The 44,073-nt window shown below is 40.3% G+C and carries 37 protein-coding genes and 2 riboswitches (1 of these 39 cut by a window edge); of the genes, 22 read left to right on the top strand and 15 right to left on the bottom strand.

Going from position 1 to position 44,073, the window contains the following annotated elements; genetic code table 11:
- Positions 1 to 382: 382 nt before the first annotated feature.
- A complete protein-coding gene (locus G622_RS0120230; RefSeq protein ID WP_026512153.1) occupies positions 383 to 823 on the top strand; it encodes a LytTR family DNA-binding domain-containing protein in 441 nt (146 codons plus the stop codon).
- Positions 824 to 1,288 (top strand): DUF3021 family protein, encoded by a 465-nt coding sequence (locus tag G622_RS0120225; RefSeq protein ID WP_026512152.1) that lies wholly within the window; start codon positions 824 to 826, stop codon positions 1,286 to 1,288. It begins immediately after the preceding gene.
- A 74-nt stretch (positions 1,289 to 1,362) separates the two neighbouring features.
- On the opposite strand, the gene G622_RS0120220 is transcribed toward G622_RS0120225, so the two are convergent.
- From G622_RS0120220 to G622_RS24000, 3 genes are all read right to left on the bottom strand, one after another.
- Complete coding sequence (locus G622_RS0120220; RefSeq protein WP_026512151.1) at positions 1,363 to 3,174, bottom strand: MATE family efflux transporter; 1,812 nt, start codon at positions 3,172 to 3,174, stop codon at positions 1,363 to 1,365.
- A gap of 148 nt (positions 3,175 to 3,322) precedes the next feature.
- Positions 3,323 to 4,114 carry an ABC transporter permease subunit gene (locus G622_RS0120215; RefSeq protein ID WP_026512150.1) on the bottom strand — a complete coding sequence of 264 codons (792 nt, stop codon included), beginning with the start codon at positions 4,112 to 4,114 and terminating at the stop codon, positions 3,323 to 3,325.
- Between the two features lie 97 nt (positions 4,115 to 4,211).
- Entirely contained in the window at positions 4,212 to 4,895 is a 684-nt protein-coding gene (locus G622_RS24000; RefSeq protein ID WP_044915271.1) for an ABC transporter ATP-binding protein, read from the bottom strand.
- Between the two features lie 284 nt (positions 4,896 to 5,179).
- Between G622_RS24000 and G622_RS26050 the strand changes: the two genes are divergently transcribed.
- From G622_RS26050 to hisA, 4 genes are all read left to right on the top strand, one after another.
- A complete protein-coding gene (locus G622_RS26050; RefSeq protein WP_155831576.1) occupies positions 5,180 to 5,356 on the top strand; it encodes a hypothetical protein in 177 nt (58 codons plus the stop codon).
- Between the two features lie 67 nt (positions 5,357 to 5,423).
- Positions 5,424 to 5,596: riboswitch (Lysine riboswitch) on the top strand.
- A gap of 109 nt (positions 5,597 to 5,705) precedes the next feature.
- Entirely contained in the window at positions 5,706 to 6,590 is an 885-nt protein-coding gene (dapA, locus tag G622_RS0120200) for a 4-hydroxy-tetrahydrodipicolinate synthase (protein ID WP_026512149.1), read from the top strand.
- A gap of 112 nt (positions 6,591 to 6,702) precedes the next feature.
- Entirely contained in the window at positions 6,703 to 7,455 is a 753-nt protein-coding gene (gene dapB / locus G622_RS0120195; protein WP_026512148.1) for a 4-hydroxy-tetrahydrodipicolinate reductase, read from the top strand.
- A gap of 247 nt (positions 7,456 to 7,702) precedes the next feature.
- Entirely contained in the window at positions 7,703 to 8,482 is a 780-nt protein-coding gene (hisA, locus tag G622_RS0120190; RefSeq protein ID WP_026512147.1) for a phosphoribosylformimino-5-aminoimidazole carboxamide ribotide isomerase, read from the top strand.
- Positions 8,483 to 8,676: 194 nt separating this feature from the next.
- On the opposite strand, the gene G622_RS0120185 is transcribed toward hisA, so the two are convergent.
- Positions 8,677 to 10,473, bottom strand: a complete 1,797-nt coding sequence (locus G622_RS0120185) for a methyl-accepting chemotaxis protein (RefSeq protein WP_026512146.1) — start codon at positions 10,471 to 10,473, stop codon at positions 8,677 to 8,679.
- Positions 10,474 to 10,834: 361 nt separating this feature from the next.
- Entirely contained in the window at positions 10,835 to 11,035 is a 201-nt protein-coding gene (locus tag G622_RS0120180) for a cold-shock protein (RefSeq protein ID WP_022761586.1), read from the bottom strand.
- Between the two features lie 290 nt (positions 11,036 to 11,325).
- Here G622_RS0120180 and G622_RS0120175 point away from each other — a divergent pair, with 290 nt between their 5' ends.
- Complete coding sequence (locus G622_RS0120175) at positions 11,326 to 11,616, top strand: YerC/YecD family TrpR-related protein (protein ID WP_026512145.1); 291 nt, start codon at positions 11,326 to 11,328, stop codon at positions 11,614 to 11,616.
- A 139-nt stretch (positions 11,617 to 11,755) separates the two neighbouring features.
- On the opposite strand, the gene G622_RS23995 is transcribed toward G622_RS0120175, so the two are convergent.
- Complete coding sequence (locus tag G622_RS23995; protein WP_049945990.1) at positions 11,756 to 12,169, bottom strand: bactofilin family protein; 414 nt, start codon at positions 12,167 to 12,169, stop codon at positions 11,756 to 11,758.
- A 204-nt stretch (positions 12,170 to 12,373) separates the two neighbouring features.
- Complete coding sequence (locus tag G622_RS0120165; RefSeq protein WP_026512144.1) at positions 12,374 to 13,264, bottom strand: peptidoglycan DD-metalloendopeptidase family protein; 891 nt, start codon at positions 13,262 to 13,264, stop codon at positions 12,374 to 12,376.
- A 196-nt stretch (positions 13,265 to 13,460) separates the two neighbouring features.
- On the opposite strand from G622_RS0120165, the gene G622_RS0120160 reads away from it, so the two are divergent.
- From G622_RS0120160 to G622_RS0120130, 7 genes are all read left to right on the top strand, one after another.
- Positions 13,461 to 13,970, top strand: a complete 510-nt coding sequence (locus tag G622_RS0120160; protein ID WP_026512143.1) for an SEC-C metal-binding domain-containing protein — start codon at positions 13,461 to 13,463, stop codon at positions 13,968 to 13,970.
- A 100-nt stretch (positions 13,971 to 14,070) separates the two neighbouring features.
- Positions 14,071 to 15,948: a threonine--tRNA ligase gene (locus tag G622_RS0120155; protein ID WP_026512142.1), complete on the top strand. Its 1,878-nt coding sequence runs from the start codon at positions 14,071 to 14,073 to the stop codon at positions 15,946 to 15,948.
- Positions 15,949 to 15,953: 5 nt separating this feature from the next.
- Positions 15,954 to 17,642, top strand: coding sequence for a hypothetical protein (locus tag G622_RS0120150; RefSeq protein WP_155831575.1), 1,689 nt, complete (start codon positions 15,954 to 15,956; stop codon positions 17,640 to 17,642).
- Positions 17,643 to 17,656: 14 nt separating this feature from the next.
- Positions 17,657 to 18,538: a hypothetical protein gene (locus G622_RS0120145; RefSeq protein WP_155831574.1), complete on the top strand. Its 882-nt coding sequence runs from the start codon at positions 17,657 to 17,659 to the stop codon at positions 18,536 to 18,538.
- Positions 18,539 to 18,736: 198 nt separating this feature from the next.
- Complete coding sequence (locus tag G622_RS0120140; protein ID WP_026512139.1) at positions 18,737 to 19,693, top strand: CPBP family intramembrane glutamic endopeptidase; 957 nt, start codon at positions 18,737 to 18,739, stop codon at positions 19,691 to 19,693.
- Between the two features lie 224 nt (positions 19,694 to 19,917).
- Positions 19,918 to 22,377 carry a glycoside hydrolase family 2 TIM barrel-domain containing protein gene (locus G622_RS0120135; protein ID WP_026512138.1) on the top strand — a complete coding sequence of 820 codons (2,460 nt, stop codon included), beginning with the start codon at positions 19,918 to 19,920 and terminating at the stop codon, positions 22,375 to 22,377.
- A gap of 151 nt (positions 22,378 to 22,528) precedes the next feature.
- Positions 22,529 to 23,923 carry an MFS transporter gene (locus G622_RS0120130; protein WP_026512137.1) on the top strand — a complete coding sequence of 465 codons (1,395 nt, stop codon included), beginning with the start codon at positions 22,529 to 22,531 and terminating at the stop codon, positions 23,921 to 23,923.
- Between the two features lie 33 nt (positions 23,924 to 23,956).
- Here the strand turns inward: G622_RS0120130 and G622_RS0120125 are convergent, their stop codons facing one another.
- Complete coding sequence (locus G622_RS0120125) at positions 23,957 to 25,081, bottom strand: AraC family transcriptional regulator (protein WP_026512136.1); 1,125 nt, start codon at positions 25,079 to 25,081, stop codon at positions 23,957 to 23,959.
- Positions 25,082 to 25,302: 221 nt separating this feature from the next.
- On the opposite strand from G622_RS0120125, the gene G622_RS0120120 reads away from it, so the two are divergent.
- Complete coding sequence (locus tag G622_RS0120120) at positions 25,303 to 26,991, top strand: glycoside hydrolase family 3 protein (RefSeq protein ID WP_026512135.1); 1,689 nt, start codon at positions 25,303 to 25,305, stop codon at positions 26,989 to 26,991.
- Between the two features lie 18 nt (positions 26,992 to 27,009).
- Entirely contained in the window at positions 27,010 to 27,633 is a 624-nt protein-coding gene (pgmB, locus tag G622_RS0120115) for a beta-phosphoglucomutase (RefSeq protein ID WP_026512134.1), read from the top strand.
- A 62-nt stretch (positions 27,634 to 27,695) separates the two neighbouring features.
- On the opposite strand, the gene G622_RS0120110 is transcribed toward pgmB, so the two are convergent.
- From G622_RS0120110 to trkA, 3 genes are read right to left on the bottom strand one after another with little or no spacing between them, the layout of a single operon-like run.
- Positions 27,696 to 28,337: a trimeric intracellular cation channel family protein gene (locus tag G622_RS0120110; RefSeq protein ID WP_026512133.1), complete on the bottom strand. Its 642-nt coding sequence runs from the start codon at positions 28,335 to 28,337 to the stop codon at positions 27,696 to 27,698.
- A gap of 33 nt (positions 28,338 to 28,370) precedes the next feature.
- Positions 28,371 to 29,816, bottom strand: a complete 1,446-nt coding sequence (locus G622_RS0120105) for a TrkH family potassium uptake protein (RefSeq protein WP_026512132.1) — start codon at positions 29,814 to 29,816, stop codon at positions 28,371 to 28,373.
- Between the two features lie 55 nt (positions 29,817 to 29,871).
- Positions 29,872 to 31,233 carry a Trk system potassium transporter TrkA gene (trkA, locus tag G622_RS0120100; protein WP_026512131.1) on the bottom strand — a complete coding sequence of 454 codons (1,362 nt, stop codon included), beginning with the start codon at positions 31,231 to 31,233 and terminating at the stop codon, positions 29,872 to 29,874.
- A gap of 212 nt (positions 31,234 to 31,445) precedes the next feature.
- On the opposite strand from trkA, the gene G622_RS0120095 reads away from it, so the two are divergent.
- Together G622_RS0120095 and bilS are read left to right on the top strand one after the other, a co-directional pair.
- On the top strand, positions 31,446 to 31,850 hold the full coding sequence (locus G622_RS0120095; protein ID WP_026512130.1) for a hypothetical protein: 405 nt from the start codon (positions 31,446 to 31,448) through the stop codon (positions 31,848 to 31,850).
- A gap of 24 nt (positions 31,851 to 31,874) precedes the next feature.
- Entirely contained in the window at positions 31,875 to 32,426 is a 552-nt protein-coding gene (gene bilS / locus G622_RS23990; protein WP_049945989.1) for a flavodoxin family protein BilS, read from the top strand.
- Here bilS and G622_RS0120085 read toward each other — a convergent pair.
- The gene (locus G622_RS0120085) at positions 32,403 to 33,266 is read right to left on the bottom strand and encodes a TraX family protein (protein WP_026512129.1); all 864 of its coding nucleotides are present in this window, start codon (positions 33,264 to 33,266) and stop codon (positions 32,403 to 32,405) included. The genes bilS and G622_RS0120085 overlap by 24 nt on opposite strands.
- A gap of 182 nt (positions 33,267 to 33,448) precedes the next feature.
- On the opposite strand from G622_RS0120085, the gene G622_RS0120080 reads away from it, so the two are divergent.
- The gene (locus G622_RS0120080) at positions 33,449 to 35,011 is read left to right on the top strand and encodes an alpha-amylase family glycosyl hydrolase (protein ID WP_026512128.1); all 1,563 of its coding nucleotides are present in this window, start codon (positions 33,449 to 33,451) and stop codon (positions 35,009 to 35,011) included.
- 193 nt (positions 35,012 to 35,204) lie between these two features.
- Here G622_RS0120080 and G622_RS0120075 read toward each other — a convergent pair whose 3' ends face one another.
- Positions 35,205 to 35,432 carry a hypothetical protein gene (locus G622_RS0120075; protein WP_026512127.1) on the bottom strand — a complete coding sequence of 76 codons (228 nt, stop codon included), beginning with the start codon at positions 35,430 to 35,432 and terminating at the stop codon, positions 35,205 to 35,207.
- A 245-nt stretch (positions 35,433 to 35,677) separates the two neighbouring features.
- Here G622_RS0120075 and G622_RS24985 point away from each other — a divergent pair, with 245 nt between their 5' ends.
- The 3 genes from G622_RS24985 to G622_RS0120060 all read left to right on the top strand — a co-directional run bounded on the left by G622_RS24985 (position 35,678) and on the right by G622_RS0120060 (position 40,879).
- On the top strand, positions 35,678 to 38,623 hold the full coding sequence (locus G622_RS24985) for a hybrid sensor histidine kinase/response regulator (protein WP_049945988.1): 2,946 nt from the start codon (positions 35,678 to 35,680) through the stop codon (positions 38,621 to 38,623).
- 166 nt (positions 38,624 to 38,789) lie between these two features.
- Positions 38,790 to 38,873, top strand: a riboswitch (ZMP/ZTP riboswitch).
- Positions 38,874 to 38,942: 69 nt separating this feature from the next.
- Entirely contained in the window at positions 38,943 to 39,653 is a 711-nt protein-coding gene (locus G622_RS0120065) for an IMP cyclohydrolase (protein ID WP_242845536.1), read from the top strand.
- A 47-nt stretch (positions 39,654 to 39,700) separates the two neighbouring features.
- The gene (locus tag G622_RS0120060) at positions 39,701 to 40,879 is read left to right on the top strand and encodes a phosphoribosylaminoimidazolecarboxamide formyltransferase (protein ID WP_026512125.1); all 1,179 of its coding nucleotides are present in this window, start codon (positions 39,701 to 39,703) and stop codon (positions 40,877 to 40,879) included.
- 43 nt (positions 40,880 to 40,922) lie between these two features.
- On the opposite strand, the gene G622_RS0120055 is transcribed toward G622_RS0120060, so the two are convergent.
- Both G622_RS0120055 and G622_RS0120050 read right to left on the bottom strand, forming a co-directional pair.
- A complete protein-coding gene (locus G622_RS0120055; protein WP_026512124.1) occupies positions 40,923 to 42,593 on the bottom strand; it encodes a GGDEF domain-containing protein in 1,671 nt (556 codons plus the stop codon).
- Positions 42,586 to 44,073 carry the 3' portion of a GGDEF domain-containing protein gene (locus G622_RS0120050; RefSeq protein WP_026512123.1) on the bottom strand. The gene runs 222 nt beyond the window's last position, so the window shows 1,488 of its 1,710 coding nt (coding positions 223–1,710); its start codon lies beyond the right edge, outside the window; the stop codon is at positions 42,586 to 42,588. The genes G622_RS0120055 and G622_RS0120050 overlap by 8 nt, the downstream gene beginning before the upstream one ends.

Genomic DNA, 44,073 nt, shown 5'->3' with positions numbered 1-44,073 from the left:
AAGTACGCGAATAGACTGAAAGGCAGGCAGAAGGAAGATCCCGCAGAGGGAGTCTATAAAGAATAAGCATGTGATTAGACTGCATGGCGTGTAAAGCAGAAAACATTATTTAGGGATTTATATTTTCTATTCGTATCTGAGGTACTTTCACAACACTTAGCCATTTAATTACCCAATTATAAATAGCTATGCGTTATAATCTAATTAATGAATGAATCGCGAGAAATCCGGAGAAACAGGGCAAAGTTGTGTATCATCGGTAAGAAGAAATATAGTGTTGAAGCTATCATGTAAAGATGTCTTACTGCTTGGTATTTTACCTTTAATATTACATAATTTAACCGGGCAAAGGTATGAAGAAAACGTGAATACAGGGGAACAAATGAAAATTGATATTCAAAAGATAATAAATGGTGAAGAGAGCCTTACCATACGCTATAAAGAGCCTAACCCCATTGTGAGCCGGATTATTGAAATACTCGGAAGGGAAGATAGCAGATTGTGGGGGAGAACGGATCTTGGAAGCGAGAACGTTAATCTATCGGATGTGCTGTACCTTGAGACGGTAGATGATAAGGTTTTTGCATATACCATGGATAAGGTTATAAAAATTGATGGTTCTTTGTATTCATTTTTGAATAGCGTAACGGACGATAATTTTTTCAGGTGCAGTAAGTCTATGGTGATCAATATTGCAAAGGTCAAAGCTCTTAAAAGTATGTCATCAAACCGTATTGATGCAACTATGGAGGGCGGCGAGCATATTTTGATATCAAGGCGATATGCTGTAGAGTTTCGAAGAATACTAAAGGGGGACAGATAAATGAAAGATAAAAACAGAGTTACCCTGTGGGAGCTTTATCTTACAAAAGAGATTGGTATTGAATTCAAGGCGTGTCTGTATTTCTTTGCGATACTGTTTTTCTATTGTGTATATCGTATGATCGGTGGAAGTTTCGTTGCGGATATTCTCCATATGACGGAGATGATTTTTACCTGCTACATCATAGGATATTTGCAGGTTTATATGCTATGGAATTTTGATGAAGCTGATGAATTTGGCGCTAAAGTCTGCATAGGAACGGCAATTTGTACGGCCATTTATTGCATTACTTCATACCTGTTTTCATGGTTTGACAAAAGCCTTCTGGTTACAGCATTATTTGCCGCCTACATTATCATAGTGTATTTGTGCGTCTTCTTGATTTATAAATCCAAGAGAACAATCGATGATAAACGCCTGAACGAGGATCTTCGCCTTTTCCAGTCGGAGCATAAAAACAAATAATAGCGGTATATTTATGCTCTGCCATATGGAACAGATCATGGTGACAGGAAACAGCTCTCTTTGACTTGTAATACTTATATTTTTATGGTCAATACATTTAATCCTAAGAGGTTCTGATAGGAAACTTCTTTTGCTATTTTATAAACAAGTCTTATTCCAACATTTTTACCGACTTCGTCCTGTTCATTGACTTTATATCGATCCGAGGGATTAAAAGCTCTGCAGTTGTCACGGCATCTTAGAATTATCTCTTTATCGTCACAAACCACTCTTAAATCGATGGAATGTTTTTTGTTATCCTTGGTAAAGCCATGTGCTACCACATTTCCTGCCATCTCTTCCATACTAAGTCCTGCAAGGAAGGATCTTCTCTGATCAATTCCATGATCCTTACAAAAATCCACAATTTTCTCTGAAATACTGACAACTTCATCCATGTCGTGAACAGTTATATCAAGTCTGTCTGAATCACCGGCGCCAAAGTCTTCCGGGATAGCCATGAGATCCTCTAAGTTACGGGGGAATCTCTTTAAACAAATGCAGGCAGCAATCACAATAATTGCGGTGCAAATTACACCATTTAAAATATTGGCTATGTATAAGCCATTCATTTTAAATAATGGGATTAAAATAAGGCTCCAGCATACAACTCCGATCATTCCATCTGTTGTAGGGAGAACTACCGCCAGGTTTTTTCGTTCAATTGTCTGTGCGTAGCAGGTAAATTGCGTGCATACAAGAGAAAGAATCATGCAGAATGGCAGAAGTCTTAAGCCCATAACAGTCATTCCAAATACCGGATCCTGAGGATCCTGATAGAATAAGAAGGTAAGCGGCTTTGCAAAAAGTACAATAAACGCTATGACTGCGAAGATTACCAACATACCTTTTACAGTACTGATATACATGGTGTCGATCAGAGACCTTCTGTCTTTTTCACCCACGCTAATGCTGTACAGCATTCTTGAAACCGCCATCATTCCAAAGACAACCGGCCAGAAAATTGCCATAACAGAGTTAGAAGCAGCAAAGGATGAAATCCCTACTGTTCCTACATAAGCAATAATCAGGTAATTTACAATAACACAGCGGAGGGTCTCAACTAAACGGGAAATGGCACCGGGCACCCCGAGACGGGCGATATCTTTTCCATCCTGCCAGTTACAGATTTTGAAATCGAATCTCCACTCTGATTTTCCTGCAAAATAATACTGGGCCTGAATCAGTAAAAATGTCCAGTATGAAAGGGATGTACTTAATGCCAGCCCAAAAATCCCAATGGGCAAAATTACTACAAACAAGTGGTTAAGGATAGCATTCATAACAAAGCAGGATATACTTGCAATCATAGTTCTTTTTGACTGATTTTCCAAAGATAAAAATGCAAAGAGCTGCTGTCCCAGAACCAGTGCCGGAATTCCTATAGACTGCCCGATAAGGTACAGGTTAAACATTGAAAGATCGGGCTCAGTGTCAACAACAATCCGCGTTGCTCCTGTGACTGCAGTAATAATCATAATCAAAGATGTTACAATGGACAAAATAACAGACAGAATAATATCGATTGTAAATACACTGTTTACTGATTCTCTTTTTACTGCTATGTATCTTCCATAGAGAATCTGCGAGCCTCCAACCAACATAATGCTGGCTGCATATAGAAAATGAGTAATTGGCGCATATAGTCCAATTGCAATCATGGCAGATTTGCCCAAAACATTGCTGGCATAGAGGGTATCCACTATACCATTTATGGCATTGATAACTATAAGAAGGATCTGGTAGGGTAGCAGGCGAAAAAACAGCCCGGTTAATAGCTCGCGATCCGATAAAACCTGTTTTTTATTATCTCCATCAACTAAGAAACTGCTTCTGTTATGATGCATGCATTCCCTCCAGGATAATCCACGAAAACAGCTACGGTTAAGTAATCACTATCTTGTATATAATTATCCAATATTTTCGATGTGCTGTTTATTAAATTATCATAAAATTCCCGGTTGGAATTTTTATGAGGGAACTGCCGCTAATTAATCAGCTTGCCAGATCTCTTTTATCATAAAATATGAATGCAAAAATGGTGGCGCAAAGTATCACCATAACTGCTGTCACAAATGCCATAGCATCGGTCTCTACTCCTGAGAAAATTTCAGAAGCGTTAGCATATGCATAGGGCCCTATAAAAAGATAATCCTTAAGGTCAGGAACCACGCGTCCTATCAGATCATATACATAGAAAACAAGTGCAATTCCAAGTCCCATGCCCATTTTACTTTTTCCTGAAACCGCTGATATTCCAAAACAGAGGGCAGCAATTTCAATATTCATTAGAAGCTGTCTGAGCATAAAGGAGGTGAATTCCTTAAGAGGCAGTTCTTCTTTCAGATAGACAAATCCTGCAACATAGAATAATGCGCAGATAATTGTAAAAAGTACCAGCAGTACTGCCACGCATATTCCCTTTGCGGCGACTACTTTGCTTCTTGATACAGGAAGTGAAAACAGAAATTCTCCTGTATGCTTGTCCTCTTCTTTTGACAATATATCAATTGCCAGAATCGCAGCGAACATGGCACCTCCAAGTCCATGGACAGTACCAACCTCTGTGGCAAAATATCCCTTCAAAGTAGCTATGCTAAGTGTGCTCATGCCAAATGCGTCGGAAAACGCTCCCATATTGGAAAACATATCCGCCATATCCTTCATATCACCTTCCATACTCTGATAAAGAAGTATGCAGGCAAGCCCCATGAGCCCTACTGATAATGACCATATAAGAAAGCTTTTAAAATTCAGTTTTATTTCTCTTAATAAAATTGTTCTCATAATATTCACTCCTTGTAAAATATGTATTAGTACGATTATTCCGTAATCCTGACATATCGGTCGGAACCATTCCAAATCATGACTTAGTCATGACAGTTCATTCCTCATAGAATCTGATAAATTCATCCTCGTCAATCAGCACAGAATCCAGCATTGATAACCTTCCCTCCCGCATGATTGCTCCATGTCTGCAATATTTATTCACTTCAGATAGCACGTGAGTTGATAAGAGGCAGGTTGCACCTTCATTTACATATTCATCAATGAGATTAAAAAACGTCCTTTGCATAAGCGGATCAAGGCCGCCTGTCGGTTCATCAAAAATGAAAAGCCTGGGTCTGTGCTGCATGGCGCAAACTATGCTGACTTTCTTACGATTTCCATAAGACAGTTCTTTTATCCGTTTGTTCACATCAACCTTTAGTCTCTCACATAATTTCTCAGCTTCTGCGCTACAGTCCATTTTTCTGACATCTGCAGCATACTTTATGACATCCTTCACCTTCATTGAGGTGTAGAACCAACTCTCAGAGGGCATATATCCCACATTTTCAAGAATCTTTTCATGATCTTTGACGCTGTCCATTTCAAGAATTTTTATGCTTCCGCTATTTATCTTAAGAAAACCCAGCATAGACCTTATAGTGGTGGATTTACCCGCTCCGTTTGGACCAATAAATCCGAATATATCACCTTCCTCTATAGTCAGGGAAACATCGATAACACCCCTGTTTTTGCCGTAGCTTTTTGTGAGATTTTGAATTTCAACTACATTTTTCATAAACATCGTCTCCTTTTTTCGACAAGCCATTATTTTTACTAAGTATGAAGAACTACACATTTCTCTTATCTTACAAATACCAAATAACAAAAGCAGGAACAATAGCTGTCCCTGCAAGGTGCACTTATTTACCGCTATGTTTCACTTTTATACTGAATAAGACAGTAGATTTATTCCTTTTTAGCTGCGATTTTGGTATAATTAGGATAAGAAAACAGAGTAGAGAGAATGATTATCTATAAGAAGAGATGTAGTAAAGAATCTATTTTTAGGAGGTAACTGTCATGGCTATTATAGATAAGATTTTCGGGGAACACAAAGGTTTGTACAATTCCCCTTCAGAGGATGAACTTCAGATGGAACAGACAGGGACCAAGGAAAAGAAGCCAAAGGCTGAGATTTCTGAGGATGATACCGTAAGATTCACTGAGCACGATAGATTTTGGGAGGGAATGAAATAAGTGCAGTGAAAGCTAGTGTTGATTTATCACGTTGACACTTTAGTGTACTAGTGCTATTCTTTTATAAGATTTAGATAGAGGTTGCGTATTCTATCAGTACGGATTCTGATGCGACAGGCGCAGGAGAGGGATTCGGAAAGGACAATACGCCGAAGGATGAGCCATCCTGTGAGGCTTGTACCTGGGCATGCAGTGAATAATTGCATGACTGTCATCGCAAGATGGGGAGCTATCAGCTAATAGAATCAATGGCGATTTTGTGAAGCTAACTCTCCGAGTGATGAGTTAGCTTCTTTATTTGAGCAAAGTTAGTAAAAGTTTTTTATAAATAATATTGAGGAGAAATATTATGGCAGTTTTTAAGGGTGCAGGTGTTGCTATTGCTACACCATTTTATGAGGATGGATCGGTCAATTATGATGAGTTCAAGAGACTGATCGATTTCCAGATTGATAATGGAACAGATGCCATTATTGTATGCGGAACGACAGGTGAAAGTGCTACCATGACCGAAGAAGAGCACATGGAGGTTTCAAGATTCTGCATTGATTATGTAAATAAGAGAGTTCCTGTAATTGCCGGTGCCGGATCAAATTGCACAAAAACGGCTATTGATCTGTCTGTTGATGCTGCTAAGGCAGGCGCTGATGGTATTCTTTCAGTAACTCCATACTATAACAAGGCAACTCAGGATGGTCTTGTTCAGCATTTTACAGCTATTGCCAAGGCAGTTGATGTTCCGATCATTCTTTACAATGTGCCTAGTCGTACAGGCTGCAATATTCAGCCTGCTACTGTAGTTAAGCTCTGCAAAGAGGTTGATAACATTGTTGGAATTAAGGATGCTGTGGGCAATCTTGCTCAGACCACCAAGATGATGCAGCTTGCTGATGGAGCAGTTGATCTTTACTCAGGTGAGGATGGTCTTGTTGTTCCAATCATGTCTCTTGGCGGACTTGGAGTAATTTCAGTCCTTTCAAACGTAGCTCCTGCTAAGACACATGAGATGTGCCAGAAGGCACTTGATGGCGATTTCAAGGGTGCAGCTAAGATACAGCTTGAGGCACTTCCTCTTATAGATGCGCTCTTCTCAGAGGTTAATCCTATTCCTGTAAAGGCAGCTCTTGAGATGATAGGCTTCAAGGCAGGTCCGCTTCGTCTTCCTCTTACAACTATCACAGAGGAGAACAGAGTGGTACTTGAGAGAGAGCTTAAGAAATTTCTTGGTATGTAATTAGAAATTTAGCGATAAGAGAATTCCATGATTCGGAAATAGTGACTTGGCTATTTTGGTAAATGTGCCGGTGTATTCTTGGACGCAGATGAAAGAATAAAGGAGAATGGGAATGACAAAAGCGATAATGCACGGCTGTAACGGCCGAATGGGGCATGTTATTGTTGACCTTGCAGCAAATGATGACAATATAGAAATAGTGGCAGGAATTGACGCTTACGGCGAGAATAATTACAGTTTTCCCGTATTTGATTCAATTGATAAATGTGATGTAGATGCAGATGTGGTTATAGATTTTTCTAATGCATCAGCTATTGACGGGCTTCTTAAGGCCTGTGCTGAAAAAAAACTCCCTGTTGTATTATGTACCACAGGATTGTCTAAGGAGCAGCTTGAAGAGGTTAATAAGGCATCTGAGAAGACTGCAATCCTTAAGTCAGCAAATATGTCAGTTGGAATAAACATGCTTATGAAGGTATTAAAGGAGATTTCTCCTGTACTGGATGCGGCAGGCTTCGATATAGAAATAGTTGAGAAGCACCACAATCAAAAGCTGGACGCGCCCAGCGGAACAGCTCTTGCACTTGCTGACAGCGTAAACGAATCATTATCTGAAAAATGTGAGTACGTTTATGACAGAAGTGACAGACGTATGAAGCGTCCTAAGAAGGAAATCGGAATTTCAGCTGTTCGCGGTGGCACGATTGTAGGTGATCATGATGTTATCTTTGCCGGAATGGATGAGGTTATAACTCTTTCTCACAGAGCATATTCAAGATCAGTTTTCGCAAAGGGCGCAATTGAAGCCGCTAAGTTCCTTGCAGGAAAAGAAGCAGGAATGTACGACATGAGTGATGTAATATAATGATATAGGTGTCAAAAGTCAAAAATGCGTACATGCTTGCATGTTAAGCATTTTGACTTTATGACCCGAACAAATATGAGGAATTAGCAATTTACGCAGTAAATTAGCGGTTTCCGAATATTTGTAGAATTGCAAGAGTTTCGAAGAAACGGAGCAATTCGTATATCATATAATGAATTATTAAAATGCTCCATGCTTAGTGCTGGAGCATTTTTTAGCAGAACATTAGTGTATAAAAGAGGTAAATATGAGATTCAGGCCGTGTATAGATATACATAATGGACAGGTTAAACAGATAGTAGGAAGTAGTCTGCGTGATGCCGGTGATGTTGCTGCAGAGAATTTCGTGGCTACTCAGGACGCAGCCTTTTATGCAAAAATGTATAAGGATAAGGGGCTTTATGGAGGGCATATTATTATCCTTAATGCAAATGATAGTCCCTACTATGAAGCATCGGTAAATCAGGCTTATATGGCTCTTAGACAGACTCCGGGATGTCTTCAGGTTGGTGGCGGTGTAACTGCTGAAAATGCTGCGCAGTATTTAGCTGCAGGTGCTTCACATGTGATTGTGACGAGCTATGTTTTTAAAGATGGAAAAGTGAATTATGAAAATCTGAGGAAACTTGTTAGTGAGACCGGAAAAGAACATCTGGTGCTGGATCTTAGCTGCCGTAAAAGTACTGAGGATGGGAAATATTACATTGTTACAGACAGATGGCAGAAGATGACAGAAGTAGAAGTGAATGCAGACATTCTTGATGAGTTTTCATTCTACTGTGATGAATTTCTTGTTCATGCGGTTGATGTTGAAGGCAAACAGTCAGGAATCGAAAATGAGCTTGCAGGGTTACTTGGAAACTGGGGAAAGATACCAATGACCTACGCCGGAGGAGTGCATAACCTTCAGGATATAGAAGAACTTAAGAGATGCGGCGAAGGAAAGCTGGATGTGACAGTTGGCAGCGCATTGGATATATTTGGCGGTACGATTTCTATAGATGAAATAGTAAATGAATTAGAGTAGAGGCATGTTTTCCTATTAAACCTGCAATCATCCGAAGGCGATCTAAAGTAATCAGCAGAAATATTTGGCGATTACTATAGCAATTGAACGCAAAATTACGCCCCCGAAATGTATAGATTCCTGTTTTCCTTAGAAAAACGGGAATATATACATTTCGGGGGCTATAATTTGCACTTTCTATGGAGTATGTTCTCTTATAGTGAGAACCTGGCTACAAATTCCTGAAGTTCCTGTGCGTTTTCAGCAAGACGATCGGAAGCTTCTGCAACCTCATGGGTGGAAGCTGTCTGCTGCTGGGATGCTGCTGATACATTCTGAGTCTCATCTGCAACACTTACGCTCATTTCTTCAATCTTCTGAATGTTATTAGCAATTGTCTCTGTACCGCCGGATAGCTGGTCAACAATTTCGCTCATGCGAGCACTCTGCTCGGAAACGGAATGAACCTTGTTAACAATTTCATTGAAGGTATTACCGGCCTCATTAACGACTTCAGAGCCTTCAAGAACGCTCTGTGCACCTTCTTTCATGGAGTCAACTGCTTCTTCAGAGCTCTTCATTATGTCTTCAATAAGAACTGTGATATTGTTTGCAGCTTCATTTGACTGATCAGCCAGTTTGCTGATCTCACTTGCAACAACTGCAAATCCTTTACCCATTTCTCCTGCACGGGCAGCTTCAATGCTGGCATTTAGAGAAAGGAGATTGGTCTGACTTGCGATTTCAGCGATAGTATCAACGAAGGAATCAATATTTTTAAGCTTGTCGCCCAGTCCTTCAACCATGGTAGCTGTATTTTCAACAGAATCTTTGATGGTTTCCATCATGGTTGTTGCACGATTCATGTCAGAAGCGCCCTTTGTTGCTGCTTCGTTGGTTGCCTGTATCATTTCGCTGGAAGCTACAATTGCATCCTGGAATTCCTGCATATTATTTACAAATGCCTGAGTTTCATCACTTGCACCTGATACAGCTGTAATCTGGCCGCTACAGGAGTTTGCAACGTTTGTGCAGGAGTTTGCAACCATTTCACTTGCTTCAGCTGACTGGGAAGCACTTGCTGAAAGCTCCTCAGATGCGGATGCAACATAAGCGGTAGTGTCAGAAATCTTAGCCATCAGCTCTCTGATATTTGAGTGAAGAAGATCGAGAGCATCGGAAATAAGGCCAATTTCGTTATTAGTTTTCTTAAGAGGTCTAACCTTCTTCATATCGGCATTGTCACTGAAGTCGCTGTTTGCCATGTGCTCCATTTCTTTAGCTACAAGCACGATAGGAGTAGTGATTTTCTTACCAATGTAGAAGGCTACTATAATCCCGCATATAATAAGAACTACAAGAACGATGAGGGATTTAATAATAGAGTTCCTGAGGGCTTCATCAGCGTGTTCTTTGTATACCGCTTCAAGACTGTCGATGTGATCAATCCAGACACCTGTACCAATAACCCAATCAAAGGGCTCATACAGCATTGTGTAACCCATCTTGGGAAGGGGCTCGGTTTCGTTCGGTTTCGGGAAACTGAAATATGAAAATCCGCCGCCTGCCTTTGCGTTAGCAATGAAATCCTTTATCATGTATACGCCATTAGGATCGTGCTGTTCAAGACGGTTAGTACCTTCTGCATCGCGGCCAAGAAGAACCACGTTTGTACCATCTGAAGTATCAACCCAGAAATATCCGTCGCCGTCCATGAAACGAAGTTCACGAACATAATCAGCAGCGATTCTCTTTGCGTCTTCTTCTGAAAAAGCACCTGCAAGGTGCGCTTTATCTACCTGTTCAACAAGACTTACAACATTTTGAACCTGGTTTCTAAGCTCAGATTGCTGATCCTGCATAAGTCTTTCTCTATAAGCAGCAGTCTGTTCCTTGGTGGTTGCAATTGTACTGTTAATTGTGAATAACTCAATGATGATGCCGGTCAGGATAACTGCACCTGCTATGACACCGATTAGAGCATACAATAAAGAACCTGTTCGTTTTTGCATTGTTACACCTCCATAAGAAATTATGACACACATTCAGCTTAGCAAAACGTGTTTGGTATAACAATTAATTAAGTATAAAATTTTGGTAAATTAGTTGTGCGCTATTCGAATTTTTTACGTGTTGATTTTTGATAATTTTTCAATATTTGACAGGCTTTTGTTTTCCTTCGGAAAAGGGGAATTGTGTTGGTCAGATCCTCTCAAAGAAATGGGAGTGTTCTGCGGATCTGATCAGTTTTTAAATATCAGAAAACCCATCCGTTTCCGGATGGGTTAAGTGATTAATCATTTGTACACTTGCTGATTCTATATATAAAGAATAAGGCACATTGTAGTCTTGATTAAAATGATTGTCCGTTAATCAAAGCTTGTTTACGTTAACGGCCTGAGGTCCTTTTTCGCCCTGGATTACATCGTAATCAACTGCAGCGCCTTCGTCGAGAGACTTGAAGCCCTCCATGTTGAGTCCTGAATAATGTACGAATACATCATTGCCTGCCTCATCAGAAATGAAGCCGTAACCCTTCTGGTTGTTGAACCACTTAACTGTACCCTTGTTCATAGCTTACCTCCACTAAAAAATAAAAAATAGTTCTAATCGTCAAATGAGTACTTCTATTGACGATATGTTGTATTAAAACAACATAGTTAGCATATCATAAGGAAACTTAAAAGTAAAGAAATTATTAAAATATTCGCGAATTAATTCACAATTCATCTAAATGAAGGTCCCTGTTACTTTACTTTAATTGTTTAGTGTGTTAAAATATGCAAGCAGTAAAGTAAATTGACGAAATTAAGTTAATTTGGATACTTGGTTGATTATAACTCAATTGAGTAGTGGAGGGATACATGAACAAAAAAATTCGTACAGAAGCGGTGGATCATTTATTTGAAGCGATTCTGTCACTTGATAATAAAGAGGAGTGCTATAGCTTTTTTGAGGATTTGTGTACGGTTAATGAATTAATGTCACTTTCTCAGAGATTTGAAGTAGCAGCAATGCTCAGAAAGCATAAGACATACCTTGAAATAGCAGAGAAGACAGGAGCATCAACTGCCACTATAAGCAGAGTGAATCGTTCTTTGAATTATGGAGATGATGGATACGCTCTGGTTTTCCAGAGAATGAAGGAAAGCTGATTTTTAGTGCGATCCATAATTTTTCTTAGAATTTTTTAGAGAACATTTAGTTGATATATTTAACTGATAAAAAGAACCCCATGATTGGTAATGTGATTACAATCATGGGGATTTTGACGTACAAAAAACTGAAATACAATTAGTTTGCAGCAGCTCGTTCTTTTGCAGTTTCAGCAGAGGTCTTTTCAGCTGTCATATTACATTGTCCCTGGAAAACTGCATTTTCATCAATTACAAGAGTTTTTGCTGTAAGATCACCTATAAGCTTGCCTGTGTCACTGATCTCAACTTTTCCGGTGCCGGCACTTACATTGCCCTGTATTTCACCTGCCAGAAAAAGATTAGTGGCGGAAACTGCGCCGGTGATTTTTCCTTCCTGACCAACTATGAGTGAACCGTTGACGGATACATTTCCGTTTATCGTACCGTCTACTCTGGTACTCTCCTTGGCGGTGAAGGGACCATCCACAATTGCCCCTGCAGCGATGAAAGATGTTATTGGTTCTGCGGAAACATCAAGTGTTCCATCTTTTGCATTATTAAATAGTGCCATCTTACTCCTCCTCTTTGTGTATTGGCACGATTACTTCGTAATCCTGCCCTATCGGTCGGAACCATTCCGAATCATGACTTCGTCATGATGGTTCCTCCTCAATATGTATTGGCACGATTACTTCGTAATCCTGCCCTGTCGGTCGGAACATTCCAAATCATGACTTCGTCATGATGGTTCCTCCCTATAAGCACATTATTTTAATCATCCATTTATCTGAACAAGTTCTTCAGGGTTAATGAAAACCCCGTCTTTTTTGATCTGATATCCAAGCTTGGTATTATCACTTCCGACTACAAACAGTGTAGCTCCTTTAACGACGGTGTCACCTTCGTGAACAAGGCTTTCACCGGAATTTCTGTAAATTGAAATATAGCCATTTCCGTGATCAATGGTCACACTGTTGCCGTATTTAATATCTCCGGCTACAGAAGTTACGGTTCCTGCACCTGAAGCAATGATTGTAGAACCTTCCTCGGTTGTCAGAAGAAGAATAGGATCTAAAGTTGAAACATCGACAGGTTCTGTGGCTTCGTCGGTATTTTCTTCTGTGTTCTCAGCATTTTCTTCACCGTTTTCGTCATTGTTTTCTGCATTTTCTGACTGATCAATAGCATTTCCATCTGCATCTATAATGCCGGCTATAGCAATCTCAGAAGATCCGGGATCATCATATGTGCTGATCATGGATGCAGTACCTGAAATAGGAAGCTGTGAGGGAATACTCAGCTGCTCAGCCTCTGCTGCGCTTTGAGCCTCTGCTTCAACCTTCTGATTGAGCGCCTGACTAAGCTGAGTGACTTCATTCTGCAGTTCGGAATTGGATTTTGTAAGAGTCTTGTTTTCCTCATCAAGTTCAAGAATTCTGGCTTCCTGCTCCGCTGTATATTTTTTTAATGATGAAACTGTGATCGCTGAATTTACAAGAAAACAGACTAGTGCTACAAACACGGCAAAAATAGAAAATGCCAGCACCTGTGTGGCAATATGGCCAAGATGGATACTTCCGCTGCTTCCATCGGAATCTCCTGATATTATCATAAAAGTATAATGCCTTTTATGTCTGTGTTTTTTAGGTTTATTAATGTCTGCCATAAGAACCCCCGTTTAAATCGTAATAATGATATCACAATTAAGCAGATTAGAAAAGAATTTACTGTGAAGTACAAGGAGTTAGAGTTTATTGTATCTACAATTTACATTAACCTAAAAAGATAATATAATATGATGGATTGCGACATGAGAATCATGTGCATATAGAAATACTAATTATTGGAAGTGAGGTTACATTATGGCATTATTACAACAGTGGCGTGATATGGCTTATTCAGAGAAAGCTGATAGAGCTCAGCTGCAGAAACTTTGGACAGATTATTTTCAGAAGGAAAAGGAAATCTACTCGATCCTTCTTAAGAATCCTGATGAGGTAGTTAAGGGCACAGTTAAGGAACTGGCTGACAAATATAGCATTGATGTAATGACAATGACAGGTTTCCTTGATGGAATCAATGATTCACTTAAGGAGCAGAATCCTATCGAAGAGATGGAAGAGGACACAGAGGTTCAGCTTGGTTTCGACAAGGAACTTCTTTACAAGAACATGGTAGCTGCAGGTGCTGACTGGCTCTATGGTCTTGAAGAGTGGAATGATATCTTCTCTGAGGAGAAGCAGAAGGAACTCTACAAGGAGCAGAAGGCTTCTCAGACAGTTCGCAAGGAGAACAAGGTTTATCCTAACGATCCCTGTCCGTGTGGAAGTGGTAAAAAGTATAAGAAGTGCCACGGCAAAGGAAAATTCTAATCCTTAATATTTATCCAGCAAGAAATGGCTCTGAATAAACACAGAGCTTTTTCAATATAATAAAACTGTACCCGGTAGGTATGGTAGAAAGAGGAAAATTATGACAAAAGAAGAATTTCAGGAAGTTTACCGCCATTCATTGGCACACATTCTGGCAAAGGCCGTAATTGAACTTTACGGTGAAGAGACACAGTATGCAATTGGTCCGCAGGTAGCAGACGGTTGCTACTATGATTTTGTTTTGCCTAAGGCTGTGACAGAGGATGATTTCAAGACCATCGAGGATAAGATGCGTGAGATCATCAAGAGAAGAGAAGCATGGACAAGAAAGGAAGTTACCAAGGCTGAGGCACTTGAGATCTTCAAGGATCAGAAGTTCAAGACTGAGCTTATTCAGGATCTTCCAGAAGGTGAGACAATCACTACATATAACACAGGTGATGACTTCATCGATCTTTGCCGTGGACCTCACGTTGAGAATTCTCAGGAGCTGATGAATGTTTCATATAAAGTAAAGGCCGTTTCAGGTGCTTACTGGAGAGGTGATGAGAAGAGAGATTCAATGACCAGAATCTATCTCTATGCATTCCCTTCAAAGGATGAGCTTAAATCTCATCTGAAGATGATCCAGGAAGCTCTTGAGCGTGATCATAAAAAAATCGGTGCTCAGCTTGATCTTTTCATGTTTGATGAGACAGCTCCCGGAATGCCTTACTGGCTTCCCAGAGGATGGAGAATGTATCAGAAGCTCCTTAAGTTCTCAAGAGAGATTCAGGAGAGACATGGATATACTGAGATAGCAGCACCTCTTATTGATAATAAGAAACTGTGGCTTATCAGTGGACACTGGGCTCATTACATAAACAACATGTTTATCGTTCCCGGAATTGCAGGTCATGTTCAGGCTGACACAACTATTCCGGACGTTGCAGATGGCATGGAAGAGGATGCAGCTAAGGCTCCCGTTAAGATCGAGAGAGGCTCTGTTATCTACAACAGAGAAGCACTTGATACAATGGGTGCTAAGCCTATGAACTGTCCTAACGCTATGATGACTTACAAGAGAACAGTTCATTCTTATAAAGAGCTTCCTATTCGTTACAGTGAGTACGATGTACTTCACAGAAAAGAGAAGTCCGGACAGATGAACGGTCTTTTCCGTGTTCAGGAGTTCAGACAGGATGATGACCATACATTCGTAATGGAGTCACAGATTCAGGATGAGATTGCAGATATCATCTCAATTGCTGATGAGATCTACAAGACATTCGGTGTTACATACAGAGCTGAGTTCTCAACACGCCCTGATGATTTCATGGGTGATATTGAGGTTTGGAACAGAGCAGAGGCTGCTATTAAGAGCATTCTCGATAAGAAGTATGGCGAGGGTGGCTATGAGATCAACGAAGGCGACGGTGCTTTCTACGGCCCCAAGATCGACCTTCAGATCAAGGATGCACTCGGAAGAGAGTGGCAGTGCGGTACAGTACAGCTTGACTACCAGCTTCCTCACAACTTTGGCCTTACATATCAGGCTCAGGACGGAAGTCTTGAGATGCCTGTTGTTATCCACAGAGCTATCTATGGTTCCCTTGAGAGATTCATCGGTATCATCATCGAGAACTTCAAGGGTGCGTTCCCGTTCTGGCTCAGCCCTTATCAGGTTGGTATCGTACCGATCCGTGTTGAGCACAACGAGTATGCTAAGAAGGTAGCTGATCTCCTTTATGAGAACGGCGTTGATGTTGAGGCTGATTACTCCGACAACAACATGAAGGAGAAGATCAAGAAGTTCAAGAACTACAAGGATCCCTACATCATTGTACTTGGAGATAAGGAAGCAGCTGAGAATACAGTTTCTATCAATGTGCGTGGCTCTAATAAGCAGATTCAGAATGTACCTCTTGATAAGTTTGTTGAGATGTGCAAGAAGATGAATGCTGAGCATACACTTGAACTTATTGACAGTGTTGAATAAAAAATATGGGCAACAGTAACAGAGCAAAAACATTATGGATCAAGGTACAGAGGCTCTTTAGTTTAATCATGTATCTGTTTTCAGCAGGCATGCTTGGCTTCATGGCTTACCTGTGCTTTAGTCCGGATATATGGTATGACGAGCTTTTTAGTATTCAATTTGCTCTTAAGCCCATACCTGAGATGGTTAAATTAACAGCGGCGGATGTACACCCGCCGCTGTATTATATTATTGCGCACTTTTTTGTAAAAATATTTGGCTTACTAAGCGGAGTATTCGGTGGTGCATCAGGCCATGGGCAGGGAGCTTTGGATTTAATACAGGCAGGGAATCTGCCTGTTTATGCTGCGAAGTTTGCAAGCCTTATTCCACTTATTATCTTATATATCTATGGGCTGACTATCATAAGAAAGCGATATGGATGCCTTATTGGAGGAATGTTTTCCTGTGCTATGATCGCAATGCCTCAGATGTCAGAGTATGGTGTTGAAATCAGAATGTACAGCTGGGTGATGCTTTTTGTGACAGCTTTATGTATCCATGCAAGACCATTTCTTGAAAGCAATCCCGAAAAGCAGATTAAGGGGCTTAAGTGGAAGAATATTTTACCTGTTTTTATATATGGGTTACTTGCCTGCTACACTCAGTACTACGCAGCTGTTGCAGTTGCGGCAGTTTATGTATTTCTGATTATTTTGTCTATAAGGAAAAATATCTGGCAGCTCGGGATAATCCTCATCAGTGCAAATCTGACTGCGGTTTGCTATTTTCCATGGATTGGGGTTGTGCTATCGCAGGCAAAAACTGTTTCGGGCAGTTATTGGATTCAGCCTCTGGGATTAAGAAGCATTGGAGGTATTATAAAGTATCTGCTAAAACCGGGATTTTTTAATGAAAAGCTGGCTACATTCCTGGCAGTAGTCATATTTATACTGCTTTGTGTTCTGGTTATTACGAACATAAAGGATGAATATATGTGGCTGTGCTTTATGCCGATAATTGGAATTATTGTTTTTGGATTTGGAGCATCATTGTTGCTTAGGCCTGTATTTGTTTACAGATACATGATTCCCGGCATGGGAGCCTTATGGTTTGGGGTATTAGAAGGCATCCATGAACGACTAAAGAATGGCAGCAGAAATTCGGGTAAAACAGTGTCTTATATATGTATGGGACTCCTGGGACTTATGACCGTTTTCTGCGTCAGGGATTTCTGGGCTTTCCGTGGAAATGAGCTGTATAAACGTGTTAATATGGTGGAAACGCAGAAGGTCTGGGATGCTATTGATGAAAACACAGTACTTATCTGTAACTTTGATCAGGTAGCAGCTTTATCCCTGTACTACTCAAATGGCATGACCGATGTAATAAACGTAGATAAAGACCAGCTTCCTGCTCAGGTGTACCTTTATGGTGGAACAACTGATGCGGTTTTGGAAAATATGTTTTCCGGAATAAGCATGATATATGAACCCTCAGAGGTAGCAGAACTTGTTGAAAATGAGGACAGGGTACTGTTTCTTGGCAGTTTTAATTCCAGGGAGGATATTTTAAAAGACTGGAAAGAAAAAGCAGGAATAGATAGCGTCAATAATGGAAGCTTTATGAACGAGAGATATTGGTTTGATGTATTCGAACTTAGTTTAGCAACCGGGAAAAATTATTGTACATATTATTGTGTGAGGGAACAGTGAGGAAAACTGATATATTGAAAAACAGAAAAATTCAAATGATGGGATGTTTTGCTGCGACGGTGCTATCGATATGCCTTGTAGGGGATACAGGCTTACCGGCACTGGCTGAAGAGAATAATGATGCAAGTGGGTCGGTACCTGTTGTTGCAGGTGAGATTACAGATGCAAGTGCAGTAGGTGCCAATGCAGTGCTTGAAGAGATAGTGGAAGGCAAAGACAGTGGCCAGGAAGAAAGCAGTGAAGACAGTCAGAACCAGTCAGGTAGTACTGGAGAAAATGATGAAGGAAAAAGTGGTAGTACTGAAGAAAATGGTAATGTCATTAGTGAAGCAGAGAAGGCTGAAAGCAGTAAGCTTGATGTTAGTCAAAATTCAGAGCCTTCTAAACTGAGTACTCTTCCGGAAGCGCTTTGCTGCTCTTTTATAGTCCCTGCAGGCTTTCATTTATCTGATGTAGCTGGGCAATATGTGAATGATTATTATCCTCTTGAATCTGCAAACATAACTTATAAAGTGACTCAGATTCCCAAAGCCAAGGTACTTACTAATGCACAAAAGGCTGCCGGGGAAAGCGAAGATGATGGCGTTGAATACAGATATGATGAGCTGACTTCTGAGATGTATGAAAGCATTCAGAAAGAAAACTATGAAAATCTCTATGGGGAAAACATAAACTTTACTCTTGAGAGCTTTGAAAATAAGGAATTTGAAGGCTTTCCGGGATATCTAATCAAAACATCGTTTACACCTGAAAATTCCCAGACTATTCATCAGATGACAGTCATGGTTTTATCATCAAACAAGGTATTTACTATTGTATTTTCCAGGGCAGAGGATGATGATTTTGAGGAGATTTTTAATAAGACTCTTGAAACCATACATGTTATAGGAAAATAAGGATTACTGTTTTATGAAAAAACGGGAATCGTATCCTGCAGAATGCAGGAATTCTGTGGTTTATTTCAACTCCCCTAAAGGGAGTTGAAGTTTCTTAAATATCTGAATAAACATGCATATCTTTCTGATTTAGTGTTGTAAATAGTTTCCCAATTATGTAAAATCAACTTTGTTGAAAAAATTTTGGAGGGAAACTATATGTCAAAACAACAAGAATCAAATCAGGTAAGTATTATTTTTTCTATCGTACTGCTTCTAAATGTTGCGATTGTAATAGCGGCACTGCTGCTTTCGAAAGTTGACATTTTAATGGGAATCTGGTCTACAGTCCTTGCTGAGGCAGCAATCTTTGTTCCGTTAATCATTTATCTTAAGAAGAACGGGGAGCCTGTCATTAGCACACTTGGCTTCCATAAGATAAAGATTTCAACAATTCTTCTTACAATTCTACTCACTATAGTGATAAATCCTATATTGATTTTCGGTAACTTGTTTTCTCAGCTTTTTGTACCGAATGTTATAGCACAGGGCGCATCTAATATGATGCAGGATTCTGCAGCCCCTATAATTATGGTAATTTCATTGTTACCGCCTATTTTTGAGGAAATCTTTTTCCGCGGTTTTCTGTTCAATAAATACAGAACAATATCCACCATTATGAAGGCTGCAATTCTTTCAGCACTGTTTTTCGGAATCCTGCACCTTAACCTGAATCAGTTCTGCTATGCATTTTTACTTGGTATAATCTTTGCCTTTGTTAATGTGGCAAGTGGAAGCATTGTTACATCAATGATCATTCATTTCCTTATTAACTTTGGAAATATTCTTATGCTCTATGTATACACAATTGTAATGCAGTCAGCAGGGAAGGATTTTTCAACTGAGATTGAAACTGCAAGACAGAGCGGAATGGGTACAGCAGTTTTAATTTGGTTCGTTATTGCTGTGATTGCTGCATTTATTGCAAAGATAATCATGCAGGCTATCGCTAAAAATGAAGGACACCTTGAAGAGTTCAAATCAATATTTGCTAAGAATAGTTCTGAGGAAAAGGAAGTAGTTCACATTTTCCGTACAGCACCTTCTATTATTGCAACAGTTCTTGGAGTTGTAGCAATCGGACTTATCTCTTTTTACCTGCCTAACGTATTTTAACTGGCAAAAACAGTTTATAGCTATTTTGTAATGAACTAAATATTTAAAAGTAAAAAGCAGTGGAAGCATACTTCTTTTAGTAGAGGGGCTTCCACTTTTTATTTGAGCAAGCATTCTTAAAAAATGTCGGAGAAAGGTCAAAATAATTTGTTTTTCATCCAAAATGCAGATATTAAAATTTCAATGTAGTAATTTGAGAAATCAAAAGGCAAAGGAAGATAAATATGAGAGAGACAAATTGGAATGATAACTGGCTTTTTTGGAATAGTAAGGATGCGTTTGCTCTTGTGTGGGATATTCCGCAAAACGCAAGGAAGATAGACCTTCCCCATGACGCGATGATTGAGACCACGCCTCATGCTGATTCTATAAACGGTGGAAATACGGGATTTTACGACGGAGGTTCATATACCTATGTAAAATTCTACGAGTCAAAACCCGGAGACAGGGAGAGAAATATTTCGCTCCTTTTTGAGGGAATCTACATGAATTCTTTTGTGTATGTCAATGGTCAGCTTGCAGGCAATAGACCTTATGGTTATTCAGAATTTATAGTCCCGATATCGCACCTTCTGAAGGAAGAAGGGGAAAATGAAATCCGCATTCAGGTTAAAAATAGTTCCGGGCAAAACAGCCGCTGGTATACAGGTTCAGGAATCTATAGGGATGTTTATATGCTTACCGGTGGAAAAACATATGTGAAGGAGAACAGCTTCCTGGTTTCAACTGAAGATTGCAGTGAGGAAGAAGCAACCATTTTGCTTAGCGCAAATGTAATGAATGGCGAGCCGGTATCTATGGACATTGCTGTCTGCTTTGAACTTATGGACAGGGAAGGAAAAGTAATTGCAGAAGAGCGAAAAATAGTAAGCACCAAGGCGGATTCAGAAAGCAAGGTGCTCTCAAGATTGTTCGTTGAAAATCCATTACTGTGGTCTGAGGACAACCCTGAGCTTTATAAAGCAGTTGTGACTGTTTCTGTGGCTAAGACTGAAGACAACGGTTCATTTAGTCAGGGAGAGATTCTGGATACGGAAGAGACAACTATCGGCATTAGGAAACTCAGTCTTGATTCACGTCATGGACTTAGAGTAAACGGCAAAACCGTGAAGCTTCGCGGAGCTTGTGTTCATCATGACAGCGGAATACTGGGGGCAAAGACCTATAAGGAAGCTGAATATAGAAGGATTTCCATACTGAAAAAGGCGGGCTTTAACGCTATCAGAATGTCTCATCATCCTGCCGCACCGGTGCTGCTTGAAGCCTGCGATGAGCTTGGTATGTATGTGATGGAAGAAGCCTTTGATATGTGGACCAGGGCCAAGTCGGATTATGACTACAACCTTTATTTCATGGACTGGTGGGAGCGTGACATAGAAGCAATGGTGCTTAAGGATTACAATCATCCTTCTGTTATCATGTATTCCATAGGTAATGAGATTCCTGAGATCGGAACAGACGAGGGCAGCAGACTTGCAGGAAAAATAAGTGCGCTTTGTCATAAGCTTGACCCATATAGATTTACCCTGGCATCCATCAACGGTGTATTTGCTGCAGGGGATGCCGTGCCTCAGATTACTGCTGATGTGGCATCATCTGTTGGAGAATCTGATGACTCAATTAATGTCAATGATTTCATGACTATCATGGATAAATATATGGACAAAATAGTTGTTCATCCTGAGATTACAAAAAGACTTGATAAGGCCTGCGCTATGACGGATATAGCAGGATACAATTACATGACTGCAAGATATGTTCTTGATAATGAAATTAACCCTAATCGCATTATTGTAGGCAGTGAGACTTATCCTCCTGAGATTGCCGTCAACTGGCGTGAAGTGATGAAGTTTCCCCAGGTAATCGGTGACTTTACCTGGACGGGGTGGGATTATCTTGGAGAAGCGGGAGTTGGAATACCTGCCTACAACTTTGGAGAGGGAGGCTTTGGAGCTCAGTTTCCTGCTAAGCTTGCCTACACAGGAGATGTAGATATTACGGGATTTAGAAGACCCTTGTCATACTATAGGGAAATAGTATTTGGACTTAGAAAGGCTCCGTATATCGCTGTTCAGAACCCCGCACACTATGGAGAAAAGCTAATTAAGACCCCCTGGGTTATGAGCGATGCTATTTCAAGCTGGAATTTTGATGGATATGAAAATAAGCCTGTAATTATCGAAGTCTATTCTGCAGGAGATGAGGTTGAGCTTTTTGTAAATGATAAACGCATTGAGAAAAAGAAAATCAATAAAGAAGATAATTGCAGAGTGCTCTTTGAAACTGTTTATAAGCCAGGAACTCTAAAGGTAGTCTCATATTCTAAGGGAGAAAAAACAGGGGAGTATGAGCTTGTAACTGCTAAAGGAGATATCAGACTGGTTGCAGAGATAGATGAGAACACGAGTAAAGGGGATAAGCATGTGTTTGTAAATCTGATGCTGGAGGATGCAGATGGCAATACATTTACAGATCGGGATGAAACTATAACTGCAGAGATAGAAGGAGATGGTGTGCTTCTTGGATTTGGCTCCGGAGATCCTAAATCGCAGGAAGCATATACAGGAAATGTTACTAAAACCTACTATGGCAGAGCGCTGGCTGTTATACAAAGAAAATCTGTAGGAAATGTGGCATTAAAAGTATCATTAGATGACGGAAAACAGATTAAAATCAATATTTAAGCCTGCTTTATGAATATTTGCAAAAATAATGCACCTTAAAATATGTCGGATATGAATAAAGTTATTACATGGAGGCATGAGTAAACTCTTGCTATTATACTTTTGCAAAGCAAAAAAACATTGTTACTAATAAAAACTAAGGAGAAGGACAATGGGGAACAAAAGTAATACTAATAGCAAAACTGAAGTTGGAAGTGCATTCAGATGGTTTCATGCAACTTCCGTAAATGGAGGAGCAATGGCAGCTGCGGCTGTTCTTGCCAGTTATCTGTCGGTTTACATGACTGATACATTAAAAATACCGGCAGCTATATGCTCTGTGATAATGCTTATCTCAACATTATGGGATGCAATAAACGATCCTATCATGGGTGTTTTAGCTGACAGCACACATACAAGGCTTGGAAGATATCGTCCATATTTCTTATTTGCACCTGTGCTCTTAACATTTTTTGCAACAATGGTGTGGGTAGACTGGGGATTTACAAGTAATATGGCAAAGGCTGCATATATCCTTGTGATGTACATTGGTTACGGAATGACAGTAACAATGTATACCATGCCTCAGATGGCAATACTTCCAGCAGCTGTTAAGAGAGATGAAGAGAGAAATAAGATCATAACAATGGGTGCGGGATGCTGCGCTGTGGCATTTACAATCGGAAACACATTTACACCCAACATCACTGGATTCTTTAACAGCCTTGGATTTTCAAACGGATACATTCCCTACATGATAATATGCGGAATTCTTTCATTCGTATCCTTCTGGGGACTGTTCAGGGCTTCCAGAGGCCAGGAAAGATACCTTTCAAAACCTGAAAAGAATCCATTTAAGGGTCTTAAAATGATTCTCAAGTACAAAGAGGTTTATCCCAATATCATCGCATGGGTAATGGCTTCCATGGGATATGGCCTGATGTTTGCATCATCAGTTTACTATATGATGTACTACTATGAGAGACCTGATCTTATCAGTGTTTACATGGGAGTTATCTCAATCGGAGCGCTTGTTTCAATGGTTGTAGCAATGCCTATAGTTCTTAAGGTATTCAAGACAGGACAGAGAGCGCTGTGCTTTTCACAGATATCAACAATCATTCTTTATATGATATTGTTCTTCTTTGGAAAAACAAACTTCGTTTTTCTGTGCGTGCTTACATTCATCGCTTCAGTAACAGGAGCAATGCAGAATGCACTGGTTAACATCCTTGTAAATGATACTATCGACTTCATCATGTACAAGGAAGGAAAAACTGCAAATGGTCTTGTCTCATCAATCAAGGGATTTGCCCAGAAGTGTGGAAATACAGTAACAAATTCAGGTATTCTTGCAATCCTCGCTGCATCAGGATATGTGGCAGGTGCAATCGGCCAGCAGCCTGAATCTGCAATGTTTGCCCTTAACTTCATCAAATTCGGAGCACCTTCACTGACTGGTCTTGTAGTTATTCTCTGCGTAGTCTTCGGACCTATCAGAAAGTACAAGAACGAAATTGAAGAGATGAAGGCAAAGATGCATGCAGAAAATGATAATGCAGCATAAAATAATGTATTAAAGATGATGGTTCTTTCATCCTTAGTTTTCAGTAGAGAACGGGATGAAGGGACCATCTATTTTATTTTGTTTTCTGAATTCAGCAGGGGACATACCGAATTCACCCCTGAAGACTCTTGAAAAATGGTCGGCACTGTTATATCCGATTTCTTCAGCGATTTCATTGATTTTCTGTGTAGTGTTCATAAGAAGATCCTTTGCGTTTTTCATGCGCAGGCTCTTTATCAGGTCTGTATAGTTCTTTCCTGTGTTCTGCTTTATCAGAGTGCAAAGGTGAGGCTCTGAATAGTGGAAGAATTCTGCCAGTGAGGATAATGTCAGATTCTGATAATTGTGCTGGATATATTGAAGCACCAGTGAAAAATCTGAATTTATGTCATAGTTATAAAAGGATATGGTTTTACTGTAATTCCTGAGCAAATTTGAAAAGAACAGATTGATCAGATTGATGCAGCAGTTGTTGCTGTAGCTATCCTGGTTTTCAGTTTCGATGAGGAGCTTTCTTAGGAAAATTCTGCACTCCATATTGTTCTCTGTAAAAAGCATAAGGTAGTTGGAATGCTTTTCATCTTTTAACATGGTTCTAAAGAAACCTGACAGGAGATCCTGCTGGTACATGAGTGATGAAAAAGTGCTCTCAAAGGTGCTTCTTCTTATGCATACGGTATAAACTATAGAAGTTTCATCCTCTATCACAAGGTCATGAGTTGAGCCTGGGGCGATGATGCTTACTTCTCCCTCGTTCATTTTTCTGCAAGTCTCTTCAAAGTAAAAATTTGCCGAGCCCTTCACGACAAAATTAAGCTCAAAGTAGTTGTGGGTGTGTGATGAATGCCGCGTAAGACGGGGATGGCGAATAGTGAAGACGTCAAATAAACTGGGGATCATCTTATCCTCGCCTATTTCATTGGAACCGTTGTAAGTTGCTCCTATGTGAAGAGGAATGGAATCCACCAGCTTATCAAATTCCTCGTCATCCATGGAAAGTGAATCCAGAGGAATTCTGACATATGAAGGGGACTGATCCATAAGCCCTTTTTCATCCATTCTGGCTATCATCTCCGGAAACTGCATCTTCATGCCTGTGCGCTTATAATATGAGTTCATTTCACTCTGGAATTTTCCATAAGTTGTGTATTTGATCATAGGTACTCCTTGTGCTTCTTATACTTTTTCTGCTTGGTACACCGAAAAATAAATTACTGGTACATTCACGCTGAATGATTGTGCCAGATAATTATTATTCGGTGTACTAGATCATTTTATCACAAGATTAAAAAATGTCGGATATAGGAAAATTTATTCCGTTCAAAATTAGTATGACAAATTATAAAATACTGATTATAAGCAAGAAAAGGAGTATTCAAATGATTAATTTTAAAGACAAACCCTTTAACCTTACTGAAGAACAAATTAAGTGGGTTGAAAGTACATATGAAAAAATGACGCTTGATGAAAAAATCGGACAGCTTTTTTGCCCGGTTGTCTTTAGCAAAGATGAAACTGAGTTAAAGGATTTTCTTGATAAATATAAGGTTGGAGGTGTTCTGTACAGAGAAGGTCCGGGAGAAGAAATTCATGCTGCTCACAGTTTCTTACAAAAGGAAAGCAAGCTTCCTCTTTTAATTGCTGCAAACCTTGAATATGGCGGAAATGGCTCTGCTTTGGAGGGGACATTTTACGGAAGAGAGATGCTTGTAGGGGCAACCGGCAATTATGAGAGAGGATATCAGCTTGGAAAGGTAAGCTGCTCCGAGGGCGCAGCGGTTGGAGTTAACTGGGCTTTTGCTCCGGTTGTGGATCTTGATAGAAACTACCATAATCCCATTATTAATGTCAGAGCTTTTTCGGATGATGAGGAAACTGTAATAGAGATGGGACGCGGATACCTTAAAGCAGCAAGGGAGGAAGAGGTTGCCACTTCTGTTAAGCATTTCCCGGGCGATGGAATAGATGAGAGAGACCAGCACCTTCTGACAAGCGTTAATTCTCTGTCAGCAGATGAATGGGATGAGAGCTTTGGAAAAGTGTATAAGGCTATGATTGATGAAGGGACTCTCACTGTAATGGCAGGGCATATCGCTTTACCTGCATATGAGGAATACTTTGATAAAAAGGCTCCGGATCGAGTAATCCCGGCTACACTTTCTAAAAATCTTCTTCAAAAGCTGCTTAGAGAAAAGCTTGGGTTTAACGGGCTTATAGTATCAGATGCATCTCCAATGGTGGGCTTTTGTGCAGCCATGGACAGAGAACATGCAGTTCCTGCCTGCATTGAGAACGGATGCGATATGTTCCTGTTTAATAGGAATATCGATGAAGATTATGAATTTATGCATAAGGGGTATGAGAGTGGAATCCTGTCAGAGGAGAGATTGAAGGAAGCTGTTGAGCGCATCCTTGCTACAAAGGCTGCTCTTAATTTACCCAAAAAGAAGAAAGCCGGCACCCTGGTGCCTAATAAAGATGCGTTAAAAATACTTTCCTGCAAAGAGCATGTAGAGTGGGCAAAGGAGTGTGCAGACGAAGGAGTAACACTTGTAAAGGATACTCAGAAACTTTTGCCTGTAAGTCCCAAGAGACATAAAAGAGTTTTGCTTGAACTAATGGGAGGCTTTGATTCCGATGAGAGAGTATCCTCCTACATGATAGGAAGACTTACGGAGGAAGGCTTTGAAGTTACCCTCTATGAAAAAGAGGGCTTTGAAGTTATGAATGACTCTGTGGGGAATTTAAAGTCTAAATATGACCTTATTTTGTATGTTGGAAACATTGAGACTTCATCCAATAAAACCACAGCAAGACTTAACTGGCATACTATGTTTGGCCTTGGAAATAACATGCCATGGATGGTGAATGAGCTGCCGGTTATGTTCGTGAGTCTTGGTAATCCATATCATTTGCTGGATGCGCCTATGGTAAAGACCTTTATCAACGGTTACTGTAACTCTGAATTTGTTATGGATGCGGTGATCGACAAGATCCTTGGCAGAAGTGAATTCAAGGGAAAATCCCCTGTTGATCCCTTCTGCGGAAAGATGGATTTGAAATTTTGATCAGAAAGGAATACATGCATGAAAGCCTATATTTTTGATTTGGATGGAGTACTGGTATTTACGGATAAATATCATTTTAAGGCATGGAAAATGATAGCTGACAAGCTTGGCATTGACTTTGATGAAGAGAAAAATAACAGGCTTAGAGGCGTCAGTAGAATGGAATCACTGGACATCATTCTGGAAGGCTGCACCAAGAAATTTTCTTCCGAGGAAAAGGAAGATCTTGCAACACAAAAGAATGAATACTACAAGCAATTACTTGAGAATATGACTCCGAAAGATGTATCTGATGATGTCAGAAGCACCTTGAAGGAACTTAAAGATAGAGGCCACAAGCTCGCTATAGGATCATCCAGTAAGAACACAAAATTCATTTTAAACAAGGTGGATTTAATGGACTATTTCGATGCTATTTCAGATGGAACAAATATTAGCAGATCAAAGCCGGATCCCGAGGTCTTTGAAAAAGCTGCTGAGTTTTTAGGTGAAGAGCCAAAAAACTGTATTGTGGTAGAGGATGCCTATGCAGGTGTGGATGCCGGAAAGGCAGCAGGTATGGCAGTTGTGGGAATCGGTGATGCAGCTTCGTACGATAAAGCCGACTACTCAATAAAAGAATTTAATGAACTATTAGAATAACAAAAAACACGTGCAGCCAGGTTGTGGCGGCACGTGTTTTTTCGCGAGTTTAGCGCAAATATTTAAAATTTTACTTTAGGTAAGTTCCAGCGGAAATGTCTTGCCATTGCCCTGAGGATTATGACGAATGCAAAGCTGCATACCATTGCGGTGTTCCAGGTGTGCATGATTTCATGCATCCAGACCATTATAATTCCGCCTATTATTACGGGAAGGGCATACACATGCTTTACGAAAATGGCAGGCATTTGGACTGACAGAATATCTCTCAATACTCCTCCGCCGACTCCGGTGAGAAATCCAAGAAATGTAAGAAGAAAAAGGTCATCTTCATAACCGAAATTCACACCTATCATTACTCCGTCTACCATGAATGCGGCAAGTCCGAGGGTGTCAAAAATAAACAGTCCACGGTCATACACGCCTGAATACTTAAGCGGAACACTTTTATGAAAATACATAATTAAAAATACAATATTGGCTACTATGGCAGCCACCAGAACATAAAATGGATTCACGAACATCTGTGGAGGGAAATTACCCATTACTATATCTCTCATAAGACCGCCGCCGCAGGCGGTAACTATAGCAAGTATATTCACTCCCAGTATATCCATTTTTTTATGGATGCCTGTTATCGCCCCTGATATGGCAAAGGCAACAGTGCCAATAAAATCAAAGATCAATAAAAGTTGTACTGACATCTTCTTTTCATAAATCTCCCATTTGTATTGCGCTTATCTTCTGCTCCAGGTTCTGGGAGAGAAGAGTATCAGCATAGGCAGAAGCTCAAGTCTTCCTGCAAGCATATCAAACATAAGGACGAACTTTGACAGGTCTGAGTAGGCACCAAAGTTGCCTGTGGGACCAACCATGCCAAGTCCGGGACCGATATTATTTAGTGTAGCGGCAACCGCTGTAAAGTTTGTCTCGTAATCAAATTCATCTATTGAGATGAGCAGGATTGAGAACATAAAAATTACAACGTACATGCTAAGGTAGGCAGATACTGATTTTACTACAGTAGAATCAATCGGATGGCTATCCATATAAACCTTTTTAACAGATTTGGGATGCACAATGTAAATCAGCTCATTTTTCATAGCCTTTAATAAAATCCAAAGTCTTGAGAGCTTGAAACCACCACCTGTGGAACCTGCGCAGGCACCAAGCAGCATAAGGGTTGCAAGTAGCGTTTTGCAAAGCTGCGGCCAGGTGTTAAAGTCGAGGGTTGCAAAACCTGTTGTGGTCATTACTGATGCCACAGTAAAAAGCGAATGATGGAAGGACTCAAAAGGAGTATTTGTGATTCCCTGATCGTAGATCATAAAAGCAATAAGAGTTGCAGAAGAGAACATGAGCAACAGATAGAGCTTAACCTCATCATTCTGGAGCGCTTCCTTCGGACGCATTGTGATCAGATAATAATAAACACTGAAGTTTATACCGCAGAGGATCATGAAAATAGTAATTATGATCTGTGATGCGGTTGAAAACTCGTTAATTCCTGCATTTGATATACCAAATCCACCGGTACCAACAGTTGCAAAGGTGGTTGTAAGTGATTCATACAGATTCATTCCGGTAAAAAGGAGGAGAACGATTTCTGTTATGGTTATTCCTATGTAGATGAGATATAGTATTTTGGCTGTGTCACGCACTCTGGGAACGATTTTGCCAACAGAAGGTCCGGGGGATTCTGCTCGCATAAGGTGCATACTGTAGCCGCCTGACATAGGCATTATTGCAAGTATAAATACCAGCACACCCATACCGCCGATCCAGTGGGTAAAGGTTCTCCAGAACTGAACGCTGTAATACATACTGACATCTGAAAGTATAGTGGAACCGGTTGTGGTAAGGCCGGAAATGGTCTCAAACATGGCATCCACATAGCTTTCTGTGACACCTGTCATTACAAAGGGAAGTGCGCCAACCATACTAATAAGTATCCAGGTCAGGGCCGTGGTGACAAAACCTTCCCTGGCATAGATGGCTATGTTATGTGGCTTGAAATACGCACCAATTGAACCTACGAGAATACATCCTGCTATCAGGATAATGAACATTTCTGCACAGAAGTATTCTTTGTAGATCAGAGCTACTATAAGTGGTAGCAACATAAGAAGTCCTGTTATCTGAAGAACACGTGATAACAGAAATCGTATCATTTTATAATTCATTTTTTTTCTCCAAAAAAGTTTTATCCATTCCTGAAAAGTAATCGTTAAATTACATTCAGGCAAGTATATCTGATATATCAAGAAGACCAAGCTGGCTGGTAATTACAATAACAGTATCGCCGGCCTTTATGACACTCTGACCTGTAGGTGAGATTATCTCGCCCTTGCGATTTATGAGAGCTACAAGGATACCCTTTTTCAGGTGCATCTCACTGAGGGGCTTATCAATTACTGCAGCATTCTCAGTAACAAAGAATTCCAGCGCTTCAACTCTGCCGTCATTCATCTTGTAAAGTGCCTCAATACTATTGCTTCCAAGAGAGTTGGTCATACCGCGGACATACTGGACAATTCTCTGGGCAGTTACGTTTTTGGGATAGATCACACTGCCTATCTGGAGAGAACCTATTATCTCGCCGTAGTTAACCCTGTGCACCTTTGTAATAAGCTTTGCCTTGGGATTAACACTCTTAACGTACATTGAAAGCATGATGTTTTCTTCGTCGAGGTTTGTCATGGCAACAAAGGATTCTGTTCCCACAAGACCTTCCTCCATAAGGGCATCCTTATCAGTGCCGTCTGCGTTGATGATAAGAGCCTGAGGTAAAAGGTCTGATAGCTGTTTGCAGCGCTCAAGGTCTTTATCAAATATTTTTACATCTATACCGAAGGATATAAGCTGCTCTGCAAGGTAGTAGGAGGTTGCTCCGCCGCCTATGATCATGCAGGAATGTACCCTTGCAGTGGGAAGACCAATTTTTCTGAAAAATTCAGCGATACTTCTTGAAGCGCCCACAATGGTAAGTTCATCGTTCTGTCTCAAAACAAAGTCACCGTTGGGGATGAAAACTTCATCTGCTCTCGAAACTACCGCAATCAGCACTTTACTTCTGATCTCAGACTGGATTGTTTTAAGGGATTTGTCACATATTCTGGAATCCTCAGTGACAGTCATGTGTACGATCTCAGCACGTCCTCTTGCGAAGGTCTCAATCTTGGTAGCAGCAGGGAACTTCAAAAGTCTTGCTGCCTCTGCGGCAGAGAGCTCCTCGGGATTCACGATAAGTGAGAGACCAAGCTCTTCCTTGATGAAGCTTATCTCTCTTTTATAGATAGGGTTCTTAACGCGGGCGATGGTGTTACAATGACCAGCCTTTCTTGCTATCAGACAGCAGAGAAGATTGAGTTCATCGTTACCTGTAACAGCTATCATAAGGTCAGCATATTCAATACCTGCATCCTTCATGACAAGATAACTTGCACCATTACCTACTATTCCCATTACATCAAAATTATTCACAAGGCTCTGGATGACATCCCTTTTCTCCTCGATTACAGTGACATCATGACCTTCACCGCTTAATTGCTCTGTGAGTGCTGCACCAACATTACCGCAGCCAACTATGATTATTTGCATATTTGCCTCCTGATTAAATACATCAAACTATTATAACACAAACTTAATAATCCGCATCATTAGGGCAAAATTAGGTAATAAAGGATTAAGGGATTTTTAAGAAAGATTTATATGCGATTCATTGTAATTTTAAGTAATGAAAATTATACTTTCTTTAGATTGAGGGGATTTGTCTATTAAAAGCCTGATAGTAGGATAAGGAGCTGTATTTAATGAAAGATTTTCTCTATCGCTTATTTCAGGGTAGATATGGTGCATACGGAACGGACAGACTTACGAAATTCTGTCTGGTTATAGCAGTTGTTTTACTGTTTGTGTCATTCCTGACCCCGCTTGGATTTTTGTATTATGTAGCTATTGCCATTCTGGCTTACAGTTATTTTAGGCTTTTTTCCAAGAATATACCATTTAGATATAGAGAGAATGAGATCTTTGTTAAATATACCAACAAGATAGCAGACTTTTTCAGAAGCTTTGGTGACAGCTGGACGCAGAAGAAAAATTATCATGTATATAAATGTCCTAATTGCGGTCAGAAAATCAGAGTGCCAAGGGGGAAAGGCAGGATAGAAATCAGATGCCCAAAGTGTGATAACAGATTTTTGAAAAAGTCCTGACTGCGATTTTTGCAAGAGGGATTCATGCTGAAGTACTTAGTTGTTTATGCGAGTGAAACAGGTAATACCAAGAAAATAGCTGATGAAATTTTCTATGCGATTCCTTCAGATTCGAAGGAGGAAATCAATGTAAGGCGCTGGAACGGCAGGCATGACGCGGAGACGTATTTCATAGGTTATTGGGCAAACCGGGGGACTTGCTCTCTTGAAGTTATAGACCTCATAATGTCACTTCATGGTAAAAATGTGGCTTTCTTCGGAACCTGTGGCATGGGAAATGATGCCGCATATTACCGCCAGGTTGAAAATATCGGCAAGGTGTGGCTTCCTGATGACAACAAATACCTTGGAGGGTATTTCTGTCAGGGCAGCATGCCGATAGCCATAAGGGAACGCTACCAGGAAATGCGTGGCAGGATTGACGATGATAAGATTGAAAGAATTGTGGCGATGTTCGATGAAGGGATCAGTCATCCCGACAGGCAGGATCTTTTGAGGGCTCATGTTTTCGCTGATACCACGGTTCGCAAGATTCCGGGGTACGATATTTTTTCAAGAATAATGGATATAATATAAATAGCATCTGACCAGATATACAAAAAGAAGGTGAACTGGGTAAAATGCGTAAAATGCAAGCTTGAATCTTTTGCGCAGGCGGCCGCTTTTTCCATTGTATAAAAATGCCAGCATTGTGAAAGCCGGAAGACTCCAGGCTTCAGTCGACATGTTCATGAAAAATATATATCCGGCAATGCAGGCAAGCACACGATTTTCTCTAAATACAAAAAATATTGCTATAAGTATTATGCCCCAATATGAGTAGTCGGTTTTCATCAATTTGGCAAGGTATGCTCCGGCAGCTACAGGTGCAATATACAAAATGAGGTAAAGCGGTTTTGAAGGCACCTTTCCGAGGGGCGAGAGAGGATTTTCAATAAATAAGTTATCCTCCACATACTTCATGATCCATATCACTATAAGCCCTATGAGGAGTGTGAAGTAGACATTGGATTTTTCCATTATGTATTCTGCATTCCTGGCAAGGACATATGGGATATTCGGTGAAAAAACATCCTCTTTTAGTCTGAAGGCCAGATCAAAACAAGGCTCTGATATGATTCCGAAAAGTCCAAGCCTTAGCATGTATTTTTTGACGTTTCTGGTATGTATAAGACCCTCTACAATGAAAAAACAGTAGATGGGGAAGGACCATCTTCCTATATGCCTGATATATTGGTATAGAGCAGCTGACTGGTCAAAATCCATGCCGAAAGGATAGTAGCCGGATCTGACTAGGAACAGTAGTATTCCTGCCCCTATGTGATCTATAAACATTGTGATCACGGCAAATATTTTTAAACGGTCAGAGCTTAATACCTGGAAATTGATCATGTAATCCGGGATTTTTTTTATCATAGTTTTCATAGAGGTTATTATAACCTGAAAAAGACTATCGACAATACCTTAGATTCAGAATTATGATGAAAACCGGAGGGTTTTTAAGAAAGATAAATTTCTTCTTTAATTCCGTTAAAATTTGTGTGATAATGCAATCTAGTTAAACGAATAACGCAAATAGCGCAAGGAGGAAAAAAGTTATGCCGGCATGGTTATCTGATGCAGTATTTTATGAGATATATCCTCAGTCATTTAATGATACAAATGCTGATGGTATCGGAGATATTGAAGGTATTATTGAAAAACTTGATTATGTGAAGGGACTTGGCTGTAACGCGATATGGCTCAATCCCGTATTTGATTCACCTTTTAAGGATGCGGGCTACGATGTCCGTGATTATAAGAAGGTTGCGGAAAGATATGGCACAAACGAAGATTTGGTGCGACTTTTTGACGAGGCGCATAAAAAAGGAATAAAGATTCTGCTTGATCTTGTTCCCGGTCACACTTCAGAGGAGCACGAGTGGTTTAAGAAGAGCTGTGAACCTGAACGAAACGAGTTTTCAGACAGATATATCTGGACAGACAGCGCATTTTGCGGAATTGCAGGCCATCCCTATATCGGAGGCGAGGCTGAGCGAGAGGGCTGCTATATGCTTAATTTCTTCAAATGCCAGCCTGCTCTTAACTATGGAGTATTAAACAAAACTGAGAAATGGCAGCTTACACCTGACCATCCCTCATGTATTGCCACAAGAGAAGCTTTGAAGGACATTATGCGTTTCTGGCTCGATAAGGGCTGTGATGGTTTCAGAGTGGATATGGCCGACTCCCTTGTAAAAGAGGATGATGAGGTAAAGAGCGCAACAGGTGCTGTGTGGCAGAATATCAGGGAGATGATGGATAAGGATTATCCTGATGCTGCGCTGGTTTCTGAGTGGTGCAATCCTCAGTGTGCTTTGAAATACGGCTTCCACGCAGACTTTTACCTTGATCATCACGGAAATGGTTACAACGTCCTTGTAAGAGACTGCGAGACAGAGGGTGGTGACCACAGCTATTTCAAGAAGGATGGCGGTGATGGTCCCCAGAGATTCCTTAAGGATTATCTTCCAAGATATGAAGGCTCAAAGGATTATGGCTATATCAGCTTTATTACCTGTAATCACGATACTCCAAGACTTACAAAGGCTCTGGATATCTCAGAGATAAAGCTTGCATATGCATTTTTCTTCACTATGCCCGGGGTGCCGTTTTTATATTACGGTGATGAGATCGGAATGAAGTATCTTGATTATGTAAGAACTAAGGAGGGCGGATTCCAGAGAACCGGCTCCAGATCTCCCATGCAGTGGGATAAAAATGAGAAGAATTTTGGCTTCTCTGATGCAGATAAGGATAAGCTCTACATTCCGCAGGATTTATCAGATACGGCGCCAAGCGTAGCAGAAGCTGAGAACGATCCTGATTCTGTACTCCATACAGTAAGAAGCCTCATAAGTCTCAGGCATGAAAACAAGGATCTGCAGGCTGATGGTGACTTTGAAGTGGTATATACCGCTGAAGGTGAGAGGATTTTTGTATACAGAAGAGGTAAATTAGTCATTGCAGTGAACCCTGATGGAGCTGAGGCAAGGGTTAAGAGAGCAGACTTTAAGTGCGATACTGATGCATCAGGAAATCTTATCTATGGCATAGGAAGTGCAGACTTTACTGATGAAGAGATTGTTCTGGGACCTCAGTCCTTTGCAGTTTGGGAATAAGATTCATGGTGTCCGTTTGGAAATGAGCAGTTTCAGACGGGGCGATGATTTACAAGATTAAAAAAACAGATAAATGCCTATTGTTCTAAATAACATTGAAGGGGCATTTATCTGTTTTTAATTTCCGGAAATCACAATTTGGTGCAACAAATATTTTTAAATGGATATTTTTGTGCCGGGCGCTATTGTTAATTTACTCGAATTTTCCGATCGACAGGAAAATTGCTGCCAGAATTAATAGAATAAGTAATACAAAGATGATTTCTATTATCTTTGCAAAAAGACTAAACTGCTTAAATTCTCCGCTGAAGAATAAAAATCTTATCAGGACGAGGAAAAATATCAGTTCAGTAACTATTATGATGGCATCAAATATTATGGACATAAGGGCTATTGAAGCCATTACCGGAATCGTGATCATACGAGTTGTCCTTCATAAAATCTATTATTCCTGAGGCGATATCTGCCTGCAGGTATTTTTTCTCACCTTCATTCTAACACCAAATGGATTACAAAGAGAATCCATAAACCCCATTTTTAAGCCATTTTTAATATGGTGTTAATAGAATTATCATTGTTATAGTGATACCATAAAATCGTATTATCATACAATGGTATTGTGTGAGAACTGTGTGTATTAAGTTGCTCATATGTGGAGAGTTAATCATGAAAAAGGGAAAAGTTACTCTTACAATGCAACTGGTTATTATAGTATCTGCCATTCTTCTCATAGGCAATGTGCTTGTGGGTCTTGTTTTGTTGAACCAATCCCGCGAATCAATTAAAACCATAATAAATGCGCGAATGCTTGATATTGCCAATACGGCAGCAGCCATGCTGGACGGCGATATTATGGAGCATATTTCTCCTGAGGATGAGGGGACTGAGGAGTATGAGTCCCAGATGAACAACTTAAGGGCTTTTCAGGATGCCATTGAACTAAAATATATCTATTGCATAAATGATGAGGGAAATAAACATTTCACTTTTTCAATTGATCCGACTGTTCTTGATCCAGCGCCCTTTGGCGATGATGTTGTATATACTGATGCGCTGTATGAGGCAAGCCTTGGAACCCCTTCCGTTGATGAAGAGCCATATGTGGATGAGTGGGGATCTTTTTACAGTGCCTACAGCCCGGTTTTTAATTCCAAAGGCGAGGTAGCAACGATTGTTGCCGTGGATTTTTCAACGGAATGGTATGAGAAGCAGATAAGAAAATTCGCAGAGACAATTTTTATCAGTGTAATTGTGACAATCGCTCTTGGTATATTTGCGGTCACAGTTGTAATGAGCGGGGTAAGAAAGCACTTTAGGGATATAAATCTGGAACTGGTTGACCTCACTAAGGATATTGATGACATTACCAGAGAAATCGCTGTATCTGCTGCTACAGACAGAAGTATGAACGGTTTTCATGAAAAACTGTCTATAGAATCAGAGGATGACACCGGCGGGGAAAAGGCAGTTGAGGATGCTATTGATGATATACAGGCTCTTGGGGAAAAGGTCCATTACGCAAGAGGAATCATACGAGAGTATATCGATCATGCCCAAAGGCGTGCAAACAACATGATCACTGCGCTGGCAGCCGATTACAGGAGTGTTTATTATGTAAATCTTGATAAGGATTCAGGGGTGTGTTACAGAGCGCATTCCAAACTTGAAAACGGCCTTGCAGAGGGGGAGGATTTCATTTTCAGTGAAACCTTCACAAATTATGCCAACGAATATGTGGATGAAAAATACAGGGAAGGTTTTCTCAAATTCATCGATCCGGATAATATAAGGAAAAGTCTTGAGACACAGCAGCTGATAGCCTATAGATATCTTGTATCCAAGGATGGCAAGGAGTCCTATGAAATGCTCAGAATGGCAAGTGTCAGAAAAGCAGAGGACAGAGATGACCATATGATCCATTCCATTGGTGTGGGATTTACTGATGTTGATGCTGAGATGAGAGAGTCACTTGAGAGAAGTCAGGCTCTGTCGGATGCACTGGCAGTGGCTGAGGAAGCAAGTAAGGCAAAGACTGTCTTTTTATCAAATATGAGTCATGAGATCAGAACACCCATGAATGCTATCATCGGGCTTGATAAAATCGCTCTCAGTGATACGGATATTTCTGACAGGACAAGGGAATATCTTGAGCAGATAGGAAGTTCTGCGGGACATCTTTTAAAGATCATAAATGATATTCTCGATATGTCCAGGATCGAATCCGGCAGGATGGTAATAAAGAATGAGGAGTTTTCATTTACAAAGCTTCTTGAACAGGTAAATACGATAATAGGAACGCAGTGCAGCGATAAAGGTATTTATTATAACTGTGAAGTCCTTGGAGAAATCGATAACTATTACATCGGCGATGATATGAAACTAAAGCAGGTTCTTATAAATATCCTCGGAAATTCCGTGAAGTTTACGGAGAGGGGCGGGAATATAGGACTGACTGTTGAAAAGACCGCAGGTTTCTATGGTAAGTCAACGCTAAAGTTTGTTATGAAGGATGACGGAGTTGGTATGGATAAGGAATTCATACCAAAAATATTTGATGCGTTTAGTCAGGAGGATTCTTCAACCACCAATAAGTATGGAAGCACCGGCCTTGGAATGGCTATAACCAAGAGAATTGTGGAGATGATGAACGGAGCAATCGAGGTGGAGAGTACTAAAGGCGAAGGAACTACGTTTGTAGTATCCGTGACTCTTTTGGATTCTGACAGAAAAGATAGCGATGAGAATATTGGAGAAATCAATCCTCATGAAACAACGGTTCTTATCATAGATGATGATCAGATAGCCTGCGAGCATGCCCATGTTGAGCTTGAGAAAGTAGGCATTGTATCAGAGATCGCAAGCTCAGGAAAAGAAGCAATCGAGATGGTAAAGCTCCGTCAGGCAAGACGGGAACCCTACAGCCTCATTTTGGTTGATCTTAAAATGCCTGAGATGGATGGAATTGAAACAACAAAGAAATTGCGGGAGGTAATAGGCGATGATTCAGCAATCATTATCCTCACCTCGCAGCAGTGGGAGGATGTGTTGGATGAGGCTATAAGTGCCGGTGCTGACAGTTTTGCATCAAAACCCCTTAATACTTCTTTCGTGCTCGAACAGTTTAAGGAGGCTCTGATCCAGAAAAATATCAAGAACTCCGCAAGGACTGATAAGGCAAACCTGGAGGGCAGGCGAGTTCTTTTGGCTGAAGATATCAAGGTCAATGCAAAGATTATGCAGAAGGTGCTTAGTATGAGAAATATTGAAGCAGATCATGCAGAAAATGGCAGGATTGCTGTTGAATTGTTTAAGTCTCATCCCGAGTGGTACTACGATGCGATTCTTATGGATATGAGAATGCCAGAAATGGACGGACTCCAGGCAACTATGGCCATCAGAGCCCTTGACAGGGCGGATTCAAAGAAAATCCCCATAATTGCACTTACGGCTAATGCTTTTGATGAGGATGTTCAGCGAAGTCTGCAGGCGGGACTTAATGCCCACCTTAGCAAGCCGGTGGAGCCTGATGTGGTATTTGATACACTTGAAAGTCTTATCAAAGATGATGACAGATGTTACTGTTCAGACAGCTCTGCGCACTTGCTGCGCTGAGCGTGAGAATGTTCTACGTCTTGAATATAGGATTTGCCCCTTTGCCGAAGGCAACTGGAATGGGCAAATCCAGTTGCTGTGAGCACCGTAAGGTGTGAACAGTAACTGACAGATGAAATTTGTTAAAAAACACTAATTGAAATTCTGAAAGTTTTAGTTTAAAGTAAAGTTGTTGCACGACTGGCGGATAAGTGGGTTACCACGAGGAAGTGCAGCTTATATTGATTTGTCGACCGCCTGGGCAGCCGTTTAGATAATGGTATGTCCAGGCGGTTTTTGCATATTTACAATCTAAACGTCGATGATGAAAGGAGTCAAAATGGTAAATTTAAAGAATGAACTTAGTTCAAATGCTTATCCGGGAAGAGGAATTGTTATCGGAACAAGCGCAGACGGAAAGTATGCGGTAACAGCATATTTCATCATGGGAAGAAGTGAGAACAGCAGAAACAGAGTTTTTGTTACAGAGGGCGAAGGCATCCGCACAGAGGCATTTGATCCCGCAAAGCTTGAAGATCCTAGCCTTATAATATATGCTCCTGTTCGCGTAAGAGGTGAGTATACAATAGTTACAAATGGTGACCAGACAGATACTATCTATGATCTTATGGAAGCAGGACAGTCTTTTGAGGAATCTTTAAGAACAAGAGAGTTTGAGCCTGATGCACCTAATTATACCCCCAGAATTTCAGGACTTATGCATATCGATGATGGAAAATATGACATCTCAATGTCAATCCTTAAGAGTGATCATAATGATCCTTCAACATGCCTCAGATTTACATATACTTATGAGAATCCTAAGGCAGGAAAAGGCTATTTTATCCACACATACATGGGTGATGGCAATCCGCTTCCCAGCTATGAGGGAGAGCCTACAGAGGTTGAAATCTCAGGAAATATCGATGAGTTTACAAACATGATCTGGGAAAACTTAAACGCAGACAACAAGGTATCACTTTTTACACGTTTCATCGATATTGAGACAGGAAAATATGAGACACGTATTGTGAACAAGAACGTTAAATAATTTAAGATAATTTTGAAAAAACCTATGAAGGTTAAGGAGAGAATATAATGAAAGAATTAGCACTTAAATATGGATGCAATCCTAATCAGAAGCCCTCAAGAGTATTCATGGAAGATGGCTCAGATTTACCTATAGAGGTTTTAAACGGAAAGCCGGGATATATCAACCTTCTTGATGCTTTCAACGGCTGGCAGCTTGTATCAGAATTAAAGGCTGCAACCGGAATGCCTGCTGCTACATCTTTTAAGCATGTTTCACCTGCAGGTGCAGCTATAGGTCTTCCGCTTACAGACATTGAAAAGAAGATCTATTGGGTTGAGGATCTTGGAGATCTTTCACCTATGGCAAGTGCTTACGCAAGGGCAAGAGGCGCTGACAGAATGTCATCCTTTGGTGATTTTATCTCACTTTCAGACACCTGTGATGAGGATACAGCGCGTCTTATTAAGAGAGAGGTTTCAGACGGAATCATCGCTCCTGATTACACAGATGAGGCACTTGAAATCCTTAAGGCAAAGAAGAACGGTAACTATGCCGTAATAAAGATTGATCCTTCCTACAAGCCTGCAGCTCTTGAGAAAAAGCAGGTGTTCGGAATTACATTCGAGCAGGGACATAACGATATTGTTATCGATGACAACATGCTTCAGAACATTGTTACAAACAACAAGGATCTTCCTGATGCTGCAAAGAAGGATCTTCTGATCTCACTTATTACTTTGAAATATACTCAGTCAAACTCTGTATGCTATGTTAAGGGTGGACAGGCAATCGGAATAGGTGCAGGCCAGCAGTCAAGAATTCATTGCACAAGACTTGCAGGTTCTAAGGCTGACAACTGGTTCCTCAGACAGTCACCCCAGGTATTGGAGCTTCCTTTCCTTGATAATATCCGCCGCGCAGACAGAGACAATGCAATCGACCTTTATATCGGTGTTGATTACATGGATGTGCTTGCTGATGGAAAGTGGCAGAACCTTTTCAAGGTTAAGCCTGAAGTATTCACAGATGCTGACAAGAGAGCATGGCTTGATAAGAATACAGATGTTGCCCTTGGTTCAGATGCATTCTTCCCCTTCGGCGATAACATCGAAAGAGCTGCCAAGAGTGGTGTAAAATATGTAGCACAGCCTGGTGGTTCTGTAAGAGATGATAATGTAATTCAGGCTGCTAATGACCACGATATGGTTATGGCATTTACAGGAATGAGATTCTTCCATCATTAATACGAATTATTATTAAGCAACGAGGCTGCCTCAAAAAACACGATTACTTCCCTTTGATGAAAGCTTTGTTTTTGTACATTCTCTCATCTGCAAGAAAATAAATATCATTCCAATTATTGCCATCGGTTTCATGCCTGTATGCATAGCCAAAAGCTGCGCTTCGATTAAGCTCAGGGTCCTCCCGGTTAAGTTTATCAAGTGCAGCTTTTATTTCCTCTATCACTATTTCTGCTTGTTCGAGATTATTCCCACTAAGAACAGCAATAAATTCATCACCGCCGCATCTTGCAATAAATCCCCTGTTCGCAACACATTCTTCTAAAACGCCGGCAAATTCCCTTATGTATTTATCTCCCATAAGATGCCCCTGGATATCATTAATAGTCTTAAGCCCATTTAGGTCAATGCTGATAATACAAAAATCAATATTCTTTTTGATGATATCAGCTATGTATTTATCAAGTCTTGCTCTGTTAGGGATATCTGTAAGGCCATCTGCATAGGCATAGTGTGTAAGGGACTGGTACTCTTTTTTTCTGGCAATAGATGCGGAAATATAGATATAGTAATTGACCAGGGTTGCAAAGACCATGCAAAGTGCTCCAAGAGGAACTATCTTCTTGGAGAGCATGATCTGCTCCATTATTCCGGCCACCTCAAGGTAATAGAAAAATACATTTATAATAAAGGTGGCTCCCAAAATGGCCTGCCCCACAAGCTGTACTCTCTGTGACGGAGGGATACTCCTGTTCTTGGCATCTCCAAAAAGCATTACGAACATAAAAATGATCAATGTAAGTGCATTTAACTGATACAGCCACAGAAGCTGATTAATATGCATTTGTCCTGTGTAATGAAGGATAATAGGAAGAAATGACAACAAGGTTCCTATAGTAGCGAAAACTAGAAAACTCTTTTTCTTTAGATAGTTTCTCATGCTGCCCAGGACCATGTACATGAGTGGCACTATAAGATAAAGAGAAATATATTCAGCCTCTGTTTGCCGATTTCCTATTTCCATAAAAAGATCAAGAAGCTTGAACTGAGTAAGGAACCATACTCCCAGATCAATGAATAAAAGTGCCGAAAACATCTGCATTCTGATCTCCGGAAAGTTGCTCTCAAAGCCAAGAGCAATTAAGAAAAACATAAAGCCAAAGATTATCAGAAAGGCAGAAATTGTGAATATGAACATATTGTTATAGATGCCAAACCTAAAAAGATCAGTATATTCTCCAAAAATCGGAGCATCATAGAAATTATAGGCACCATCTTCACCCACAAACAGTTCTATGGTAATTTCGTGTTTCCCTAACTTTTTTGGAAGGATAACAAAATTCCTTTCACTGCCGACAAACTCATTTTTTTCAAAATTATCCAGGAACTTATGCTCTATTTCCAGTTCGTCTATACTGACTATATAGGCGCTGAAATTGGGTTCTATCATTAGGGCAGGATCAGATAACCCTGTGAAATCAACATCTGGCTTGGTCAGTATAACCCGGTCGCCTCTAAATGTTCCGTTACCAATAAGCCTTCTAAGATCAGAAAGCTTTACATTGTCATACTCAGTTTGATTATAGCGAACATACCATCCATTCCGTAAAACTTCTACTCTGTCAGCTCCTTCAGGTTTTAGAATGGCTTGCGCTGCCATGAGCATCAGAATAAATGCTATAAAGGCTATAAATGAATAAAGGGCCTTCTTAAGCATGATGGGTCTCCTTCATTTTGTACATTCTGCTATCAGCCAGATAATACGCAAACTTGAAATCATCTTCCTCTATCTCGTTGCTATATGCATGCCCCGCAGAAAAAGATACAGAAAACATCTCATTTTTTCCTTCATTCTCGTTGTACTCATCTACCAGGAGCTGCAGATAATCTATGCATGTTTGACATACTCCCTCTTTAGGTTTTTCGTAGATAACCATAAATTCATCGCCGCCCGTTCTTCCGATAAGGTCCGCATCCGCAAAAGCTTTTTTCAAAAGTACTGCAAACGCTTTTATCATTTTGTCACCCTCAAGGTGGCCATAAGCATCATTTACCTTTTTTAACCTGTCAAGATCCAAAATGACCACAGCATAGGGCTTATTTATCGCATAGGAATACTGAGTGCATTTTGCTCTGTTCATAAGCCCTGTAAGTGCATCTGTAAATGCAAGTCCTTCCAATTCCTCTTTTACCCTGCTGGCATTCATTTGTTCAATGCTGCTTAAGAAATAATAGACAAAAAGACATATCATAAAGTCCAAAAGTCCAAAATCCAGCAAATGTATCCTGGAGTAGAAATTCGATCCGATATCGGTATTGTTTCTTGTAAAGTTGAATTTTACTATCTCCAGGAATAAAAATACCTGTAGGAGTATATAACCCAGAACAAGGTAATTATCCGCTGAAAATCCAATATAAACATCCGACTCTTTATGCCTTTTATACTCCTTTCCGAGGCCCTTTATAAGAGAAGGAAGGAATATGACATTTTCAACCGCAAGTATAATTTGAAAAAAGGTCACAAAATGAGTGAAATTGATAAGTCCGGAATAATGGCATATGGAAAAAATAACAGGAAAGGAAACATTAACTATAGCAAGACCTTTCTGTATGTTTTTTGCAATATTGGGATGCGTAGAATGCAAAAGGATAAGAACAGCAAGAGGTAAAAGATACAAAGAAAGATATTCAAGGTCAGAGAAAAGTCTATCTTTATCACTTACAAAGAACAAAATATCGTTATAGGTAAAGGTATAAGTTCCCAAAAGAAGGGATAACATTGCGCTAAGAAATACAGATGGAAAGAATTTGCCGCAAAAAAGCATGTACAGACCAAGTGCCGATAAAACAAAAGCATATATGTAGAAAAAGCCCCCCACAAACATCGAAAGCCTACTGTTTTGAAAGAAATATGTTATCAATTCTTTTGTTGTTCCAAAACGAACGGGGAAAAAGTTCTTTACCTCATGATCTTCGGTTATCAGAAAAGTAATAGTCAGTTCATGCTCAGTTGAGCATTCACCAAGAGAAACCATATTGTATTTTTTTTCTATATACGTCCCGCGTTCATACCCGGACCGGCCATAGGAGTAGATAAGCTCACCATCTTTATAAACATCAACTACGCAAAATCTGCTTTTAAACATAATAGCAGGGGACTTGAGTTCGGTAGGTGGGATAGTCCTGGTAAAAGAAAC

The sequence above is a fragment of the Butyrivibrio sp. LC3010 genome (assembly GCF_000424385.1).
GTDB lineage: Bacteria > Bacillota > Clostridia > Lachnospirales > Lachnospiraceae > Butyrivibrio.
The sequence above is the reverse complement of the archived record's forward strand: the minus strand, read 5'-3'. Positions and strand labels throughout refer to the sequence as shown.

Bases quoted from the DNA above. Each gene is read 5' to 3' on its own strand.
- G622_RS0120230 (WP_026512153.1), top strand. From the start codon at position 383: ATGAAAATTGATATTCAAAAGATAATAAATGGTGAAGAGAGCCTTACC.
- G622_RS0120225 (WP_026512152.1), top strand. From the start codon at position 824: ATGAAAGATAAAAACAGAGTTACCCTGTGGGAGCTTTATCTTACAAAA.
- G622_RS0120220 (WP_026512151.1), bottom strand. From the start codon at position 3,174: ATGCATCATAACAGAAGCAGTTTCTTAGTTGATGGAGATAATAAAAAA.
- G622_RS0120215 (WP_026512150.1), bottom strand. From the start codon at position 4,114: ATGAGAACAATTTTATTAAGAGAAATAAAACTGAATTTTAAAAGCTTT.
- G622_RS24000 (WP_044915271.1), bottom strand. From the start codon at position 4,895: ATGAAAAATGTAGTTGAAATTCAAAATCTCACAAAAAGCTACGGCAAA.
- G622_RS26050 (WP_155831576.1), top strand. From the start codon at position 5,180: ATGGCTATTATAGATAAGATTTTCGGGGAACACAAAGGTTTGTACAAT.
- dapA (WP_026512149.1), top strand. From the start codon at position 5,706: ATGGCAGTTTTTAAGGGTGCAGGTGTTGCTATTGCTACACCATTTTAT.
- dapB (WP_026512148.1), top strand. From the start codon at position 6,703: ATGACAAAAGCGATAATGCACGGCTGTAACGGCCGAATGGGGCATGTT.
- hisA (WP_026512147.1), top strand. From the start codon at position 7,703: ATGAGATTCAGGCCGTGTATAGATATACATAATGGACAGGTTAAACAG.
- G622_RS0120185 (WP_026512146.1), bottom strand. From the start codon at position 10,473: ATGCAAAAACGAACAGGTTCTTTATTGTATGCTCTAATCGGTGTCATA.
- G622_RS0120180 (WP_022761586.1), bottom strand. From the start codon at position 11,035: ATGAACAAGGGTACAGTTAAGTGGTTCAACAACCAGAAGGGTTACGGC.
- G622_RS0120175 (WP_026512145.1), top strand. From the start codon at position 11,326: ATGAACAAAAAAATTCGTACAGAAGCGGTGGATCATTTATTTGAAGCG.
- G622_RS23995 (WP_049945990.1), bottom strand. From the start codon at position 12,169: ATGGCACTATTTAATAATGCAAAAGATGGAACACTTGATGTTTCCGCA.
- G622_RS0120165 (WP_026512144.1), bottom strand. From the start codon at position 13,264: ATGGCAGACATTAATAAACCTAAAAAACACAGACATAAAAGGCATTAT.
- G622_RS0120160 (WP_026512143.1), top strand. From the start codon at position 13,461: ATGGCATTATTACAACAGTGGCGTGATATGGCTTATTCAGAGAAAGCT.
- G622_RS0120155 (WP_026512142.1), top strand. From the start codon at position 14,071: ATGACAAAAGAAGAATTTCAGGAAGTTTACCGCCATTCATTGGCACAC.
- G622_RS0120150 (WP_155831575.1), top strand. From the start codon at position 15,954: ATGGGCAACAGTAACAGAGCAAAAACATTATGGATCAAGGTACAGAGG.
- G622_RS0120140 (WP_026512139.1), top strand. From the start codon at position 18,737: ATGTCAAAACAACAAGAATCAAATCAGGTAAGTATTATTTTTTCTATC.
- G622_RS0120135 (WP_026512138.1), top strand. From the start codon at position 19,918: ATGAGAGAGACAAATTGGAATGATAACTGGCTTTTTTGGAATAGTAAG.
- G622_RS0120130 (WP_026512137.1), top strand. From the start codon at position 22,529: ATGGGGAACAAAAGTAATACTAATAGCAAAACTGAAGTTGGAAGTGCA.
- G622_RS0120125 (WP_026512136.1), bottom strand. From the start codon at position 25,081: ATGATCAAATACACAACTTATGGAAAATTCCAGAGTGAAATGAACTCA.
- G622_RS0120120 (WP_026512135.1), top strand. From the start codon at position 25,303: ATGATTAATTTTAAAGACAAACCCTTTAACCTTACTGAAGAACAAATT.
- pgmB (WP_026512134.1), top strand. From the start codon at position 27,010: ATGAAAGCCTATATTTTTGATTTGGATGGAGTACTGGTATTTACGGAT.
- G622_RS0120110 (WP_026512133.1), bottom strand. From the start codon at position 28,337: ATGTCAGTACAACTTTTATTGATCTTTGATTTTATTGGCACTGTTGCC.
- G622_RS0120105 (WP_026512132.1), bottom strand. From the start codon at position 29,816: ATGAATTATAAAATGATACGATTTCTGTTATCACGTGTTCTTCAGATA.
- trkA (WP_026512131.1), bottom strand. From the start codon at position 31,233: ATGCAAATAATCATAGTTGGCTGCGGTAATGTTGGTGCAGCACTCACA.
- G622_RS0120095 (WP_026512130.1), top strand. From the start codon at position 31,446: ATGAAAGATTTTCTCTATCGCTTATTTCAGGGTAGATATGGTGCATAC.
- bilS (WP_049945989.1), top strand. From the start codon at position 31,875: ATGCTGAAGTACTTAGTTGTTTATGCGAGTGAAACAGGTAATACCAAG.
- G622_RS0120085 (WP_026512129.1), bottom strand. From the start codon at position 33,266: ATGATAAAAAAAATCCCGGATTACATGATCAATTTCCAGGTATTAAGC.
- G622_RS0120080 (WP_026512128.1), top strand. From the start codon at position 33,449: ATGCCGGCATGGTTATCTGATGCAGTATTTTATGAGATATATCCTCAG.
- G622_RS0120075 (WP_026512127.1), bottom strand. From the start codon at position 35,432: ATGATCACGATTCCGGTAATGGCTTCAATAGCCCTTATGTCCATAATA.
- G622_RS24985 (WP_049945988.1), top strand. From the start codon at position 35,678: ATGAAAAAGGGAAAAGTTACTCTTACAATGCAACTGGTTATTATAGTA.
- G622_RS0120065 (WP_242845536.1), top strand. From the start codon at position 38,943: ATGGTAAATTTAAAGAATGAACTTAGTTCAAATGCTTATCCGGGAAGA.
- G622_RS0120060 (WP_026512125.1), top strand. From the start codon at position 39,701: ATGAAAGAATTAGCACTTAAATATGGATGCAATCCTAATCAGAAGCCC.
- G622_RS0120055 (WP_026512124.1), bottom strand. From the start codon at position 42,593: ATGCTTAAGAAGGCCCTTTATTCATTTATAGCCTTTATAGCATTTATT.